The organism is Arhodomonas aquaeolei DSM 8974, from assembly GCF_000374645.1.
Lineage (GTDB): Bacteria > Pseudomonadota > Gammaproteobacteria > Nitrococcales > Nitrococcaceae > Arhodomonas > Arhodomonas aquaeolei.
In genome coordinates, this window is the sequence record NZ_KB894806.1 from 114,292 (window position 1) to 161,256 (window position 46,965).

Annotated in this window: 42 protein-coding genes; 30 read left to right on the forward strand and 12 right to left on the reverse strand. The window is 66.5% G+C overall.

Annotated elements, in window-relative coordinates; genetic code table 11:
- Positions 1 to 12: 12 nt before the first annotated feature.
- The 21 genes from C516_RS0109205 (at position 13) to prpF (ending at position 22,219) form a co-directional block, all read left to right on the forward strand.
- Positions 13 to 1,455 carry a TrkH family potassium uptake protein gene (locus tag C516_RS0109205; RefSeq protein WP_018718087.1) on the forward strand — a complete coding sequence of 481 codons (1,443 nt, stop codon included), beginning with the start codon at positions 13 to 15 and terminating at the stop codon, positions 1,453 to 1,455.
- A 105-nt stretch (positions 1,456 to 1,560) separates the two neighbouring features.
- Positions 1,561 to 1,875, forward strand: a complete 315-nt coding sequence (locus C516_RS0109210) for a tetratricopeptide repeat protein (protein WP_026321068.1) — start codon at positions 1,561 to 1,563, stop codon at positions 1,873 to 1,875.
- An 80-nt stretch (positions 1,876 to 1,955) separates the two neighbouring features.
- Complete coding sequence (locus C516_RS0109215) at positions 1,956 to 2,432, forward strand: hypothetical protein (protein ID WP_018718089.1); 477 nt, start codon at positions 1,956 to 1,958, stop codon at positions 2,430 to 2,432.
- A 556-nt stretch (positions 2,433 to 2,988) separates the two neighbouring features.
- The gene (gene dtd / locus C516_RS0109220; protein ID WP_018718090.1) at positions 2,989 to 3,438 is read left to right on the forward strand and encodes a D-aminoacyl-tRNA deacylase; all 450 of its coding nucleotides are present in this window, start codon (positions 2,989 to 2,991) and stop codon (positions 3,436 to 3,438) included.
- Between the two features lie 80 nt (positions 3,439 to 3,518).
- Positions 3,519 to 4,112, forward strand: a complete 594-nt coding sequence (hisB, locus tag C516_RS0109225) for an imidazoleglycerol-phosphate dehydratase HisB (RefSeq protein WP_018718091.1) — start codon at positions 3,519 to 3,521, stop codon at positions 4,110 to 4,112.
- Between the two features lie 10 nt (positions 4,113 to 4,122).
- Positions 4,123 to 4,761, forward strand: a complete 639-nt coding sequence (gene hisH, locus C516_RS0109230; protein ID WP_018718092.1) for an imidazole glycerol phosphate synthase subunit HisH — start codon at positions 4,123 to 4,125, stop codon at positions 4,759 to 4,761.
- Between the two features lie 66 nt (positions 4,762 to 4,827).
- Positions 4,828 to 5,571 (forward strand): 1-(5-phosphoribosyl)-5-[(5-phosphoribosylamino)methylideneamino]imidazole-4-carboxamide isomerase, encoded by a 744-nt coding sequence (hisA, locus tag C516_RS0109235; protein ID WP_026321069.1) that lies wholly within the window; start codon positions 4,828 to 4,830, stop codon positions 5,569 to 5,571.
- Complete coding sequence (hisF, locus tag C516_RS0109240) at positions 5,571 to 6,344, forward strand: imidazole glycerol phosphate synthase subunit HisF (protein WP_018718094.1); 774 nt, start codon at positions 5,571 to 5,573, stop codon at positions 6,342 to 6,344. The genes hisA and hisF overlap by 1 nt, the downstream gene beginning before the upstream one ends.
- Positions 6,341 to 6,736 carry a phosphoribosyl-AMP cyclohydrolase gene (gene hisI, locus C516_RS0109245; RefSeq protein WP_018718095.1) on the forward strand — a complete coding sequence of 132 codons (396 nt, stop codon included), beginning with the start codon at positions 6,341 to 6,343 and terminating at the stop codon, positions 6,734 to 6,736. Before hisF ends, hisI begins: the two co-directional genes overlap by 4 nt.
- Positions 6,729 to 7,052 (forward strand): phosphoribosyl-ATP diphosphatase, encoded by a 324-nt coding sequence (locus C516_RS0109250; protein ID WP_018718096.1) that lies wholly within the window; start codon positions 6,729 to 6,731, stop codon positions 7,050 to 7,052. The genes hisI and C516_RS0109250 overlap by 8 nt, the downstream gene beginning before the upstream one ends.
- Before the next feature lie 52 nt (positions 7,053 to 7,104).
- Positions 7,105 to 7,365 carry a Sec-independent protein translocase subunit TatA gene (gene tatA / locus C516_RS0109255; RefSeq protein WP_018718097.1) on the forward strand — a complete coding sequence of 87 codons (261 nt, stop codon included), beginning with the start codon at positions 7,105 to 7,107 and terminating at the stop codon, positions 7,363 to 7,365.
- Between the two features lie 18 nt (positions 7,366 to 7,383).
- On the forward strand, positions 7,384 to 7,779 hold the full coding sequence (gene tatB, locus C516_RS19150; RefSeq protein ID WP_018718098.1) for a Sec-independent protein translocase protein TatB: 396 nt from the start codon (positions 7,384 to 7,386) through the stop codon (positions 7,777 to 7,779).
- Complete coding sequence (gene tatC / locus C516_RS0109265) at positions 7,776 to 8,534, forward strand: twin-arginine translocase subunit TatC (protein ID WP_018718099.1); 759 nt, start codon at positions 7,776 to 7,778, stop codon at positions 8,532 to 8,534. The genes tatB and tatC overlap by 4 nt, the downstream gene beginning before the upstream one ends.
- Positions 8,535 to 9,057: 523 nt before the next feature.
- A complete protein-coding gene (locus C516_RS0109270) occupies positions 9,058 to 11,877 on the forward strand; it encodes a 2-oxoglutarate dehydrogenase E1 component (protein ID WP_018718100.1) in 2,820 nt (939 codons plus the stop codon).
- A gap of 77 nt (positions 11,878 to 11,954) precedes the next feature.
- Positions 11,955 to 13,295 (forward strand): 2-oxoglutarate dehydrogenase complex dihydrolipoyllysine-residue succinyltransferase, encoded by a 1,341-nt coding sequence (odhB, locus tag C516_RS0109275; protein WP_018718101.1) that lies wholly within the window; start codon positions 11,955 to 11,957, stop codon positions 13,293 to 13,295.
- Positions 13,296 to 13,320: 25 nt separating this feature from the next.
- Entirely contained in the window at positions 13,321 to 14,742 is a 1,422-nt protein-coding gene (lpdA, locus tag C516_RS0109280; RefSeq protein WP_018718102.1) for a dihydrolipoyl dehydrogenase, read from the forward strand.
- A 425-nt stretch (positions 14,743 to 15,167) separates the two neighbouring features.
- On the forward strand, positions 15,168 to 16,052 hold the full coding sequence (prpB, locus tag C516_RS0109285; RefSeq protein ID WP_018718103.1) for a methylisocitrate lyase: 885 nt from the start codon (positions 15,168 to 15,170) through the stop codon (positions 16,050 to 16,052).
- Positions 16,053 to 16,128: 76 nt separating this feature from the next.
- On the forward strand, positions 16,129 to 17,253 hold the full coding sequence (gene prpC / locus C516_RS0109290) for a bifunctional 2-methylcitrate synthase/citrate synthase (RefSeq protein ID WP_018718104.1): 1,125 nt from the start codon (positions 16,129 to 16,131) through the stop codon (positions 17,251 to 17,253).
- Positions 17,254 to 17,409: 156 nt separating this feature from the next.
- On the forward strand, positions 17,410 to 20,022 hold the full coding sequence (acnD, locus tag C516_RS0109295; RefSeq protein WP_018718105.1) for a Fe/S-dependent 2-methylisocitrate dehydratase AcnD: 2,613 nt from the start codon (positions 17,410 to 17,412) through the stop codon (positions 20,020 to 20,022).
- 508 nt (positions 20,023 to 20,530) lie between these two features.
- Complete coding sequence (locus C516_RS0109300; RefSeq protein ID WP_018718106.1) at positions 20,531 to 20,896, forward strand: endonuclease domain-containing protein; 366 nt, start codon at positions 20,531 to 20,533, stop codon at positions 20,894 to 20,896.
- A gap of 99 nt (positions 20,897 to 20,995) precedes the next feature.
- On the forward strand, positions 20,996 to 22,219 hold the full coding sequence (gene prpF, locus C516_RS19155; protein ID WP_018718107.1) for a 2-methylaconitate cis-trans isomerase PrpF: 1,224 nt from the start codon (positions 20,996 to 20,998) through the stop codon (positions 22,217 to 22,219).
- Between the two features lie 312 nt (positions 22,220 to 22,531).
- Here prpF and drt3b read toward each other — a convergent pair whose 3' ends face one another.
- The 10 genes from drt3b to C516_RS0109345 all read right to left on the reverse strand — a co-directional run bounded on the left by drt3b (position 22,532) and on the right by C516_RS0109345 (position 32,868).
- Positions 22,532 to 24,469, reverse strand: a complete 1,938-nt coding sequence (gene drt3b / locus C516_RS21005; RefSeq protein ID WP_156831181.1) for an antiviral reverse transcriptase Drt3b — start codon at positions 24,467 to 24,469, stop codon at positions 22,532 to 22,534.
- A 43-nt stretch (positions 24,470 to 24,512) separates the two neighbouring features.
- Complete coding sequence (gene drt3a / locus C516_RS20810) at positions 24,513 to 25,757, reverse strand: antiviral reverse transcriptase Drt3a (RefSeq protein WP_084594152.1); 1,245 nt, start codon at positions 25,755 to 25,757, stop codon at positions 24,513 to 24,515.
- Between the two features lie 535 nt (positions 25,758 to 26,292).
- Positions 26,293 to 27,807, reverse strand: coding sequence for a tripartite tricarboxylate transporter permease (locus C516_RS0109310; RefSeq protein ID WP_018718108.1), 1,515 nt, complete (start codon positions 27,805 to 27,807; stop codon positions 26,293 to 26,295).
- A 4-nt stretch (positions 27,808 to 27,811) separates the two neighbouring features.
- Positions 27,812 to 28,255 carry a tripartite tricarboxylate transporter TctB family protein gene (locus C516_RS0109315; RefSeq protein WP_018718109.1) on the reverse strand — a complete coding sequence of 148 codons (444 nt, stop codon included), beginning with the start codon at positions 28,253 to 28,255 and terminating at the stop codon, positions 27,812 to 27,814.
- Positions 28,256 to 28,313: 58 nt separating this feature from the next.
- On the reverse strand, positions 28,314 to 29,117 hold the full coding sequence (hpaI, locus tag C516_RS0109320; RefSeq protein WP_018718110.1) for a 4-hydroxy-2-oxoheptanedioate aldolase: 804 nt from the start codon (positions 29,115 to 29,117) through the stop codon (positions 28,314 to 28,316).
- Between the two features lie 11 nt (positions 29,118 to 29,128).
- Complete coding sequence (gene hpaH, locus C516_RS0109325; protein WP_018718111.1) at positions 29,129 to 29,932, reverse strand: 2-oxo-hept-4-ene-1,7-dioate hydratase; 804 nt, start codon at positions 29,930 to 29,932, stop codon at positions 29,129 to 29,131.
- The gene (locus C516_RS0109330) at positions 29,932 to 30,678 is read right to left on the reverse strand and encodes a fumarylacetoacetate hydrolase family protein (protein ID WP_018718112.1); all 747 of its coding nucleotides are present in this window, start codon (positions 30,676 to 30,678) and stop codon (positions 29,932 to 29,934) included. Before C516_RS0109330 ends, hpaH begins: the two co-directional genes overlap by 1 nt.
- Positions 30,675 to 31,370: a fumarylacetoacetate hydrolase family protein gene (locus C516_RS0109335; protein ID WP_018718113.1), complete on the reverse strand. Its 696-nt coding sequence runs from the start codon at positions 31,368 to 31,370 to the stop codon at positions 30,675 to 30,677. Before C516_RS0109335 ends, C516_RS0109330 begins: the two co-directional genes overlap by 4 nt.
- A 26-nt stretch (positions 31,371 to 31,396) precedes the next feature.
- Entirely contained in the window at positions 31,397 to 32,242 is an 846-nt protein-coding gene (locus C516_RS0109340; protein ID WP_018718114.1) for an IclR family transcriptional regulator, read from the reverse strand.
- Positions 32,239 to 32,868 (reverse strand): flavin reductase family protein, encoded by a 630-nt coding sequence (locus tag C516_RS0109345; RefSeq protein ID WP_018718115.1) that lies wholly within the window; start codon positions 32,866 to 32,868, stop codon positions 32,239 to 32,241. The genes C516_RS0109340 and C516_RS0109345 overlap by 4 nt, the downstream gene beginning before the upstream one ends.
- A gap of 702 nt (positions 32,869 to 33,570) precedes the next feature.
- Between C516_RS0109345 and C516_RS0109350 the strand changes: the two genes are divergently transcribed.
- From C516_RS0109350 to C516_RS0109365, 4 genes are all read left to right on the forward strand, one after another.
- On the forward strand, positions 33,571 to 34,533 hold the full coding sequence (locus C516_RS0109350; RefSeq protein ID WP_018718116.1) for a Bug family tripartite tricarboxylate transporter substrate binding protein: 963 nt from the start codon (positions 33,571 to 33,573) through the stop codon (positions 34,531 to 34,533).
- A gap of 17 nt (positions 34,534 to 34,550) precedes the next feature.
- Entirely contained in the window at positions 34,551 to 34,949 is a 399-nt protein-coding gene (locus C516_RS0109355) for a RidA family protein (protein WP_018718117.1), read from the forward strand.
- Between the two features lie 62 nt (positions 34,950 to 35,011).
- Positions 35,012 to 35,890: an amidohydrolase family protein gene (locus C516_RS0109360; RefSeq protein WP_018718118.1), complete on the forward strand. Its 879-nt coding sequence runs from the start codon at positions 35,012 to 35,014 to the stop codon at positions 35,888 to 35,890.
- A gap of 260 nt (positions 35,891 to 36,150) precedes the next feature.
- On the forward strand, positions 36,151 to 37,596 hold the full coding sequence (locus C516_RS0109365) for a bifunctional 2-methylcitrate dehydratase/aconitate hydratase (RefSeq protein ID WP_018718119.1): 1,446 nt from the start codon (positions 36,151 to 36,153) through the stop codon (positions 37,594 to 37,596).
- Between the two features lie 112 nt (positions 37,597 to 37,708).
- Here the strand turns inward: C516_RS0109365 and C516_RS19160 are convergent, their stop codons facing one another.
- Together C516_RS19160 and C516_RS0109375 are read right to left on the reverse strand one after the other, a co-directional pair.
- Positions 37,709 to 38,554, reverse strand: coding sequence for a nucleotidyl transferase AbiEii/AbiGii toxin family protein (locus C516_RS19160; RefSeq protein WP_084594153.1), 846 nt, complete (start codon positions 38,552 to 38,554; stop codon positions 37,709 to 37,711).
- Positions 38,517 to 39,329 (reverse strand): type IV toxin-antitoxin system AbiEi family antitoxin, encoded by an 813-nt coding sequence (locus tag C516_RS0109375; protein WP_163139908.1) that lies wholly within the window; start codon positions 39,327 to 39,329, stop codon positions 38,517 to 38,519. Before C516_RS0109375 ends, C516_RS19160 begins: the two co-directional genes overlap by 38 nt.
- Before the next feature lie 403 nt (positions 39,330 to 39,732).
- Between C516_RS0109375 and C516_RS0109380 the strand changes: the two genes are divergently transcribed.
- The 5 genes from C516_RS0109380 (at position 39,733) to djlA (ending at position 46,483) form a co-directional block, all read left to right on the forward strand.
- Positions 39,733 to 39,921, forward strand: coding sequence for a hypothetical protein (locus C516_RS0109380; protein ID WP_018718122.1), 189 nt, complete (start codon positions 39,733 to 39,735; stop codon positions 39,919 to 39,921).
- A 215-nt stretch (positions 39,922 to 40,136) separates the two neighbouring features.
- Positions 40,137 to 41,864 carry a circadian clock protein KaiC gene (kaiC, locus tag C516_RS0109385; RefSeq protein WP_018718123.1) on the forward strand — a complete coding sequence of 576 codons (1,728 nt, stop codon included), beginning with the start codon at positions 40,137 to 40,139 and terminating at the stop codon, positions 41,862 to 41,864.
- The gene (locus C516_RS0109390; RefSeq protein WP_018718124.1) at positions 41,854 to 42,144 is read left to right on the forward strand and encodes a circadian clock KaiB family protein; all 291 of its coding nucleotides are present in this window, start codon (positions 41,854 to 41,856) and stop codon (positions 42,142 to 42,144) included. The genes kaiC and C516_RS0109390 overlap by 11 nt, the downstream gene beginning before the upstream one ends.
- Positions 42,141 to 45,635, forward strand: a complete 3,495-nt coding sequence (locus C516_RS19165) for an EAL domain-containing protein (protein WP_084594156.1) — start codon at positions 42,141 to 42,143, stop codon at positions 45,633 to 45,635. The genes C516_RS0109390 and C516_RS19165 overlap by 4 nt, the downstream gene beginning before the upstream one ends.
- A 71-nt stretch (positions 45,636 to 45,706) precedes the next feature.
- A complete protein-coding gene (gene djlA / locus C516_RS0109400; protein ID WP_018718126.1) occupies positions 45,707 to 46,483 on the forward strand; it encodes a co-chaperone DjlA in 777 nt (258 codons plus the stop codon).
- Positions 46,484 to 46,965: the final 482 nt, after the last annotated feature.

A 46,965-nucleotide genomic window follows, 5' to 3' on the forward strand; every position in this document is an offset into this window, starting at 1 on the left:
CAAGGGGGGGTTATGGCGGTGATTCTCCGCGTCATGGGCGTCCTGATGATGCTCTTCAGCCTGACGCTGGTGCCCCCGGTCATCGTTTCGCTGATCGTCGGGGACGGGGAGGTCCTGACCTTCCTGTACGCCATGCTCGTCATCGCCGGAGGTGGCCTGCTGTTGTGGCTGCCCTTCCGTGACCAGAAGCGCGATCTGCGGGCGAGGGATGGATTCGTCGTGGTCACGATGTTCTGGCTGGTGCTTGCTGGCAGCGGTGCCGTGCCACTCGTATTCGGCCTGTCGCCGCACATGTCGGTGGCGGACGCGTTCTTCGAGTCCATGTCCGGATTGACCACCACCGGCGCGACCGTGCTGTCCGCCATAGACGCGCTGCCACCGTCGGTCCTTTACTACCGCCAGCAACTGAACTGGCTGGGCGGAATGGGGATCGTCGTGCTCGCCGTGGCGGTCCTGCCGATGCTGGGCATCGGCGGGATGCAGCTCTACCGTGCGGAGACCCCCGGGCCGGAGAAGGACGCCAAGCTGACACCGCGTATCGGTGAGACGGCCAAGGCACTGTGGGCCATCTATGCGGCACTCACCCTCGCTTGTGCGCTGGCCTTCTGGGCCGGCGGGATGAGCCTGTTCGATGCCATCGGGCACAGCTTTTCCGTGCTGGCCACCGGCGGCTTCTCGCCCCATTCGGCGAGTATGGGGTACTACGATCGCCCGCTGTTGGACTGGATTGGCACCGTGTTCATGTATCTGGCTGCCGTGAACTTCGCCCTGCATTTCGCCGTGTGGCGGGGCCGTGACCTGTCCGCGTTCCGCCGGGACCCGGAGTTCCGCTTCTACACGGGGCTCGTGCTGGTAGCGACGGCGGGTGTGTCGGCGTTGCTCTATTTCGGTGGACGCTACGGCCTAGCCGATGCATTCCGTCACGGCGCCTTCCAGGTCATGACGTTCTCCAGCAATACGGGTCTCGTCACCACCGATTACTATGACTGGTCCGGCATGCTGCCGGCGCTGCTGATGTTCATCAGCATTATCGGCGGCAGCGCGGGCTCGACGGCGGGCGGTATCAAGGCGATCCGGTTCCTGATGCTGCTCAAGCAGGGGTATCGGGAGCTGCTACGCCTGGTTCATCCGCGCGGGCATTTCGACGTGAAGCTCGGCGAGCGTGTGGTCGACGAACGGATCACCTCGGCGGTATGGGGGTTCTTCGCCACCTACATGGCGGTGTTCGGCATAGCCATGCTGCTGCTCATGCAGGACGGGGTCGACCAGGTTACGGCCTTCAGCGCGGTTGTCGCCTGTATCAACAACCTCGGCATCGCATTCGGGGACGTCGCCTCGGGGTTCGCCGACCTCAGTACCTGGGCAAAGTGGCTGCTGTCGCTAGTAATGCTCATGGGGCGCCTGGAGATCTTCACGGTGCTTGTCCTCCTGACGCCTGCGTTCTGGAAGGTCTGAGCCCGGGGGGGGGGGGGGGGGGGGCCGGGGGGGGGGGGGGGCGAGGGCCCGGGGCCACCAACACGGGCCTTGAATTCGCGACCGTTCGGATCCATTAGTTAAATCATGGACATAGAAGCCCTTGAGCGCATGATCCACAGCGGGCGGGACAGCGCGATGCTGCGCCTGACCTTGGGCAATGCCTACGCCCGCGAGGCCGACCGCGAGACTGCCGAGCGGCACCTGCGCGAGGCGGTAACCATCGACCCGCAGTACTCCGCCGCCTGGCGCGCGCTCGGCCGGCTGCAGGAGCGCGGTGGCGACCGCGACGCGGCGCTGGCGAGCTACCGCGAGGGCCTCGCCGCGGCGCGGGCCAACGGCGACATGCAGGTGGTCCGCGAGCTCGAGGTGCGCGTGCGCCGCCTCGGGGAAGCCGAATGAACCGTGGGCCCCGTCGTGTTGACTACACTGGTTGAGAACGGACGATCCGCGTAACACATCGACGCAAAGGGAGCGAGAGCATGGACTGGCAGAAGCAGATGGAAGAGGCGATGAGCGGCTGGACGGAGACCCAGCGCCGGCTCTGGGACCAGTGGTTCGAGGGGATGCGCAGCGCCGGGCTCGGCGGGCCCGCGGCGGATGCCCAGAAACAGCAGGTCGAGGCATGGCAGAAGGCCGTCGAGGAGGCCCTGGAGCGCCAGCAACAGTGGATCCGCAGCCTCTCCGGCGGCGCTGGCAGCGCCGACCCGAGCGACTGGGGCGCCCAGATGCAGCAGATGATGCGGGCCTGGACGGAGACCCAGAGCGAACTGTGGCGCAGCTGGCTGGCCCGCATGGAGGAGATGCAGCCGGCGGTGCGTGACATGCCGTGGTACCGCAACGCGCGGGACGTGCTCGATGCCTGGGAGCAGGCCGGTCAGCAGGCGAGCAAGGCGGCCGGGACATCGAAGTCCGGACGGTCATCCGGCAAGTCTGGCGGCAGCAGCAGCGGCAGCTAGCCAGAAAGGTCGGCGCTGGCCTTTTCGCCGGGTGTTGGCTGCCCGAAGGCAGCGGACACCCGGCGGGGTCTGTTGGCCGTCGGTCGGAACCAACCTACGGGAAACCGGCAAGCGGCGTGACGGCGCGTGAGTTTCAGCGTTCACTGGGCGAAGCCCACCGTCGAGGTCCATCCGGACGGTGAGGCGCTGTCTCGCGGGCAGGCAGGGCCGTGCTGATCCACCGAACGGAAGGGGCGGTCCGTTTCCGGGGCCTTCCACTATCGCCTTGCGATGGACAAAAAAACGCCGGCGCGATCCCTGCGCCGGCTTTCTAGGTTCACTGTGCTGGAGGTGAAACGCGCACGCGACCCCCTCCGTGGGGTCGACCGGCTCCTGCCGGCGTGCGCCACTTCCCTGTGGTTTTTGTTATGGCCGCGGCTTCCTGCTGCGGCCCGCCCGCCCTCAATGGCAGGCACGGGGACAGGATGCCACCATCGCCGGGGGGTGACTGTCAGCCGCCGGTGACAGACCATGTAGGAATTGGCCTACACGGCCGCTACCCCATCCGGAGGAAGACATGATCGCGCTGCTTCAGCGCGTCAGCCGCGCGGCGGTGGACGTCGACGGCAGGACCGTCGCCGCGATCGGCGGAGGGCTGCTCGTGCTCGTCGGCGTTCAGCGCGAGGACGGGCCGGCGGACGCCGCCCGGCTCGCCGGGCGGCTGCTCGCCTACCGCGTGTTCGAGGACGCCGATGGCCGGATGAACCGTTCCCTGACGGATACCGGCGGCGGGCTGCTGCTGGTGCCGCAGTTCACCCTCGCGGCCGACACCCGCAAGGGCAACCGCCCGGGGTTCTCCACCGCGGCGGCGCCGGATGCCGGCCGGCGGCTGTTCGATGCCCTCGTCGGCCACTGCCGGGAGCGGCATGCGGACGTGGCGACCGGCGTGTTCGGTGCGGACATGGCCGTGAGCCTGGTCAACGACGGTCCGGTGACCTTCCGTCTGGCGACCCGGGAGCCCCGCTGAGCCGGGTCTCAGCGGTCACCACAATGCACTGGGAGGCGTGGTATGCTCCGCGCGTCACCCAGCCCAGTTGATGCGAGACCATGGCCGAGCGAACCGCGAGCGTAGAGCGCAACACCCTGGAAACCCGGATCCGTACCACCGTCAATCTCGACGGCACGGGGGCATCCAACATCGACATCGGTGTGCCGTTCCTCGAGCACATGCTCGACCAGGTGGCGCGCCACGGGCTGATCGACATCGATATCCAGGCCGAGGGCGATCACCACATCGACGATCACCACACCGTCGAGGACGTCGGCATTACCCTGGGCCAGGCGCTCGCGAAGGCACTCGGCGACAAGAAGGGCATCCGCCGCTTCGGCCACGCCTACTGCCCGCTGGACGAGGCGCTCTCGCGGGTGGTGGTGGACTTCTCCGGCCGCCCGGGGCTGGAGTTCCACGTTGAGTTCCCGCGCGCGCGGATCGGCAGCTTCGACGTCGACCTGTTCAGCGAGTTCTTCCAGGGCCTGGTCAATCACGCCTGGATCACCCTGCACGTGGACAACCTGCGCGGGCGCAACGCGCACCACGTGGCGGAGACGGTGTTCAAGGCCACCGGCCGCGCCCTGCGCATGGCCGTGGAGCTCGACGAGCGCCAGGCGGGGGTGACGCCCTCCACCAAGGGCGCACTGTAAGGGGGCGTCCATGGCAAGCACCGTCGTTGTCGACTACGGCATGGGCAACCTGCGCTCCATGGCCAAGGCGCTGGAGCACGCCGGCGCCGGGGACGTGCGGGTGACCGATGACGCCGAGACCATCGCCGCCGCGGACCGGGTCGTCTTTCCCGGCCAGGGCGCGGCGCGGGACTGCATGAGTGCGCTGCACGCCCACGAGCTCGTCGACGTGCTCGGCGAGAGCATGGTCCGCAAGCCCTTTCTCGGCGCGTGCATGGGCATGCAGGTCCTGCTCGCCTGGAGCGAGGAGAACGGCGGCATCGATCTGCTCGGGCGCTTTCCCGGGCGGATCCGCCACTTCCGCCACCACTTCACGGCGAAGGACACCGGATTGAAGGTCCCGCACATGGGATGGAACCGCGTGCGCCAGACGACGTCCCACCCATTGTGGGCGGGCATCGACGACGGCGAGTGGTTCTACTTCGTGCATAGCTACTATGCCGAGCCGGACGAGGATGCCCTGGTGCTGGGGCGCACCGACTACGGCGGGCCATTCGCGAGCGTGCTCGGGCGCGGCAATATCTTCGCGACCCAGTTCCATCCGGAGAAGAGCCATGACGCCGGTGTGCGTCTGCTTGCGAACTTCGTCCGCTGGGACGGCGCCGCCTGAGGCGCCGACCGACGAGCGCGCGGCCCGCTGCGGTCGCGATCGAGAACAGGTGAAATGGATTCGGACATGCTGCTGATTCCCGCGATTGACCTCAAAGAGGGCAAGTGCGTGCGTCTGCGCCAGGGGCGCATGGACGACGAGACGATCTTCTCCGACGATCCGGTTGCCATTGCCGGGCGCTGGATCGAGGCCGGTGCGCGGCGCATCCATATCGTCGATCTCAACGGCGCGGTGGCCGGCTTCCCGGTCAACGCGGACATCATCGGGCGCATCGCCGAGGAGTATCCGGACGTGGAGATCCAGGTCGGCGGCGGTATCCGCAGCTTCGATGTCATCCAGACGTATCTGGACGTGGGCGTCGACTACGTGATCATCGGCACCCAGGCGGTGCGCCGCCCGGCATTCGTCGACGACGCCTGCGACGAGTTCCCCGGCCACATCATCGTCGGCCTGGACGCCAAGGACGGGATGGTCGCCACCGACGGCTGGGAGCAGGTCAGCCAGGCCAGCGCCGAGGACATGGCGCGGCGTTTCGAGGCCGCCGGCGTGGAGGCGCTGGTGTTCACCGACATCGGCCGCGACGGCATGATGCGCGGCGTCAACGTCGAGGCGACGGCGCGGCTGGCCCGGGCGGTGGAGATCCCGGTCATCGCCTCCGGTGGCGTCTCCTCCATGGACGACGTGCGCGCGCTGTGCGCCGCGGCGGACAGCGGCATCAGCGGGGCCATCGTCGGCCGCGCCCTCTACGAGGGCGGTCTCGACCTCGCCGAGGCCCAGCGCACCGCCAACGAGCTCACGGGGGCCGCGTAATGGCGCTCGCCAAGCGCATCATCCCCTGCCTGGACGTGGACGCCGGGCGTGTGGTCAAGGGCGTGCGCTTCGTCGACATCCGCGACGCCGGCGACCCCGTGGCCGTGGCCCGGGAATACGACCGCGCCGGCGCGGACGAGATCACCTTCCTCGACATCACCGCCAGCCACCAGGGCCGCGAGACCATCGTCGAGGTGGTCGAGGCGGTGGCGAGCGAGGTCTTCATTCCGCTGACGGTGGGCGGCGGGGTGCGCGAGATCGCCGACGTGCGCCGGCTGCTCAACGCCGGTGCGGACAAGGTCGCGATCAATACCGCCGCCGTGCACCACCCCGAGTTCGTGGCGGAGGCCGCCGAGCGCTTCGGCTCGCAGTGCATCGTCGTCGCCGTGGACGCCAAGCGTGTGGCCGACGTCGACGGCGAGCCGCGCTGGGCCGTATTCACTCACGGCGGACGCCGTGAGACGGGTCTGGATGCGGTGGACTGGGCGCGGCACATGGCCGGGCTCGGCGCCGGCGAGATCCTGCTCACCAGCATGGACCGTGACGGCACCCGCGAGGGCTTCGACTGCGCGCTCACCCGCGCCGTCTCCGAGGCCACCGGCGTGCCGGTCATCGCCTCCGGCGGCGTGGGCTCGCTCCAGCATCTCGTCGACGGGGTGCTCGAGGGCCGGGCGGACGCCGTGCTGGCGGCGAGCATTTTCCACTTCGGCGAGTACTCCATCGCCGAGGCCAAGGCCTACATGGCCGAGCACGGCATCGAGGTGCGCCGATGAGCTGGCTCGACGAGGTTTGCTGGAACGACGACGGCCTGGTGGCGGCGATCGCCCAGGACGCCGGCGACGGCGAGGTCCTGATGATGGCCTGGATGAACCGCGAGGCCCTGGAGCGGACCGCCGAGCTGGGCGAGGCGGTGTACTACTCGCGCTCCCGCGGGCGGCTGTGGCACAAGGGCGAGAGCTCGGGCCACACCCAGCGGGTGCACGAGCTGCGCATCGACTGCGACGGCGATGTCGTGCTGCTGCGGGTGACCCAGGCCGGCGGGATCGCCTGCCACACCGGGCGGCGCAGCTGCTTCTACCGGCGCCTGGCGGACGGGGACTGGGCCGAGACGGCCCCGGTCCTGCGCGACCCGGCGTCGATCTACGGGGGGAACGGCAATGGATGAGCGTATCCTCGAGCGCCTCGCCGAGGTGCTGGAGACGCGCAAGGGCGAGGACCCGGGGCGCTCCTACGTGGCGGGGCTGTATGCCCGGGGCGAGGACCAGATCCTCAAGAAGGTCGGCGAAGAGGCCACCGAGACCGTGATCGCCGCGAAGTCCGGCGACACGGACCATCTGGTTTATGAGACCGCGGATCTGTGGTTCCATACATTGGTCATGTTGGCGCATTATGGTCGGGGTCCCGCCGACGTGCTCGAAGAGCTCGGACGCCGCTTCGGCCTGTCCGGCCTGGACGAAAAGGCCGCGCGCGACGGCGACTAGATCACAAGGCCACCGCCTGCCGGCGGCGGCTGCAGCTGTCAGGAGAGGTTAAATGGGTTTCGGTGGTATCAGCGTCTGGTCGCTTCTGCTCATTCTGGTCATCGTGCTGCTGCTGTTCGGCACCAAGAAGCTGCGCAACATCGGTTCGGATCTTGGTGGTGCGGTGCGCGGCTTCAAGCACGCCATGGATGACGGCGAGAAGGAGAAATCCTCCGATGCCTCCGGCGAGCGGCTCGAGGCCTCCGAGGAGAAGCCCGGCGAGTCCACTTCGGAGACCGAAGAGACCGGCCGCGACCGGCACCACACCAGCTGATCCCGGCATCCGACACCGATGTTTGATGTCGGCTTCTGGGAACTGCTGATCATCGGGGTGATCGCGCTCATCGTGGTCGGCCCCGAGCGGCTGCCGGGGCTTGCCCGGACGGTCGGGCTGTGGGTCGGACGGGCCCGCGCCACCTTCTACTCCCTGCGCGACGAAATCGAACGCGAGTCCGACCTCCAGGGGCTGCGTGACACCGAGCGCGCCCTGCGCGAGCGCGGTCAGGAGTTCCGCGAGAGCGTGGAGCGCACCGCGAGCGAGGTGCGCGATACCGCCGAGCGCACGCGCTCGGAAGTGGAGGAGGCCGCCTCCGCGTCCGCCGAGAGCACCACCGGCGGCGGTGACAGTGACAGCGACGCCGGCGAGCAGAATGCCGGCACAGAGACACGGGACCGTAACGGACAATGAGCGTGGAGCCCCACGACCAGTCGGTGGACGACGACGACCGCCCGCTGCTCAGTCACCTGCTCGAGCTGCGCAGCCGGCTGATGCGCTCGCTGCTCGTCACCCTCGCCGTCTTCCTGGTGCTCTACCCGTTCCGGGAGCCGCTCTACCACTGGCTCGCCGGGCCGCTGCAGGCCGTGCTGCCGGAGGGCGCCCAGATGATCGCCACCCAGGTGGCGACGCCCTTCCTGATCCCGCTCAAGCTCGCGCTGGTCTGCGCGTTCTTCGTGTGCATCCCCTACATCCTCTACCAGGTGTGGGCGTTCGTCGCCCCCGGGCTGTACCGCCACGAGCGCCGGCTGATCTGGCCGCTGGTGGCCTCCAGCGTGGCGCTGTTCTACCTGGGCATGGCGTTCGCCTATTTCGTGGTCTTCCCGCTGGTGTTCCGGTTCTTCGCCGGCGTCACCCCCGAGGGGGTGTCGATGATGACCGACATCGGCGAGTATCTCTCCTTCGTGCTCACGCTGTTCTTCGCCTTCGGTGCCTCGTTCGAGGTGCCGATCGCCACCATTCTGCTGATCCGAAGCGGCGTGATCTCCCGTCGCGAGCTGGGCGCGAAGCGGCCCTACGTGATCGTGGTCGCGTTCACCGTGGGGATGCTGCTCACCCCGCCCGACGTCATCTCCCAGGTGCTGCTCGCGGTGCCGATCTGGCTGCTCTTCGAGCTCGGGCTGATCTTCTCGCGTTTTCTCCCCGGCTCGGCCGATGAGGACGAGTGAGACGCTTACCTTTTGGTAAGAAAACTCACTGGTTTGAGCTCTGCCGGTTTCGCAAGGGGCTGTTTCGGGGTGTAAACCCTTGCCACTGTTGCGCTTGTGACCGGCGGCGCGTATGGTATTAAGCCCGTTTCGCGAAGGCCTTTGGTGTCAGAGATTGAATGAGTGCCGCACGCGAAACCTTCATTTGCGGCAAGGACAGTCGGGCACAGCGTGAGATGAACGCTTCCGGAGCCAGTGCATCCGGCCCTGCAGCACAACGCCCCGGCGGACCCCGGGGCAGGTCCCCGGGGCCGTGCCGCGAGCACCGCGCGGGAGCCCGTCCCGACGGGCGCGCCGGCCGTGTTCCATGCCTGCCGTCCCGCCATCCCGAAGCCGCTCCCCGGCATCCGGTCTCAGCCCATCCCGTGCTCCATCCAACCCCCCTGTCTCCGGCCGCCGGTCGCTGGCGGAGGTGGTGTGGTGGGCTACCTTTTGCCGTAAGTCCGTCCCTGCACACGCGCGTCAATCACCGGGTGATCTTTCCATGAATGGTGCTTTTGAACGGTTACTGCGTAACTCCTATCTCAGCGGCAGCAATGCCAGCTACATGGAGGCCCTCTACGAGGCCTACCTGAACGATCCCGACTCCGTGAACACCGAGTGGAAGCGCTACTTCCAGGGCCTCGAGGCCGGTGACGGCGCCGCCGTGCGGGACGTCCCCCACGGTCCGATCCGCGAGGAGTTCGCCGAGATCGGCCGCCGCCGCGGCCACAACGGCGCGGCCACCGGCGAGATCGCCCCGGAGGTCGCCCAGAAGCAGGCGGCGGTGCTGCGGCTGATCAACGCCTACCGCTTCCGCGGCCACCAGCGCGCCGACATCGATCCGCTCAATCTCCGCGCCAAGCCCGAGGTGCCGGATCTCGATCCGGCGTACCACGGCCTGACCGGGGAGGACATGGACCGGCGGTTCAATACCGGTTCGCTGTTCACCTCGGAGCAGCTCACGCTGCGCGAGATCATCGCCCTGTGTGAGGACGTGTACGCGGGCAAGATCGGCTCGGAGTACATGCACATCACCGACACCGCGCAGAAGCGCTGGATCCAGGAGCGCCTGGAGCGCCCGCGCGCGCGGCCCGAGCTCGACACCGAGCGCCGGCGCCGGCTGCTGGAGAGCATCACTGCCGCGGAGGGCATCGAGAAGTACCTCAACAGCAAGTACGTCGGCCAGAAGCGCTTCTCCCTGGAGGGCGGCGAGGTCATCATCCCGCTGCTCGACGAGGTGGTGCAGCGCGGGGGCAGCCAGGGCGTGCGCGAGATGGTGCTCGGCATGGCCCACCGCGGCCGGCTGAACGTGCTGGTTAACCTGCTCGGCAAGTCGCCGGCGGAGCTGTTCGCCGAGTTCGAGGGCGACTACGAGCTGGACAACGCCACCGCCGGCGACGTGAAGTACCACATGGGCTATTCGTCGGACATCCAGACGTCCGGCGGGGCGCTCCATCTGGCGCTGGCGTTCAACCCCTCGCACCTGGAGATCGTCAACCCGGTGGTCGTCGGCTCGACCCGGGCGCGCATGCAGCGTCGACACGACGCCACCGGCGACGAGGTCCTGCCGGTGCTCATCCACGGTGACGCCGCCTTCGCCGGCCAGGGCGTGATCATGGAGACCTTCCAGCTCTCCCAGGCCCGCGGTTTCTATACCGGCGGCACCATGCACGTGATCATCAACAACCAGATCGGCTTCACCACCTCGAATCCGCTCGACTCGCGCTCGACGTTCTACTGCACCGAGGTCGCGAAGATGGTTCAGGCGCCGATCTTCCACGTCAACGGCGATGACCCGGAGGCGGTGCTGTTCGTCACCCAGCTGGCGATGGACTACCGCAAGCGTTTCCGCCGCGATGTGGTCATCGACGTCATCTGCTATCGCCGGCACGGGCACAACGAGGCGGACGAGCCCTCGGCGACCCAGCCGATGATGTACCAGAAGATCAAGAAGCACACGCCGCTGCGCAAGCTCTACGCCGAGCGCCTGGTCGGGGACGACGTCATCGCCGGCGACGACGCCAAGCGCATGGAGCGCAGCTACCGTGACCGCCTCGACGAGGGTGAGGTCGTCGCACCCAACATGGTCGAGGACGTCCAGAATGAGTTCCTGGTCGACTGGTCGCCCTTCTTCTCCGGCGGCGAGGACCAGGAGGTCGAGACGGCCGTCTCGCTGGAGCGCATCCGCGGCCTGCAGGAGCACCTCCAGCGCCTGCCCGAGGGCTTCGAACTCAACCCCCGGGTGGCGAGCATGATGGAGAGCCGGCGCAAGATGGCCGCCGGCGCGCTGGCCATGGACTGGGGCTTTGCCGAGACCATGGCCTACGCGAGCCTCCTCGAGGAGGGCTGGCAGGTGCGCCTCACCGGCCAGGATTCCGGCCGCGGCACCTTCTTCCATCGCAACGCCGTGCTCCACAACGCGAAGGACGGCACCACCCACGTGCCGCTCAAGGACGTCGGCGAGGATCCGGCGAGCTTCACGGTCATCGACTCGCTGCTCTCCGAGGAAGCGGTGCTCGGTTTCGAGTACGGCTACTCCACCTCGGATCCGCAGACGCTGACGATCTGGGAGGCGCAGTTCGGTGACTTCGTCAACGGCGCGCAGGTGGTCATCGACCAGTTCATCAGCTCCGGGCAGGCCAAGTGGGGCCGGCTCTGCGGGCTGACCATGTTCCTGCCCCACGGCTACGAAGGCCAGGGGCCGGAGCACTCCTCGGCGCGACTGGAGCGCTTCCTGCAGCTGTGCGCGGAGCAGAACATCCAGGTCTGCGTGCCTTCCACCCCGGCGCAGTTCTTCCACATGCTGCGCCGGCAGATGCTGCAGACCACGCGCAAGCCCCTGATCGTGATGACGCCGAAGTCGCTGCTCCGCCACAAGCTCTCGACCTCGGTGCTGGACGAGCTCTCCCGCGGGCGCTTCCACCGCGTCATCGACGAGATCGACGAGATGAAGGTCAAGTCGATCAACCGCGTGGTGGTGTGCAGCGGCAAGGTCTACTACGACCTGCTCCAGGAGCGGCGCAAGCGCGAGCAGGACGACGTCGCCATCGTGCGCGTCGAGCAGCTCTACCCCTTCCCGGAGAAGGAGCTCTCCGCGCTGCTCAAGCGCCGCTACAAGGGGGCCAAGGAGGTGGTCTGGTGCCAGGAGGAGCCCCAGAACCAGGGCGCGTGGTACCAGATCCAGCATCACGTGCGGAACTGCATGACCCGCGAGCAGTCGCTCAGCTATGCCGGCCGGGATCCGTCCGCCTCGCCGGCCGTGGGCTATGCCAAGCTCCACCACGAGCAGCAGCGCCGCCTCGTCGAGGCCGCGCTCGGCTGAACACGAACCGGTAAGCGCATCGCGCCGATAATCCAGGCCCGGGGATGGGGCCACCGAGGACAACAAGCGAGGAATCGATGAGTATCGAAGTCAAGGTACCCGCACTGCCCGAATCCGTGACCGAGGCCACCGTGGTCACCTGGCACAAGCAGCCCGGTGACGCGGTGGAACGCGACGAGAACCTGGTCGATATCGAGACCGACAAGGTCGTGCTCGAGGTGCCGGCCCCGGAGGACGGGGTGCTCGGCGAGATCCTCAAGAACGAGGGCGACACGGTCACCGCCGACGAGGTCATCGCCACCCTCGGCGAGGGCGGCGGTGCGGGTGCCGCGGCGAAGCAGGAGTCTGCCGGGGAGGCGCCGGCCGAGTCCGCGGGCAAGCAGGAGGCCGAGCCGGCCGCCGAGCCCGAGCCGGAGCCCGCCGAGTCCTCCGCCGGCAAGGCCCCGGCTGCCGAGGCGGACGATGACCTCTCCCCCGCGGTGCGGCGCATGGTCGCCGAGCACGACCTCGACCCGTCCCGTATCGAGGGCACCGGTCGCGACGGGCGGATCACCAAGGAGGACGTGCAGCGCTACCTCGACAGCGGCGACTCCGGCGGCGACAGCGGTGCCGCCGAGCGCAAGCCCCGCGAGCCGGAGCCGGCGGGTCGGCGCAGCGCCCCGGCCGAGTCCAAGTCGCCGGAGGCCCCGGCGGTCTCCGAGGCCGCCGCCGGCGGCGACCGCCCGGAGCGCCGCGTGCCCATGACCCGCCTGCGCCAGCGTATCGCCGAGCGCCTGGTGGAGGCGCAGCAGACCGCCGCCATGCTGACCACGTTCAACGAGGTCAACATGAAGCCGGTCATGGATCTGCGCGCCCGCTACAAGGACCAGTTCGAGAAGACCCACGGCATCAAGCTGGGCTTCATGTCGTTCTTCGTGAAGGCCGCGGTCGAAGCCCTCAAGCGCTTCCCCGCCGTGAACGCCTCCATCGACGGCTCGGACATCATCTACCACGGCTACTACGACATCGGCATCGCCGTGTCCACGGAGCGCGGCCTGATGGTGCCGGTGCTGCGTAACGCCGATCAGCTCTCGTTCGCGGAGATCGAGTCCGCGATCACCGACTTCGGCCAGCGCGCCAAGGCCGGCAAGATCAGTATCGACGAGCTCACCGGCGGCACCTTCACGCTCACCAACGGCGGCATCTTCGGCTCGCTGCTGTCCACGCCGATCCTCAACCCGCCCCAGAGCGGCATCCTCGGGATGCACAAGATCCAGGAGCGGGCCATGGTGGAGAACGGCGAGATCCGGGCCCTGCCGATGATGTACCTCGCCCACTCCTACGATCACCGCATCATCGACGGCCGCGAGGCAGTGCAGTTCCTCGTCGCGATCAAGGAGGTCATCGAGGACCCGGCGCGGCTGCTGCTCGAGGTTTAACCGGCTTTAGACAACGGGAGTCAAAATGGCCAATTCCTACGACGTTATCGTCATCGGTGCCGGCCCCGCGGGCTACGTGGCGGCCATCCGCGCCTCGCAGCTGGGTATGAGCGTGGCCTGCATCGACGAGTTCCGCCGCAAGGGCAGCGAGCCCGCGCTGGGCGGGACCTGCCTGAACGTGGGCTGTATCCCCTCGAAGGCGCTGCTCGATTCCTCCGAGCAGTACCACAAGGTGACCGACGAGCTCGCCGGTCACGGGATCAACGTCAGCGGCGTCGACCTCGACGTCTCCAAGATGATCGCCCGCAAGGACAAGGTCGTCGCCGACCTCACCGGCGGCATCCAGCAGCTGTTCAAGGCGAACAAGATCGAGTGGCTCCAGGGCCACGGCAAGCTGCTCAGCGACCGCCGCGTCGAGTTCTCGCCCCACAAGGGCAAGAAGCAGACCCTGGAGGCGGGCAGCGTGATCCTCGCCACCGGCTCCAAGCCGATCGAGATCGGCGCCGCCCCCACCGACGGCGAGCGCGTGCTCACCTCCGACGGGGCGCTGGAGATGACCGAGGTGCCCAAGCGCCTGGGCGTCATCGGTGCCGGCGTGATCGGCCTGGAGATGGGCAGCGTGTGGAACCGCCTGGGCTCCAAGGTCGTGCTGCTCGAGGCCCAGGAGGAGTTCCTGGCGCCGGTGGACCACCAGGTCTCCCGCGACGCCAAGCGCCAGTTCGAGAAGCAGGGCCTGGATATCCGTCTGAACTGCCGTGTCACCGAGACCCGCCAGGGCAAGACCGTGTCCGTGCACTACGAGGACAAGGACGGCAGCCAGAACATCCAGGTGGACAAGCTCATCGTCGCCGTGGGGCGCCGGCCCAACACCGAGGAGCTGGCCCACGAGGACGTCGACCTGCTCACCGACGAGCGCGGCTTCGTGCACGTGAACGACCATTGCGAGACCAACATCCCCGGCGTCTACGCCGTCGGCGACGTGGTCCGCGGCCCCATGCTCGCCCATAAGGGCAGCGAGGAGGGCGTGATGGTCGCCGAGCGCATCGCCGGCAAGCCCGGCCACGTGAACTACGAGGCGATCCCCTGGGTGATCTACACCGACCCGGAGATCGCCTGGGTCGGACGCACGGAGAAGCAGCTCAAGAACGCGGGCACCCCGTTCCGCTCGGGGACCTTCGGCTTCGCGGCCAACGGCCGCGCACGGGCGATGGACAAGACTGCCGGTATGGTCAAGATCCTCTCCCACGCCGAGACCGACCGCGTCCTGGGCGTGCACATCTGTGGCTCCCAGGCCTCGGAGCTGATCGCCGAGTGCGTGGTCGCCATGGAGTTCGCCGCCAGCGCCGAGGACCTGGCGCGGACCATCCATGCTCACCCGACCCTCTCGGAGTCCGTCCACGAGGCCGCCCTGGCCGTGGACAAGCGCGCCATTCACAAGGCCAACTGAGGCCGTCGGCGCCAGGCGGGGCGGGGGTGACGGCATCCCCGCCCCATTCCCGTCTTCCTCCCCCGGCCGTCCCGGCCACCCGGTCCGCTGTCGTCCCGGCAATCGTCCCCGCCGGGGAACCCGCGCGTCCCGCTACCGGTCTCCACGGACAGACGGCGCGTCCCCGTGGGCCCGGAAACGCCAGCGCGGACAATTCACACGATCGCTGAATATTGCGTTTCACAATAGAGTATCCGCCGGATACGGCATCTATCGTTGCGGACGATCAGAATCGTTCTGCAACATCATGATTCGACAGCGATTTGGGAAACGGTTTTACGCTAGCGTAAACTGACGCTCCGTGGCTCGGGCGGCGTCTGAAACTGTGAAAGCCCGCCGCCGTGTCCCCCAGGGCCGCCAGTGTCCCCGACGAGGGAGAGAAAACCATGCCGACATTGGAATCCGCAGGACGGCGCTTCCGCCGCGCCGTCGACGAAGAACGGCCGCTTCAGGTGGCCGGCACCATCAACGCCTATTCCGCGCTGCTCGCCGAGCGCGCCGGCTTCCGCGCCATCTACCTCTCCGGGGGCGGCGTGGCCAACGCCTCTTTCGGCCTCCCGGACCTGGGCATCACCCAGCTCGCCGACGTCGCCGAGGACGTCCGCCGCATCACCGGCGTGTGCGACGTGCCGCTGCTGGTGGACATTGACACCGGCTGGGGCGGGGCCTTCAACATCGCCCGCACCATCCAGGAGCTGACCCGTGCCGGCGCCGCCGCCGTGCACATCGAGGACCAGGTCCAGTCCAAGCGCTGCGGCCACCGGCCGGGCAAGGCGCTGGTCTCCAAGGCGGAGATGGTCGACCGGGTGAAGGCCGCCGTGGACGCGCGCTACGACGAGGACTTCGTGATCATGGCGCGCACCGACGCCTACGCCGGTGAGGGCCTGGAGTCCGCCGTCGAGCGTGCCGACGCCTACGTCGAGGCCGGCGCGGACATGATCTTCGCCGAGGCGTTGCACTCGCTGGAGGAGTTCAAGGCCTTCGCCGACCGCGTCTCCGTGCCCGTGCTCGCCAACATCACCGAGTTCGGCAAGACCCCGCTGTTCACCGTCGAGGAGCTGCGCGGCGCCGGGGCCGGGCTCGTGCTCTACCCGCTGTCCGCCTTCCGGGCGATGAGCCGCGCCGCCGAGCAGGTCTACGCCGCCATCCGCCAGGACGGCACCCAGTCCGCCGTGACCGAGCTCATGCAGACCCGCAACGAGCTCTACGACGTGCTCGGCTACCACGAGTACGAGCGCAAGCTCGACGAGCTGTTCTCCCGCGAGGAGTGAGCGGTCCGGACGACAGGGACAGGATCATTGACGGCCCGCCCCGCCGGGCGGGCCCGCACGCATCAGGAGAGGCACCATGACGGAGAAGAAAACGGGCGCCGGTCTGCGCGGCATGACCGCCGGCGAGACCGAGCTGTGTACCGTGGGCATCAAGGGCACCGGCCTGACCTATCGCGGCTACGACATCCACGACCTCGCCGAGCACGCGCAGTTCGAGGAGGTCGCCTACCTGCTGCTCTACGGCAAGCTCCCCAACCGCGCCGAGCTCGACGCCTACAAGCGTCGCCTCAAGGGCCTGCGCGCGCTGCCGCAGGCGCTCCGGGAGGTCCTCGAGCGCATCCCCGCGGACGCCCATCCCATGGACGTCATGCGCACCGGCTGCTCCATGCTCGGCAACCTGGAGACGGAGCAGGGCTTTGAGGAGCAGCAGGACGTCGCCGACCGCATCCTCGCCGCGCTGCCCGGGATCATCACCTACTGGTACCGCTACTCCCACGACGGCGTGCGCGTGGACACCGATACGGACGACGACTCCATCGGCGCGCAGTTCCTCCACCTGCTCCTCGGCGAGTCGCCCAACGCCACCCACGAGAAGGTGATGCACGCCTCGCTGATCCTCTACGCCGAGCACGAGTTCAACGCCTCGACGTTCACCGCGCGGGTGTGCGCCTCCACGCTCTCGGACCTGCACTCCTGCGTTACCGGCGCCATCGGCTCGCTGCGCGGCCCGCTCCACGGCGGTGCCAACGAGGCGGCGATGGCGATGATCGAGCAGTGGTCCGACCCGGACGAGGCCGAGCGCGAGATCCTCGGCATGCTCGAGCGCAAGGACAAAATCATGGGCTTCGGCCATGCCGTCTACCGCGACAAGGACCCGCGCAACGCCATCATCAAGGCGTGGTCCAGGCGCCTCGCGGACGAGATCGGCGACACTGTCCTCTACCCCGTCTCCGAGCGCGTCGCCGACGTGATGTGGCGCGAGAAGAAGCTCTTCCCCAACGCGGACTTCTTCCACGCCAGCGCCTATCACTTCATGGGTATCCCCACGAAGCTGTTCACCCCGATCTTCGTGATGTCCCGCGTCACCGGCTGGTGCGCCCACGTCTTCGAGCAGCGCGCCAACAACCGCATCATCCGCCCCAACGCGGAGTACACCGGGCCGGACCTGCAGACCTGGGTGCCGCTGGAGGAGCGGGACTGACCAACCCGCCCCGCATCCGGGCCGCCAGGGACGGCGCGCCCGGGACCGGGGAGCGCCGGCGCGAGGGACGCGCGCCGGGTCTCTGATCGTACATGCCGGGCCGACGGCCAAGCCGGCCCCCACGGCCACGGGCCAGGAAGCTGGAAGAACGACGCCATGAACACCCGATACCGCAAGTCCCTGCCGGGCACCGACCTCGACTACTTCGACACCCGCGCCGCCGTCGACGACATCCGCCCGGGCGCCTACGACCGCCTCCCCTACACCGCCCGTGTGCTGGCGGAGAACCTGGTGCGCCGCTGCGACCCGTCCCGGCTCAGCGCCGCGCTCACGCAGATCGTCGAGCGCCGGCGCGACCAGGACTTCCCCTGGTACCCCGCGCGGGTCGTCTGCCACGACATCCTGGGCCAGACCGCGCTCGTGGACCTCGCCGGCCTGCGCGACGCCATCGCCGAGAAGGGCGGCGACCCGGCCAAGGTGAACCCGGTGGTGCCGACCCAGCTCATCGTCGACCACTCCCTCGCCGTGGAGTGCGGCGGCTACGATCCGGACGCCTTCCGCAAGAACCGCGAGATCGAGGACCGTCGCAACGAGGACCGCTTCCACTTCATCGACTGGACCAAGAAGGCCTTCGACAACGTGGACGTCATCCCGCCGGGCAACGGCATCATGCACCAGATCAACCTGGAGAAGATGTCGCCGGTGGTGCAGGCGCGCGACGGCGTGGCCTTCCCCGACACCTGCGTGGGCACCGACAGCCACACCCCCCACGTGGACGCGCTGGGCGTGATCGCCGTGGGCGTCGGCGGCCTGGAGGCGGAGAGCGTCATGCTCGGCCAGCCCTCCTACATGCGCCTGCCCGACATCGTCGGCGTGGAGCTCACCGGCCGGCCGCAGCCGGGCATCACCGCCACCGACATCGTCCTCTCGCTGACCGAGTTCCTGCGCCGCGAGCGTGTCGTCTCCGCGTACCTCGAGTTCTTCGGCGAGGGCGCCGAGGCCCTGACCGTGGGCGACCGCGCCACCATCTCCAACATGACCCCGGAGTACGGCGCCACCGCGGCGATGTTCCACATCGACCGCCAGACCATCGACTACCTCAAGCTCACCGGCCGCGACGACGACCAGGTGCGGCTCGTCGAGACCTACGCGAAGGAGGCCGGCCTCTGGGGCGACGCCCTGAAGAGCGCCGAGTACGAGCGCACGCTCACCTTCGACCTCTCCGCGGTCGAGCGGACCATGGCCGGCCCGTCCAACCCGCACCGCCGCCTGCCCACCTCGCAGCTCGCCGAGCGCGGCATCGCCGGCGCCTGGGAGGAGACCGAGGGGCGGATGCCCGACGGCGCGGTGATTATCGCCGCCGTCACCAGCTGCACCAACACCTCCAACCCGCGCAACGTGGTCGCCGCCGGCCTGCTCGCGAAGAAGGCCAACGAGATGAGGCTCACCCGCAAGCCCTGGGTGAAGACCTCCCTGGCCCCGGGCTCCAAGGCCGTGCAGATGTACCTGGAGGCCTCGAACCTGCTCCCGGAGCTGGAGAGCCTCGGTTTCGGCATCGTCGGCTTCGCCTGCACCAGCTGCAACGGCATGTCCGGCGCCCTCGACCCCGAGATCCAGCAGGAGATCATCGACCGCGACCTCTACACCACGGCCGTGCTCTCCGGTAACCGCAACTTCGATGGCCGCATCCACCCCTACGCCAAGCAGGCCTTCCTCGCCTCGCCGCCGCTGGTGGTGGCCTACGCCATCGCCGGGACCGTGCGCTTCGACATCGAGAAGGACGCACTGGGGTTTGACGCCGACGGTAACCCGGTCACCCTCAAGGATCTCTGGCCCTCCGACGAGGAGATCGACCGCATCGTGCGCGAGAGCGTGAAGCCGGAGCAGTTCCGCAACGTCTACACGCCGATGTTCAACATCAGGGTGGAGAAGGGCGAGCAGGTCAGCTCGCTGTACGACTGGCGGCCCATGAGCACCTACATCCGCCGGCCCCCATACTGGGAGGGCGACCTCGCCGACCGGCCCGCGCTCAAGGGCATGCGACCGCTGGCGGTGCTGCCGGACAACATCACCACCGACCACCTCTCGCCGTCCAACGCCATCCTGCCGGACAGCGCCGCCGGCGAGTACCTCGCGAAGATGGGCCTGCCGGAGGAAGACTTCAACTCCTACGCCACCCACCGCGGCGACCACCTCACCGCCCAGCGCGCCACGCTGGCCAACCCGAAGCTGTTCAACGAGATGGTGCGGGATGAGAACGGCGAGGTCCGCCAGGGCTCGCTCACCCGGCTGGAGCCGGAGGGCGAGGTCATGCGCATGTGGGACGCCATCGAGACCTACCAGCAGCGCCGCCAGCCGCTGATCATCGTCGCCGGCGCCGACTACGGCCAGGGCTCGTCCCGCGACTGGGCCGCCAAGGGCGTGCGCCTTGCAGGCGTCGAGGCCATCGCCGCCGAGGGCTTCGAGCGCATCCACCGCACCAACCTGGTGGGCATGGGCGTGCTCCCGCTGCAGTTCCAGGAGGGCACCACCCGCAGAACCCTGGGCATCGACGGCAGCGAGACCTACGACGTCGAGGGCGAGCCGGCCCCGGGCGCCACCCTGACCCTGGTGATCCACCGCCAGGACGGCAGCCGCGAGGCGGTCCCGGTGATCTGCCGCCTGGACACCCAGGACGAGCTCAGCATCTATGCCGCCGGCGGTATCCTCCAGCGGTTTGCGAAGGAATTCATGGGGGAGGACGTGGAGACGGAGGCCGCCAGCAGCTGACGCTGCTTCCCCCCTCTCCCCCGGCCCCTCTCCCGCGAGGGGAGAGGGGGGCAAGAACGGTTCCGGTCAGCGGCATGTCCGTTGCGAGCCCCTCTCCCTCGCGGGAGAGGGGGGCAAGAACGACCCCGATCAGCGGTATGTCCGTTGCGAGCTTCTCTCCCTCGCGGGGGAGAGGGGGGAAGAACGGCTCCGGTCAGCGGCATGCCCGTTGCGAGCCTCTCTCTCTCGTGGGGGAGAGGGGGGAGAACGACCCCGATCAGCGGTATGTCCGTGGCGAGCTTCTCTCCCTCGCGGGGGAGAGGGGGGAAGAACGGCTCCGGTCAGCGGCATGCCCGTTGCGAGCCTCACTCCCTCGCGGGAGAGGGGGGAAGAACGACCCCGGTCAGCGGCATGTCCGTTGCGAGCCCCTCTCCCCCTCGCGGGAGAGGGGTTTGGGGAGAGGGGGAGAAACAATCACCGCTCCCGGGAAGGGAGCGGACGAAATCTCAACCGGTCAGGGAAGACTGCAATGGACCAGAAGCGTTTCGCGAAATCGCTGCGCCGGAACATGACAGATGCCGAACGCATCCTCTGGCGCCAGCTCAGGGCCCATCGAATGCTCGGCCAGAAATTCCGCCGCCAGCAACCGGTCGGCCCGTACATCGTGGACTTCGTCCACTTCGGCGCACGGCTGATCGTCGAATGCGACGGCGGCCAGCACAACGAAAGCGCGGCCGACCAACGGCGCGACACCTGGCTCCGGGCCCAGGGCTTTACCGTCCTGCGCTACTGGAACCACCAGATACTGAACGAAACGGACCATGTCTTAGAGGACATCCTGAACAGCTTGCCCCCTCTCCCCCAGCCCCTCTCCCACGAGGGGAGAGGGGAGTAGCCAAAGCCTCGATATCCGGGGGAGCCGGCATCTAGCCCCTCTCCCCTGGCGGGAGAGGGGTTTGGGGAGAGGGGGAAGCCAACCGAGAGAGACATACCCATGACCCACGCACCACAGATCCGCATCCCCGCCACCTACATGCGTGGCGGCACCAGCAAGGGCGTCTTCTTCCGCCTCGACGACCTCCCGGCGGCCGCGCAGCAGCCCGGCCCGGCCCGCGACGCCCTGCTGCTGCGCGTCATCGGCAGCCCCGACCCGTACGGCAAGCACACCGACGGCATGGGCGGCGCCACTTCGTCGACGTCCAAGACCGTGATCCTCTCCCGGAGCGACAGCCCGGATCACGACATCGACTACCTCTTCGGCCAGGTCTCCATCGACAAGCCCTTCATCGACTGGAGCGGCAACTGCGGCAACCTCACCGCCGCCGTGGGGGCCTTCGCCATCAACAGCGGCCTCATCGACGCCGTGCGCATCCCCGAGAACGGCCACTGCACCGTGCGCATCTGGCAGGCCAACATCGAGAAGACCATCGTCGCCCACATCCCGATCACCGACGGCGCGGTGCAGGAGACCGGCGACTTCGAGCTGGACGGCGTCACCTTCCCCGCCGCCGAGATCCAGATCGAGTTCATGAACCCGGCGGACGGCGGCGGCGCGATCTTCCCCACCGGCAACATCGTGGACGACCTGGAGGTCCCCGGCGTCGGCACCTTCCGGGCCACCATGATCAACGCCGGCATCCCGACCATCTTCGTCAACGCCGCGGATGTCGGCTACACCGGCACCGAGCTCCAGGGCGCGATCAACGAGGATCCAAAGGCCCTCGAGATGTTCGAGACCATCCGCGCCCACGGCGGCGTGCGCATGGGCCTGTTCGGCGACGTCGCCGAGGCCGCGAACCGCCAGCACACCCCCAAGATCGCCTTCGTCGCGCCGCCGAAGGGCTACACCGCCTCCAGCGGCAAGGAGGTGAAGGCCGAGGACATCGACGTGCTCGTCCGGGCGCTCTCCATGGGCAAGCTTCACCACGCCATGATGGGCACCGCCGCCGTCGCCATCGCCACCGCCGCCGCCATCCCCGGCACGCTCGTGAACCTCGCCGCCGGCGGCGACGATCGCAGCGCCGTCCACTTCGGCCACCCCAGCGGCACCCTCCGCGTCGGCGCGGAGGCCAGACAGGTGGACGGCGCCTGGACGGTGGAGAAGGCCATCATGAGCCGCAGCGCGCGAGTGCTCATGGAGGGCTGGGTGCGGGTGCCCGGCCCGGGGACGCGTTCTAACCGGCTCGGCGTCACAGCATCGACGAAAAGTACCCGGTGATCCCTCCGTTTTTGTAAGTCCGCAGGACAGGTCGTACGGCGGGACGGAGGTCTATTCGTTGAAGTGGCGGCTGCTTCCGATCCAAGGGTCGACAGCGTTGGAAAGTCAGACTCGGCCCTGTATTCGCTTTGCGAGGGAAAGGCCTAGCAGCCTCATCTCTTAGTGTGTGCGCACAAAGTGCACGCTTCCGACTACAACTCAAAACAGCGGTCGAGTCACGACATGAATCATTTTTTGAGTCGGATGTACTCCATCACCCAAGAGTGATGAGCAAGAGAGTATTGGCCACTAAGCCACCAATAACCTAGCAAATCAGTACGTCTTCTTCAACTCTTTTTTTTCGAGGGAGTTTAGTAGATCGGTGCTTCCCCAGTTAACAAACCATACTAAGCGTTCCGCGGTGTTAATAAAATCGTCAATATCAGGTTTTGTTGGTCTTTTTCCTAAAATGTGCGCCCCTATTCTCCGGGCCCATTTTGTTTTCTTCTTTCTCTCAATATAGGGACACGAGAAAACGTCCAGGGCGAGGTGCGCGACCTCTGAATCATTGAACACCGCACTTTTTTCTGCGTTTGTTATAATGTCATCTATCTTCGCCATGGTCAGATCTTTGATTTCGTTCATTCCCTCTCTGTTGCCAACATAAAAAAGAAGGGTAATGATTTCAAAATAAGATAGCTTTTTTCGTTCTTTAAAAGCGTTCAGCAAGACGCGTTCGTCAATAACAAACTCGTTTTCGAGTTCGCTGATAGAGAGTATTGCGTTGAGTCCCTCTATCAAAACGAAGTTATCCAGCCCCTGCTGGTCTTTAAAAGAGTCTGATTCTAAGAAGATTCGAGTTCTTTCGAAAATAAAGGATTTAACCTCCTTTTCTCGGTTTCTTAGGTATCGATCAGCAAACCTTGCCGCAAGTATTGACGACGCTGCTAGTTTGTACGAGCCATTAACGGTTGGTGCCACATTATAGAAAAAGAAGCTGGCGTCGAGGATAGCTATACAAGCATTCTTGTAGTTCTCGATAGTCTCTGCGCTCGCGCCGCGTAAGTCATTGTTAACAAGTGATTTCAGCCGCTGAAACATTGCGGAGTTTACATACGGCGCTACTTCTTCGTACATGGTTTCGTTATAGGAACAGGTTGCTTTGATTTGCTTTACGAAGCTGTCAGTCATGCTTTGTCGCCTATGTACCTTTAGGGGCAACAGCGCTCTAGGATTTGAATTTGAGCGTCTTAAGAATCCTTTCGTGTAATGGTCTATTGCTCGGTTTACGTCGTGAACAACCCTTGAGCGATTGGTTACAAAGGGTCTCCAGATCCCGAATGACTTTAAGGAATTATCCTTGAGGTTGTACATTTCGAGATGTTGGCAATAAATATTATATAAAATCCGTGATTGATGCTCGTTTTTTGCAAAAATATATACGTCGTCGACATAGCGCCTGATGGCGTAATCTTGACCGTGCTCTAAGTTGTGCCGGTCTCGCGCGAGCCGTAGCGTACGGAGGTCGATATCTTGGAAGATTATTTCGGCAAATATTCGGCTAATTTCTGGTCCGATTAAGATGCCGTTTGTTTCATTGTTGTTCGCTTTCTGGAGAAGTTGGTCAAATTCGTGCCCAAATGATTTTTTTCCAGATTTTAGGTTGCGCTTAATGAATGGCTTGTCTTTGAGTGCCCACGCAATGCTATGGGTGTAGATGCTGTCGAAGCATTTTGAAACGTCGAGACTTTTTAGAAAGGGGAAGCTTTCTTCTAGTCGCAAGTATTCATTGGAATCGAAAAATTTATGGAGCCTGGAGAAACCGCTGTATGCAAAATATGACGGGCTGTGCTTTGCGATATCGTCCTCGCTCTGTGGAGATATTTCATCTTCCACTTTGTACTTTTGTATATCGTCCCAAGAGTTTCCGTAATAATAGCGCTTAGCGGGTTTTAGGGGGGCCCTTATGCTAACAGGGCTCAGGCTTGTGTAGTAGCAGATAAGTCGATCATACTTAGAATAAAAATCTCGAACCCTCAGTTCTGTGTGTGGGTGAGGTAGTGCGAGAACTCGGAAGCTATCGGAGTTCTTGCGTATCTTGTAAAAAAACGGGGCTGTGGCCTTTGGTTCTGCCGGCTGAGTGTGAAGAATTTTTTCAAAGAGCTGTTTGAATATCGGGTTTGTTTTTAATGCGTTTTCATTTCTGACGTTGTCGTAAAACCCCTCATTAGAAAATATTATGGGGACTTCGTATGGTGTTGTCTCTGTCAAGAGGGGCCGGTCTTTATCATTGGCCCGAATGCGATATCTTTTTTTAGAGGACATAGCGCCAGCACTTTTGGATTTGTCTTAGTTGGGATGATGAAAAATGCGTGAATATCCTGTTCTTGGCGCCATCAGAAAAAGAGAGCGTGAGTAATTCCCTGCGTTGCGCTGCGGTCGTGGCATCCTGAAACCTGGAAGATACTTGGCCTTTTCTTGATAGGAGCGAAGCTTTGAGGAATCGGTCCAGGTGTTTTGTGGCAACGCTTTGGTCTATATCGATAAGAGGGTAACTATAATATATTCCTGCTAATCGGCGGGTGTGATGATTGATGTCATAAACGGAAAAATTTGAAGTTAGGTATTGCAGTCGATGGTGTAGCAATTTAAAGTTTCTGTTTTTTGTAAATTCTCGGAATGCGAGTACAATTTGTGTCTTCTTCTTTCTGACTTTAGACGGGGCGATATCAAGGTGGCATTCTCGCCTGCTGCTTCCTGTAGTGGTGACGTGAAAAACATAGCCTAAATATTCAAGATTGAAATTTCTTTTTGCAGTTGGCGATTTTAGGTTGGGCTGACCTTTTAGAGGGGTGGCGTAGCGAACATGAGTTTTTCTTTTGTTGATTGCGAGTCCCGGTGGCAAGGATTCCTTGATGAAAGGGATGAAGTTCTTTGGAGAGGTGTCGTCTTTTGTGAAAATCACAATGTCGTCGACATAGCGGGCGTAGAAATAGACGTGGTCATTGTTTATTAGGGTGTGGTCGAAGCCTTCCATTAACAGATCTGATAATGTATGGCCCAGTGGAAGCCCTCTTGGGATCCCTTTTCCACCCATCGAATTCCAGTGATCTATGAGATTGAGCGTGATAAGTCGCGTGCGAGGCGAAACGAGATCTCTTAAGGTGTTTTTTATGTGATTATACTCGAAGGACTCGTAGAACGACTTAATGTCCAGCCGATAAACAAGATAAGGTGTGCTTTCTTTTAAAAGCGCATAACAGTTGAGTGCGGCGTTATTTCTGTTGGTCGTCGGGCGGTTCAGTGCTCTTCGTAGATTTTGGGTGGTCTTTCTGATGATGAGGTCGTCAGAAATTTCTGTTGACCGAAGGATGTGTTTTCCTTTTACGTTTCCTTTTTTTAAGCCGATGAAGAAGTTTTGGTTATCGTTTGAGCGCCTCACGGAGTGCTGGATTGTACGCTCTCGGTCTACTGACATCTTGAGGGATGGATGAGCCAAGAAGTCGCTACGGTAGAGTTGACGTTCTAGCGTAAAGTAATTATAAGAGCTGTCGTACACGCGCTGTTTCCTGAATTCAACGAGTGTTCAAGATGATACTGTATCAGAGGTTATCGGGCTGTCCATAGGTTGCGTTACTTTTGCCTACATTCCTGCGCGACGGAGAGGCCGCCACCACTCGATACCCGGCAAGCGACAGATAACGCCGGCCCGATACAGGCCTGTTACTTGCGTGGCCTCCTGGGCGATGGCCGCGGTTTTCCAGTAGGGCCCCGGCCCCCGCGGACGGACCCCAAGGTCAGCTCTAACATTCCAGCACCTAGCGGTGATGTTGCTGGTCTGACCCTGCCTGGCTGAATTGGACACCTCTTCGTCGCTGCCATTGATGAGGTGATCCATGAAGTACCATAGCCATGACGACGCGTTTAGCGTTGAGGCCGCTGAGTTGGCGCTACAAGCCGGCGTCCAGAACCAGGAGGGTGCTGCGCGGGTTTGCGTGTCAAAGCGGTATCTGCCCCCCGAAACCCGCGCGTCGCCCCCGTTTCCCGGCGGCGACGCGGTTGTTGCCGGAGCGGTCATTTTCCCGCCAACAACGTCAGTCCCGTCCCTCTTTGCTGAGGCGGGCCGTGCGCCTGCGGAAGGTCGACCACAGCGGCAGTAGCAGGAACAGGGCGCTGAGGATCAGGAATACGGTGCTCGGCACGCTGTCGAAGAACGTGGTGTAGTCGCCGCGGCCGAGCAGCAGGGCGCGGCGGAAGTGCACCTCCATCATCGGCCCGAGGATGAACCCCAGCAGCAGGGGGGCCGGCGGGTAGCGCAGGCGGATGAGGAAGTAGCCGATCACGCCGAAAATGAGCGTGCTGTAGATGTCGAATACGCTGTTGCGCACGGAGTAGACGCCCACGCAGATGAAGAACAGCATCGCCGGGTAGAGCACGTGGTAGGGGATCGAGAGCATCCGCACCCAGACGCGGATCAGTGGCAGGTTGAGGATCAGCAGCATGAAGTTGCCGATGCCGAAGCTGACCACCAGCCCCCAGAACATCTCCGGCTCGCTGGTCACGAGCATGGGCCCCGGGGTGATGCCGTGGAGGATCATGGCGCCGAGCAGCACGGCCATCACCGCGTCGCCGGGGATGCCCAGGCTCAGGGTGGGGATGAAGGCGGCCTGCACCGCGGCGTTGTTGGCGGATTCCGGTGAGGCGACGCCGCGCAGCTCGCCCTTGCCGAACGCCTCCGGGTTCCTGCTGATCTTCTTCTCCGCGGCGTAGGACATGAATGCCGCGATCGCGGGGCCGGAGCCCGGGAGTGCGCCCACGAAGGCGCCGATGCCGGAGCCGCGCAGGATGGTCCGCCACAGGCCGGGCCATTCCTCGCGCCTGGGCAGCATGGACCGGAAGGTCAGCCCGTCGGTCTTGAGGGGCTCGCGATGCGTCTGCCCCAGGTTGGCGAGGATCTCGCCGACCCCGAACAGGCCCATGGCCAGGGCCACGAGGTTGACGCCGTCGGAGAGTGCCAGCAGGCCGAAGGTGAAGCGTTCGGCGCCGGAGGTGTCGTCGATGCCCACCATGCCCAGGGCGATACCGAGCACCACCATGGTCATGCCCTTCAGCGGCGAGCCCACCGAGAGCGTGGACGCGGCGACCAGGCCCAGCAGCATGATCGAGAAGTAGTCCTGGGCTCCGAAGTCCGTGGCGAAGGACGCAATCATCGGGGTGAAGCCGAGCACCATCACGAGGGCGAAGATGCCGCCGGTGAACGAGGCGATGGCGGCGGTGAACAGGGCCACGCCCGGGCGGCCCTGCTTCGTGAGCTGGTTGCCGTCCAGGCAGGTCACCGCCGCGGAGGCCGTGCCCGGCAGATTCAGCAGTATGGCGGCGATGGAACCGCCGTACTGGGCGCCGTAGAAGATGCCCGCCAACATGATCAGCGCGATCGGCGGCGAGAGGTAATAGGTCAGCGGCAGCGCCAGGGAGATCGCCGCTAGGGGGCCGATGCCCGGCAGCACGCCCACGAACGTGCCCACCAGCACGCCCACGAAGCAGAACAGCAGCCCGTGCAGGGAGAAGGCGACGCCGGCGCCCAGCGCCAGGTTATGCAGGATATCCATCAGATCACCAGTGAATCGCCGCGACGGGGATGCCGAAGCTGTAGAGGAACACCACGACGCCGAGCACGCTCAGCGCCACCGCGTTGGCCGCCGCCGAGACCGGCCGCAGCGGCTTCTCGGCCAGCGAGACCAGGATCACCATGACCAGCGTGGCGGGCACCAGGCCGGCGCGCTCCAGCAGTGCGGCGAAGGCGACGAAGCCTGCGGAGACCATCAGGATCGGCCGGGGAATCCAGAAGTCCTTTTCCTTCTCCGAGTGCGCCACCTCCAGCACCAGCAGGATGGCGAACAGCAGCAGCACGGCCCCGACGATGACCGGGAAGAACCCCGGCCCCATGCGGCGCAGCGAGCCCATCGGGTAGTCGCTGCCGTGCCAGACGAAAAAGGCACCGACCAGGCCGAGCAGCGCTGCGGCACCGACCTGAAGCCAGTTGATTGGACGTGTCATTGATCGCTCTCCTCCTCCGAAAGTGCGGCGACCGTGCCGGGACCGGTTATCTATAGGGTCAGTAACCTCCGTGCGTGGGCGGCGCATCGCCCTCCGGTGTCGTGAAACGGCGCAGCAGGGCGTCGGTGGCGCGGGCCAGCAGGGCGGCGTCGGCGCCCACGGCGAGGAACCGGCAGCCGGCGGCAAGGTGCTCGCGGGCCCGGTCCTCGTTGAGCGTCAGCGCACCGGCGGGCTTGCCCGCCGCCTGAATGCGGCTGAACGCGTCGAGCACCGCCGCGTTGACCTCCGGGTGACCGGCCTCGCCGGGGTGGCCCATGTCGGCGGCGAGGTCGGCGGCGCCGATGAAGACACCGTCCACGCCGTCCACGGCCGCGATCCCGTCCAGGGCGGCCAGGCCGGCGCGGCTTTCCACCTGCACCAGCACGCACAGCTGCTCGTGGCAGCGGTGCACGTAGCCCGCCACCCGGCCCCAGCGCGACGCCCGTGCCAGGCCGGCGCCGACGCCGCGATGGCCGTGGGGCGGGTAGCGGGTGGCGGCGACGATGCGCCGCGCCTGCTCGACGCTCTCCACCATCGGCACCAGCAGGGTCTGGGCGCCGGCGTCGAGCAGCGGCTTGAGGGTGTCGGACTCGCCGTTGACGGGCCGCACCACCGGGTGCGCGGGATAGGGGGTCACCGCCTGCAGCTGGGTGAGGATCGAGCGTACGTCGTTGGGGCCGTGCTCGCCGTCGATCAGGACCCAGTCGAAGCCGGCGGCGGCGCCGATCTCGGTGGCGTAGGCGTCGGCCAGGGCGCACCACAGGCCGATCTGGGTGCGCCCCTCCCGCAGTGCCTGCCTGAAACGGTTCACGGGGAGTTCCATCGCCGCCTCCGTTAGACGAACTGCAGCCCGATCGCGCCGAGCGGGCCGTAGTCCACGTGGAAGGTGTCTCCGGCGGACGCCGCCACCGGCCGGGTGAAGGAGCCGGCGAGCACGATCTCGCCGGCCCGGAGAGTGACGCCGTGCGGTGCCAGCTTGTTGGCCAGCCAGGCGATGCCCTTGGCGGGGTGGCCGAGCACGCCGGCGGCCACGCCGGTTTCCTCGACCACGCCGTTACGGCTGCATACCGCCGCGCTCCAGCGCAGGTCGACGTCGAACGGGCGGAAGGTGCGCCCCCCGAGCACCACGCCGGCGTTGGCGGCGTTATCCGAGATGGTGTCGAACACCTTGCGCGGGGCACCGGAGGCCGGGTCCACCTGGCGGACGCGGGCGTCGATGATCTCCAGCGCCGGGATGACGTACTCGGTGGCGCGCATCACGTCCAGCACGGTGCAGTCCGGGCCGGTCAGATCGCCGCAGAGGACGAACGCCAGCTCCACCTCCAGGCGCGGCACGATGAACCGCTCCACCGGGATCCCGCCGTTGTCCTCGAAGAACATGTCGTCGAGCAGGACGCCGTAGTCCGGCTCGTCGATGTGCGCGGACCGCTGCATGGCCCGGGAGGTGAGGCCGATCTTGTGGCCCATCACGCGGCGGCCGCGGGCCGCCTTCATGTCCACCCAGCGGCGCTGGATGGCATAGGCGTCCTCGAAGCCCAGCTCCGGGTACTGCAGGGTGAGATGGTCGATCTGGCTGCGGTCGCTCTCGGCGTGGTCGAGCCGTTCGGCCGCGTCGCGGATGGCGTCTTCACTGAGCATCACGGTGTCCTCGCGACGATGGTGTTGTGCAGGGCGCCGATGCCCTCGATCTCGGTGACCACCTCGTCGCCGGGCATGACGTTCACGGTGCCCTTTGGGGTGCCGGTGAGGATCACGTCGCCGGGCCGCAGGGTCATGAAGCTGCTGAAGTATTCGATCAGGAAGGGGACGTCGAAGATCATGTCCCGGGTGGTGCCTTCCTGCGTGGTCTCGCCGTTGACGCGGGTGGTGAGCCGCAGGTCCATCGGGTCGGGGATCTCCGCCGTGTCCGCCAGCCACGGGCCCATGGGCGTGCCGTTGTCGCGGCTCTTGATGCGGAAGTTGGGGCGGTAGAAGCCCTCGAGGTAGTTGCGCACCGCGTAGTCGTTGGCGACGGTGTAGCCGGCGATGTAGTCGTAGGCGTCCGCCCGTGCCACACGGCGGGCGGGCCGGCCGATCACCACCGTGAGCTCGCACTCGTAGTGCATGTTGGTGGCGTCGGCGGGCCGCGGCGTGAAGGCGCGGTGGCCCACCAGGGTGTTGGCGCCCTTGAGGAAGACCATGGGTTCATTCGGGGCGCTGGAGGCGATCTCGGCGGCGTGGTCGGCGTAGTTCAGGCCCAGTGCCAGGATCGTACCCGGCGTCACCGGGGGCAGCCAGACCACCTCGCTCTCCGCCACGTGGCGGCCGTCCGCCAGGCGCACCCGGCCGTTGTCCTCCCGGGCCTGATGGACCCGGCCCTCGAAGGCGATACGTGCCCGCTTCATGACGTGTGCTCCCGGTGGCCCGATTCCCGGACCAGTGGATTCACCAGCCGGCCGAGGCCGTCGATCTCCACCGCCACGGTGTCGCCCGGGCCGGCAAGCGGCACGTCGGGGGAGACACCCGCGAGGATCAGGTCACCGGGGTAGAGGCTGGTGAAATCGGAGATGTCGGCGAGGAGCGTGGCCACCGGGCGTACCAGCCGATCCAGGCCGGCCTCGTGGCGGCATTCGCCGTTGACGAAGGCGCGCACGCTCAGCGTCGCCGGGTCCGGCAGGTCAGCGGCGTCCACCAGCCACGGGCCGATCGGGCAGAAGCCGTCGCGGCATTTCTGCTTGAGGGGATGCCGGAACAGGCTCTCGTGGGGCACGGTGACGTCGTTCACCAGGGTGTAGCCGGCGATCGCCGCCGCAGCCTGGCCGGTGTCGGCACGGGTCAGGGTGTCCCGGATCACGACGCCCAGGCTCGCGCCCACACGGACCCGGTCCACGTCGGCGGGAATGGGCACCGGCGCGCCGGCGGCGATGTGGGTGTTCGGGGTCTTCACGTACAGCACCGGGCCGGTGGGGGCGCCGTTGTACGGGGGCTCGTCGATGGCGTCGCCGAGCCGGTCCAGCTCGTCGCGGACGTTGAGCAGGCAGCCGTAGACGGCGCCGCTCAGCAGGGGCCCTCCCGGGCGCAGGGTCGTGGATGTCATGGTCGCTCCAGACTCTATAGGGGCGCCTAGCGGCGGCGTTTCTGGACTTCGCTGAGGCGTTTGGCGATCAACTCGGTCTGCTGGCGGATCAGGGGCACCAGGGTGGCCAGCCGTTCCGGGCTGAGCCGGTCGGCCATTGCGGATACCGCCACGGAGGCCACCAGCCCGCCCTCGGTGTCGAACACCGGCAGCGCCAGGGCGCGGGTGCCGGGCACCACGCCCACCTCGCTGTAGGCGTAGCCCAGGGTGCGCGTCTCGGTGATGCGGCGGCGGACCGCGTCCGGTTCCAGCCCGTGGCCGGCCAGGCGCTGTTCGTTGCCGAGCAGCACCTCGTCCACGTCCTCGTCGTCGCCGGCGAATGCCAGCAGCACCAGCCCGGACACGCTCATGCCCAGGGGCCGGCGTGCGCCCACCTCGATGGACAGCACCTTCACCGGGTAGCTGCCGGTCTTGCGGTCCACGCAGATGGAGTCGAAGCCGCTGCGGATGGTCAGGAAGACGCTGTCGCCGCACTGTTCGGCGATGTGCCGCAGGTAGGGCTCGGCCACGGTCTTCACCGGCACCCGCGCGGTGCGCGAGAGCCCCAGCAGGGATACTTCCGGGCCGACCATGTAGCGGCGCGTCTCGGGGTCCTGCTCCACCGCCTTCTCTTCGATCAGCACGCGCAGGATGCGGTGGACCGTGGGCCGGTTGAGGCCCGTCTGGTAGACGATGTCGGTGATCCGGACCCCGTGTTCCTGGCCGGTGGCGAGGATGCGGAGAATCGCCAGGGCGCGCCGGATGCTGCGTGCGCCCACGGTCCTGCCGCCGTCGCCGTGCTCGCCGCCCGGCGTGTCCCCGTCGGTGTCCGGCGGTCGGGTGTCGTCGTTCATGGCCGGCGCTCCACGACGGTCTTGGGGGTTTGCGCCACGGGCTTGAGCTCACGGATCTCGCCGAGGGTGGCGTAGTTGGCGCCGGCGATGCGGCACACCGGCTGCAGCGCGCGGGTGTCGATGCGGCCGTCCTGGTAGAGCGCGTCCGCGATGTGCACCAGCCTGACCTCGCCGACGAAGAACTCGGCGCCGGTATCGCCGAAGGCGGTGATGCTGTGCAGCCGGCACTCCATGCCGATCGGCGTCATCGTCAACCGCGGCGGGGTAATGGTTCCGGACGGCTCCACCGCCAGACCCAGGCTCTCCACCTCACTCTCGTGGGTGTCGTATTCCACGGCGCTGGCGTGCACCGTTTCCACCATGGACCAGTCGGCGATATTGACGACGAACTCGCCGAGCGTCCGGATGTTGCGCGCCGTATCCTTTTCGCGGCCGGCCTTGCGGCCGATATTGATGCCCACCATCAGGGGGCTGTTGGAGACGAACGTGAAGCAGCTGAAGGGGGCCAGGTTGACCACACCCTCCGGGGACCGGGAGCTGATCCAGGCGATCGGCCTGGGCACCACGATCCCGCTGATCAGGCGGTAGCACTGCTGGGGCGACAGCGCGCCGATGTCGACTTGCACATCTCTCTCCTCGCCGTGGATTCGTTGTTTATCGTTTAACCGGAATGCTAGGCAGCGGGGCGAGAAAGGTACAACGACGTGCTGACGTAAAAGTCCATATAGTGGACATCATGGTTGCGAGCGCCGTTGCCCGGGGTGAGGAAATCGGCCCTGTATCCGTTGCTGATCCGATTTTCCTGACGCCCTGCCGGGTCGCACGACCGGTGCTGCGGCGGTCCGTTCCGGCCTGCCGCTACCCTCCGGGAATCCTGGCGGGTGGCCTGGTCCCGCGCTGGCCATTACGCCCGGGTGGCCGTGCGCGCACGGTGGCTCGGGCAGGGGTCACGCGCAGAAGTCATCCCCTGAAACCGCGCCATGAGGCCGTCGAACCGTGATGGCGCCGTGTGGGGTGCGGCCGGCGGGCGTCACTGGTGTGCCCTCGGGGTATGGCCGGCCGCCGTGGTTCATGCCGGGAACGGCCGCCGTCGTCGCGCTGTGCACCGGTTCCCGGTCTCCCTCCTCCGGCGGGCTCTGTGCGTCCACGACGGGGGCCGGAAGGCTACCCCGGGCGCAAATGAGTCAAAAAATCCACATGGTGGACGTCTCCGGCTTCAGGCGCTTGAAGGTACGACGGCGGATGCAGAAGCTGATCCGAAACAACACCAAAGGCATTCGTCGTATGGGGCGCGACGCTATACGCCCCGCATCGGGAGGAGATAAAAAATGCGATTTTTCAAATGGCTGACTGTTCCGTTCCTGCTGCTGTGCCTGACCGGCGGTGCCCAGGCGGCATGGCCGGACAAGCCGGTGCAGCTGGTGGTCCCCTATCCGCCGGGGGGCAACGTCGACTTCAATGCGCGCATCATCGCCGACCGCCTGGAGAAGGAATTCGGCCAGCCGTTCGTGGTCGAGAACCGGCCCGGCGCCGGCGGCATGATTGCCGCTTCCCACGTGATCAACGCCAAGAGCGACGGTTACACCCTGTTCGTCGCCCCCAACGGCCCGGTGCTGTTCAGCCCGCTGCTGTTCCGTAAGGACAACTACTTCTGGAAGGACGATTTTGCGCCCATCGGCTCCATCTCCTTCGTGCCGCTGGTGCTGCAGGTGAATCCGGAGCTGGGTGTGGATTCCGCCGAGGCACTGTTCGAAAAGGCCAAGGCGAACCCCGGCGAGCTGACCATGGCCTCCCCGGGCGCCGGCACCCAGAATCACCTGATCAGTGAAATGATGCAGCGTCTGCTGGACACCGAATGGCTGACCGTCCAGTACGCGGGTAACGCCCCGGCCACCACCGATCTGCTCGGCGGCCGTGTGGACTTCAACTTCGATCAGTACACCGTGGCCAGGCAGTACATCAACAGCGGCAAACTGAAGGCGCTGGCCGTGACCTCGCCGGAACGCCTGCCGTCCCTGCCCAACGTCCCCACCCTCAAGGAGCTCGGCTATCCGGACGCGGTAACGGAGACCTTTACCGGCCTGTTCGGCCCCGCGGGGACACCCGACGAGGTCGTGGACAAGCTCAACGCGGCGCTGGAGAAGATCCTCAACGACCCCGCCGTGGAGGAGAAATTCGAGACTGCCGGCGCTGACGCCCGTGCCATGGACGTGGACGAGTTCAAGGCGTTCCTGAACGAGCAGTATGAGCGCTGGGCCACGCTGATCCGCGAGGCCGACATCCACCGCTGATCGGGAGGCATCCCCGCATGTCACGACGCAAGAGCGTTGACAGCGCCGGCTTTCAGCACAACAACCCGATCCCGGCCGCGAGCCGGATCGGGGACCTTGTGGCCTCCGGCGTGATCAACGGGACCGACCCGGAGACCGGGGAGCTGGGCGTGGACCTGCCCACGCAGTGCGCACACATGTTCACGCACGTGCGCAACGTCGTCGAAGCCGCCGGCGGCAGCACCGACGACATCCTGAAAATGACGGTCTGGATGCAGGACCGTTCCCAGCGGGATGTGCTCAACGCCGAATGGCTGAAGATGTTCCCCGACCCGGACTCCAGGCCGGCGCGGCACGCCATCCAGAACCCGGTCGAATCGAGGTTTCTGATTCAGTGCGACGTGATGGCGGTAATCGGCCGCCGGGCCGGGTCCTGACCCGCCGACCCCGGGCCGCATGCCCGGGGCGGCCCTTCGATCCGCTAACGGCAGGAGCCACCATGCCCGAGTATTTCCCGTTCAATCCGGATCCCCGCGCGCCCCGGGAAGCGCCGCCGGCGAACACGTGCGATGCGCAGTTCCACGTGTTCGGCGATCCGGATGTCTATCCGATGCGCGCGGACGCGCCCTTCAGGATGCCCTCGGCGACCATCGACGCGGCACTGCACATGCACCGAGCCCTGGGGGTCGAGCGCGGCGTGATCGTCCAGGCGACCACCTATGGCGCCGATCACAGCGTGATGCTGGACGCGCTCGAGCAGGCCGGCCCCGACTATCGCGGCTGCGCCAACGCCATCGCGCTGAAGGAGCGTGACGACGCGTACATCGAGACGCTGCACGAGGCCGGCGTGCGCGGTGCGCGCTTCACCTTCCGCAAGGAGCTGGGGGTGGGGCTGTCGCCGCGGGAGTTCCGCCGCGCCGCCGGCCGGCTGCGCGAACTGGGCTGGTACGCGAAGATCCAGCCGGAAAAGCACGGCATCCTTGACAGCGTGGAGCTCTACGAGGACCTGGACATCCCGGTGCTGATCGATCACCTGGGACGCGCCGATGCCCGTCTGGGCGTGGACGATCCCAACGTCCGCAAGACCATCGAGCTGCTCGGCAAAGGCAACTTCTGGGTCATGCTCTCCCTGGGCGAGAAGATCTCCGCCGAGGGCTACCCCTGGGACGACGTGCTGCCGATTGCCCGTGCCTATATCGACGCCGCCCCGAACCGCGTCGTGTGGGCCAGCGACTGGCCGCACCCGCTGTCCCGGACGCCGCCGCCCAACGACGCGGAGCTGCTGGAGTTGCTTTATCGGTACGCCCCGGACGAGGCGGAGCGCCAGCGTATCCTGGTGGATAACCCGGCCGAGCTGTTCGGTTTCGACCGGTCCTGAACCGGCCCGTGCCGCCGCACCGGGAGGCCTCTCCCGGGCGGACGGCGCGCAATCCCGCCGGCAGGATCGGGCGAGGCATGGCCCGGGCCGACGCCGGGTATCGTGAGCGCGGTCTGCACACACGCCGCATTAGGGGTTTAGAGTCTCCGGGGGAGACACCAGAACGGGAGTAGGCGCGCGGTTCCGGGAAAGGGCCGTGTCTCCGTCTCCCGGCACCGTTGCCGGAGCACGGTGGGCCAGCTAATGCGGAGGACCACATCATGAACACGAGCACCGGATCGGACGCCCGTCCCGATTACGATCAGCCCCTCAAGGACATCGCCGAGTACGTGGTCAACACGGAGATCACGTCCGCGGAGGCGTACGAGACCGCCCGCTACGACCTGATGGACACCCTCGCCTGCGGGATTCTGGCGCTGCAGTACCCGGCCTGCACCAAGCTGCTGGGGCCGGTGGTCGAGGGTGCGGACATGCCCGGTGGCGTGAAGGTGCCGGGCACGCACTTCCGGCTCGACCCGGTGACCGCGGCCTGGAACATCGGCGCGATGGTGCGCTGGCTGGACTTCAATGACACCTGGTTGGCGGCGGAGTGGAACCACCCCTCGGACAACCTCGGCGCGATCCTCGCGCTCTCCGATCACCTCTCCCGCCGCGCGGTGGCCGAGGGCCGGGCGCCGATGACGGTACGCGACCTGCTTACCGCGATGATCAAGGCGCACGAGATCCAGGGCATCCTGGGGCTGGAGAACAGCTTCAACCGCGTGGGCCTGGACCACGTGATGCTGGTGCGCATCGCCTCCGCCTGCGTGTCCATGGGGCTGCTCGGCGGCAACGTGGACGACGTCACCAACGTCGCCTCCCACGCCTTCATCGACGGCTCCGCCCTGCGCGCCTACCGCCACGCCCCGCAGGCCGGCCCGCGCAAGAGCTGGGCGGCGGGCGATGCCTCCTCCCGCGGGTTGCGGCTGGCGCTGATCGTCGACCGGGGCGAGATCGGCTACCCCAAGGCGCTGTCGGCGCCGACCTGGGGCTTCCGCGACGTGCTGTTCAAGGGCAACGAGCTGCAGTTCACCCGGGGCTACGGCAGCTACGTGATGGAGAACATCCTCTTCAAGCTCTCCTTCCCGGCGGAGTTCCACGCCCAGACCGCGGCGGAGGCGGCGATGACCCTGCACCCGCAGGTCCGCGACCGGATCGACGAGGTCGAGAAGGTGGTGATCGAGACCCAGGAGGCGGGGGTGCGGATCATCGACAAGACCGGCCCGCTGAACAACCCGGCGGACCGCGACCACTGCATCCAGTACATGACCGCGGTGCCGCTGATCTTCGGCCGCCTTACCGCCGACGACTACGAGGACCACGTCGCCGCCGATCCCCGCATCGACGCCCTGCGCGATCGGATGGAGGTGGTGGAGAACGAGCAGTTCTCGAAGGACTATCTCGACCCGGAGAAGCGCTCCATCGGCAATGCGGTGCAGGTGTTCTTCACCGACGGCAGCACCACCGACCGGGTCGCGGTGGCGTATCCCATCGGCCACCGGCGCCGCCGCGACGAGGGCATCCCGGTGCTGAAGGACAAGTTCGAGCGCGCGCTCGCCACCCGTTTCGCCCCGAAGCAGGCCGGGCGCATCCTCGATGCCTGCGGCGAGCGCGAGCGCCTGGAGGCGATGCCGGTGCACGAGTTCGTCGACCTCTGGGCGCTGTGAGACTTTGGGGCCGTGCCGGATGATCTCGGCGCGGTCCCGGTTACTCACGCGCTGAAACGGCCCTGTCCAGAGACCCCGTACGGCAAGCACGCCGAAGACGTGAGCGGTGCCACTATTGGTGGGACATGCCACGAACAAGTGCCTCGAATCGTTTCACCGCCTGGTCGATATCCGCTGGATCAGCAAGATGACCGGTGCTCGCGATAATAAGGGCAGATGCGTCAGGCGTTTCCAGGGCTTGTCTGAGGCTGTCGAGGACGCCGCCGATCGCTTGCGTGCTTGCCGTGCGCCGAATGTCCATGCCCAGGAGGTGGATGGCTGCAAGGGAAACCTCGTAGTCGTATTGTTCCGCCACAGGCGATTCGCCCTCATAGAGGCGCCCCAGATTGTCGGCGTCGGCGTACGTCTCCATAAGGAATGCCAGGTCAGAGGCGTCGCTGGCTGCCTTGCGATCGAGCCAGGCCGCTATCTTCAGTAGAGCCTGGCTGGGCAGAGACGCTACGGGGCAGAGGTACCCACTTGGCAGCTCGAATAGGAGCGCGTGCCTGAAGGCCTCCGAAAACCCCAGGGTGGACATCACTTCGTTACCGTCGGGCGGCCACGCAATGGTGCCATCAGGGCGCGCAATGCCGCCAAACGGCGCGATGTCTATCCACTGATGCTCAGTGTAATGGAGCCGGTGGTAGCGCCGTTCCTGCCGCCTTTTCCACCCCCGGCCCAGGAGGTTATCGACCAGCTTTTCGTAATCGTTCCACGATGCGACGTGAACGCCGACATCGACGTCCTGCGTGGCACGTATTGCCCGGATCCCGAAACCGCGGTGCAGTACCAGATCCCTCGCGGTGGCGCCGACGACCATGAATTCGAGAGCTTCATCCGCTGCCGCCTCCGACATTGCCTCCAGGGGCGGGAGCCGGCTGTCACTGCCCGGACTCAGACTCAGAAAGATATCGCTCATGAATCAGCTTTGCCGTTTCCAGATTTCTGCTTTCGCCACTCGCCACCAGGTCGGCATAGACCAGCAGTGGGGGGGCGATGGCACGATCCGTCGTGCCTGACACAAATCCCCAGAACCGACGTGATATCTGGATCTCACCGTCATCCGAGCGGGCCAGCCGATGTCGATTCAGGAATCCGCGCGGTAGGTTATCGGCGTAGAGCGTGGCGCGCTCCGGACGCAAATAACCAGTCATCTTCCAGGCCGCGATCTCCCCACTCCAGACGATGTCGAATTCGTCGGCCGTTAGCGAGCGCCACCACTCGTCGGTCGGCTTCAACATGGTGAACCGTCCCAGCCTCAGTTTCGGCCGGAGCTTGTCGATGAAGGACGCCACCCAGCGGTCCCTGAGGTCGGACTTGCGGATCAGTTGCCGACGATTCCGGCCCTTCTGGTATAGATAACCGCGCTCCCGAAGCTCCCGCATGGCCCAGTTCACCGAGCCCAGGGCGACGTTGGATGAGGCGGCGATTTCCCGATAGGGCGCCGACTCCAGGCCCGGTTTGCAGAGCAACGCGAAAATGACGTACAGGCTGGATGGCTTGAAACCGTCGCTCTTCTCCAGCGGCGACACCGCATCTGACCGGGCGAGCCCATATTCCCATGCAGGCTTCTGCCCCTTGACCCAAACGAACAGGCCCGGTTGGTTCAGGTAGGCGTTTCCGGCGGCATCCATGAATTCGATGCGCTCGTCGGCAAGGCGCTCCGCGATATTCGGATTAACGTAGTCAGCCACCAGAAGCGCTGGCTGCGGGAGCTCACGCAACTGGAGGACTATGGCGCCCAACGAGGCGGGTCGAAGGTTGCGCCTCAGCGCCACCGAATAGCAGTGCCGGGGTCCATCGGGCATCGAGATTACCAGTTGCCCATCGATCCAAGACCCCGTGCCCGGAACGGGCTCGAGCGATAGTGCCGTGGCCGTTGAGAGGCGACGGGCAACTGAGTCCAGGAGATCGTATTCGTGAGGTGACCGGGTCATGTGTTCATGTTTTTGCATTGTTCATGTTTCGTGAACATAGCTATTTAATGAACGAAAGGCAACCCGCAACCCGTCTCGTGTCGTGGCCACTCCCCCCCTGACCGCACACAATCCCGAAGGGACCCGGCTACCGGCAGTTCGGGTTTCCGACCGGGTCGCGGTGGAGTACCCCATCGGCCACCGGCGCCGCCGTGACGAGGGCATCCCGGTGCTGAAGGACAAGTTCGAGCGGTCGCTCGCCACCCGCTTCGCCCCGAAACAGGCCGGGCGCATCCTTGATGCCTGCGGCGAGCGCGAGCGCCTGGAGGCGATGCCGGTGCACGAGTTCGTCGACCTCTGGGCGCTGTGACCGCCGTGTTTCCCCGGAGGCTGTCGCCGGCCCGGCGGCGGCCCCATCGCTCCTCCGCCGGCCAAAAGTCGTCGCGTCCATGCTGTTTATTGACTGGCCCGTCACGCCTGTCGTTAGGGTGGGAACGTACGGATCTGCACGCTATTGGCGATGGATAAGCATCACGCACGCTGGTTAAATGTCGACACTACGGGTGTCAGGACCGCGGTGAAGAGATGACCGAACCCGTTGCGGGCGCGGCCAAGGCACCGACCGGTGTCGCCGGGCTGGACGAGATGACCGGAGGCGGTCTGCCATACGGGCGCGTGACCCTTGTCGAAGGTGGACCGGGTGCCGGCAAGACGGTGCTTGCGCTCCAGACGCTGGTCAACGGCGCACGGGAGCACGGCGAGCCGGCGATCTTCGTCGCCTTCGAGGAGACCGGCCGGCGCATTGCCGCCAATGCCGCGACCTTCGGCTGGGACCTCGACGGCCTCCAGGACGACGGCCTGTTCTTTCTCGACGCCCAGCCGGATCCCGGCATGGCACCAGCAGGGGACGTGGACCTGGGCGGCATGCTCGCCGCGCTGGACGCGAAGGTGGCGGAGATGGGCGCGCGGCGTGTCGTCTTCGACGCCCTCGATGTCGTGCTCGCGTTCATGGACGGGGCCGCCGCGCGCCGTGAGACCTGCCGGCTGCACAACTGGCTGCTCGAGCGCGGGCTCACCTGCATCATCACCGCCAAGGCACCGGGGTATGCCGGCGTTCCGGGCATGGACGGGCTGGGCTTCATGCAGTTCATGGTCGACTGCAGCATCGAGCTCAGCCATGACACCGTGCAGGGTATCTCCCAGCGCGGTCTGCGCGTGGTGAAGTTCCGTGGCTCGCGCTTCGAGGAGAATCAGGTCCCGCTGGTGATCGGTGATAGCGGCATGGAGGTGGCCTACGTGCCGCGGCCCGAGGGGGCGAACGGCCCGGTCTCCAACGAGCGGCTCTCCACCGGTATCCCGCGGCTGGACAGCATGCTCAGCGGCGGCTATCTCCGGCAGGCCGGCGTGCTCATCACCGGCGCCCCGGGCACGGCCAAGACGACCCTGTGCGGCGCGTTCGCCGAGGCCGCCTGCCGTAACGGCGAGCGCACCGTGTGGGCGAGCATCGACTCGCCGCCGGACGAGCTGATGCGCAACCTGTCATCCGTCGGTATCGACCTCGCCTCGCCTGTCTCGGACGGGTCGCTGTCCATCGTACCGGCCCGGGCGATCGCCGGCAGCGCGGAGATCCACTTCGTTGCGATCCGCAATCACGCGGAGGCGCACGGGGCGAGCTGCGTGATCATCGATCCGGTATCGGCACTGGCCAAATCCGGCAACACGGCATTCTCACACAGCGTGATCGAACGCCTGGTGGACTGGGCGAAGGGGGCGGGCGTCACACTGCTGTGCACCAGCCTGCTGGACCGGGAGATTCCGGAGACGGAGAGCACCCCGCTGCAGATCTCGACCCTCGCGGACACCTGGATCCATCTCAGCTACCGTGTCCAGGGCGGTGAGCGCAATCGCGGCCTGTCGGTGGTCAAGTCCCGCGGGACCGCCCATTCCGGCCAGGTCCGGGAGCTCCTGCTCGACGACGGCGGCGTCACGCTGGCGGATGTCTACACCGCCGGGGGCGAGGTCCTGATGGGCACCCTTCGCCGGGAGCAGGAGCAGGCCCGGCGCCTGGAGCGTCAGCGCGCGGCCGACGAACGCGAACGCCAGCGCCTGCGCCTGGAGGCGGAGACCGCGGAGCTCGACGCCCGTATCCGTCACCTGGAGCGCGAGCGCGAGTACAAACAGGCGGAGCAACGCACCGTGACCCGGCAGGACGCCGAGGTCGACCGGGAGCGCGACGCCATGCGCCGGGAACGCGGCCGCTGGCGTCACGCCGACCGGGATGACCACGCCGGGACTGTCGGCGATGACGGCTGACGCCCTCTCACTGCGGCTGTACGTGGCCGGCGATGGCCCCAATTCCCGGGAGGCGATCGCCAATCTGGAGGCCATACGCCGTGACTACCTCGCCGTCCCCTGCGAGGTCGAGATCATCGATGTCTTCGAGACGCCCCAGCGTGCGCTGGAGGAAGGCGTCCTGCTCACGCCCATGCTGGTGGTCGAGCGGGCCGGATCCCGTGAAATGATCGTCGGATCGCTTTCGGAGCCGGGCCGTGTGCTGGCGCGGATCGGTCTCGGCAGAGGTGCCGGGCCATGAGTACCGGAGATCCGGACAGCGGGCAATCGCCGACGGGCGGGTATCTCGAGCTCGTCCAGACCCTTCAGGATACTCACCGGCGGTTGCAGGAGCTTACCGGCGGCGAGGTGGACGCGGTCCTGGGGCCCGCCGGTACACCGCTGCTGCTCACCGATGCCCAGTCCCGGCTGCGGGCCAGCGAGGCCGCCCAGCGCCGGCTCGCGGAGCGCCTGACCGCGACCCTGGAGAGCATCACGGACGCCTTCTTCACCCTGGACCGCGACTTCCGGTTCACCTACGTCAACGGCGAGGCCGAGCGCGTCCTCGGCCGCTCCCGGGACGACCTGCTCGCACGGGTGATCCGGGACATAGAGGGCCTGAACGACGAAACCTTCACCGAGGCGTTCCAGCGGGCCTTCGATTTGCAGGCGGCGGTGTCGTTCGAGGCCCGCTTCCATCCCCCTGGCCTGTGGCTGGACGTTCGGGCCTACCCGGCGCCGGACGGGCTGACCGTCTACCTGCGGGATACCACCGAGCGTCATCGCGAGCGCCGGCGCCTGGAGTTCCTGGAGACCGCCGTGGCCCGGCTGAACGACGTCGTGGTCATCACCGAGGCCGATCCATCGACGGGCCGGGGCTCCCGGATCGTGTTCGTCAACGAGGCCTTCGAGCGGGTGACCGGTTATTCTCCGGAGTCGGTGCTTGGCCGGGTGACGTGGGACCTGCTGGGGCCGCGGATTTCGGACGAGTCGCGTGCGCGCATACGTGCGGCGCTGGAGCGGGGGGAGTCCGCCGGCGAGGAGCTGCTCAGCCATACCCGTAACGGCGAGCCGTACTGGGTGGAGCTGCGTGTTGTCCCGCTGCTGGGCCCCGGGGGCCGGCCGACGCATTTCGTTGCCGTCATGCGCGACGTCAGCGACCGCAAGCGTGCCCAGCTCGCCCGGGAGCGTTCCAACCGGGCACTGCGCCTGCTCAGCCGCTGCAACCGTGCGGTTATTCGTGCTGCTGACGAGCGGCGGCTGCTCGACACGGTGTGCCGCCTTGCCATCGAGATCGGCGGCTATCTGGTGGCGTGGGTGGGTACCGTCGATGATCCCGCCGCGGAAGGGGCTCAGCCCGTCGCCTGGCACGCCGCCGGCGACGGCGGGCTCGACGAGGACGCGATTCATGCCCTGCACGCCGGCGAGCATCCCGTGTCCGGCGCGCTGGGCACGGATCACGTCGTCGCCTGCCTGCCCCTGCGCAGCGGCGGGCGCAATCTGGCCGTGCTGGGGCTGGTGACGACCACGGCACGCCCGCTGGAGGCGGAAGAGCTGCAGCTGCTCGGCGAGCTCGCCGACAATCTCGCCTTCGGGATCGAGTCGCTGCGTACCCGCGAGCGCGAGGACCGCCTGCAGGACGCCGTTTTCCGTATTGCCGCGGCGGTCTCGGCGCGAACGGGCCACGAGTTCTTCGAGCGGCTGGTGCGCACCATGACCGAGGTGCTCGGTGCGGATGCCGGCTACATCGCCCGTTGCCTGCCCGAGGATCCCTCCCGGGTGTACAGCGTCGCCGGCCACTGTGACGGCCGGCCCGCGGAGCCGCTGAGTTACGCCCTCGGCGGCACGCCCTGTGCGGTCAACCTGGAGCAGTCCTACTGCGTCGTGACCGACCGTGTGGCCGAGCGTTTCCCCGAGGACACCCTGCTCGCGGACATGGGGGCGCGGGGCTACGTCGGCGAGCGCCTGGGCAACACCGCGGGCGAGAACCTGGGCGTGCTCTACGTGATCTACCGGCGCCCGGTCCAGGATCCCGAGTTCGTCAGCTCGACGCTGCGCATCTTCGCCGCCGGTGCCGCCGCGGAGCTGGAGCGGCTCGAGGCGGACAGCCGCATCCGCGAGCAGGCGATGCTGCTGGAGCATACCCGCGATGCCATCCTCCTGACGGACGCCCGGGACCGCATCCGCTACTGGAACCGGGGTGCCGAGCAGACCTACGGCTGGTCCGCCTCGGAGGTGATCGGCCGTTCCGCCGCCGAGGTCCTGCGCGTGCCGCCGGACGCCTACGGCGACGCCCGCGGGCGCGTCCGCGAGGAGGGCTACTGGAGCGGCGAGCTGGACCAGCATACCCGCGGTGGGCGGCACATCGTGGTCGAGTCGCACTGGTCGCTGGCCGGCGAGGACAGCGGCGGCAGCGTCCTGCAGATCGGCAGCGACATCACCCAGCGCAAGGCCAGTGAGCGGCGGATCCAGCAGCTCGCGTTCTACGACGAGATCACCGGGCTGCCCAACCGTGCGCTGTTCATGGACCGGCTGACGGTCAGCCTCGCCGGTCTCCGCCGCGGCGGCAGCTCCCTGGCCCTGCTGTTCCTCGACCTCAACCGTTTCAAGGAGATCAACGACCGCCAGGGGCACGCCGCGGGGGATCGCGTGCTCGTGGAGGTGGCGCAGCGTTTCCGCAACACCCTGCGCGCCAACGAGACCCTGGCCCGGCTCGGTGGCGACGAGTTCGTGGTCATCGCCGAGGACGCCGACGAGGCCGCTGCGACCCGTATCGCCGAGCGTCTGGTGGACGCCCTTGGGCAGCCACTGACGGTGGACGGGCGCAGCATCCCCGTGGAAGTGAGCATCGGCATCGCGCTCGCGCCCCGGGACGGGGACACGGCGGACGAGCTGCTCATGCACACCGATATCGCCATGTACCGGGCCAAGCGCGGCAGCATCGAGTACAGCGTCTACGAGCCGCACATGAGCCGCGAGCTCGACGATTTCCTGTCCCTGGCTGAACGCCTGGACCAGGCGCTTAAAAACGACGTCCTCCAGCTCTATTACCAGCCGCAGGTCGCCCTGGACACCGGTGAACTCATCGGTGCCGAGGTGCTGCTGCGCTGGTACGACGAGGACTGGGGCTGGGTGAATCCCGGGCGTGCGGTGAGTACCGCCGAGGAGCGGCGTATGATGGGCCGGCTCGGCGACTGGGTGATGCGCACCGCCTGCGGCCAGCTCGCGCAATGGCGCAGCCGAGGGGTGGCGCTGCCGCCGGAGCTGTCCATCAACGTCTCCGCGCAGCAGCTCGAGCACGCCGGTGTGGCCGAGCAGTTCGCCCGCCATGCCCGCGGGGCCGGGCTGGCGGCGTCGGCCATCCGCCTGGAGCTCACGGAGACCGCGATCGCCAGCGATCCGGACCATGCCGTGGAGATCACGGCGGCCCTGCGCGAGGCGGGATTCACGCTGTGCATCGACGATTTCGGCACCGGCTACTCGTCGCTGGCCTATCTCAAGCGCTTCCCGGTGGACATGCTCAAGATCGACCTGTCCTTCGTCCGCGACATGCTGGTCAGCGAGAGCGATCACGCCATCGTCGCGACCATAATCGCCATGGCGCGCAACCTCGGCCTGACCACCCTCGCCGAGGGCGTGGAGGAGGCGGAGCAGGCCCGCGCGCTCGCGTCACTGGGCTGTGAATTCGCCCAGGGCTACTACTACGGCCGGCCGATGCCGGCGGACGAATTCGCGCGGGCATGGCTGCGCTGAGGTGTCTCCCTTGACGCCCCGTTCCCGGCCCCGCATCTTTTGCCCTTTCGCGTTGCTCTGACGGCGTAGGCATGAACTGGATTGGCAAGATCATCGGAGCCGTTTTCGGCTACATGGCGGGCGGCATTCTCGGTGCGCTGGTGGGGCTGGCGCTCGGGCACTGGTTCGACCGCGGGCTCGCGCGGGCGCGCATGGCCTCGGGCGGCAACGACCCGCGGGCGGTGTTCTTCCGCACCACGTTCACCGTCATGGGCCACATCTGCAAGGCGGACGGTCGCGTCTCCCAGGCGGAGATCGCCGCCGCCGAGCAGGTAATGAACCGTATGCGGCTGTCGCAGACGCAGCGCCGCCAGGCCATCGAGTACTTCAACCAGGGCAAGTCGACGGAGTTCGATCTCGATTCCGCGCTCGCGGAGTTCCGCCAGGCGTGTCGCGGACGCATGAACCTGGTGCGCATCTTCCTGGAGATCCAGATCCAGGCGGCGATGGCGGACGGTGCCCTCGGCGACGCCGAGGCCCGGGTGCTCAAGCGCATCGCCCTGCACTTCGGTATCTCGGAGGCGGACTTCGAGCGGCTGGTGGCCTTCCTCGCCGGCGGCTACCAGCGCAGCCACGCCAGCCAGGCCGGCCGGGATCCGCTGCCCGAGGCCTATCGTGAGCTCGGTGTGAGCGAGGATGCCAGCGACGCCGAGGTCAAGCGCGCCTACCGCAAGCTCATGAGCGAGCACCACCCGGACAAGCTCGTCTCCAAGGGCCTGCCCGAGGAGATGATCGACGTCGCCAAGGAGCGCACCCAGGAGATCCAGGCCGCGTACGATACCATCCGCCGCGCCCGCGGACTGAAGTGACCGCCATCCGGCCCTGATTCCGCCGGTTCCCGGCGTTCCGGGGCCGGCCAGGGGTCTGTCGGTTGCCTTCGAGCGGCCGACCTACAGCGCACGGTGGTGCGTAAGCCAGGGCGTTGTGATCCCGGGTAAATACCGTCCCGCGTATCAAGCGATTTGCGGGTATTGGGTGTCTGGTCCTTGATGACGCTGAAACGGATGGAGACGGGCTTGCGTAAGTAGTGTGCGGAATTATGTGCACAAGCTAGAGCGAGGTGAGCGGCCATGGTATTCGGGTTGGTTGACCGACCACCTGAATCCCCTTGGGAGGGCGAAGCCATGGCCACTCACACTCGAAAGGCTACTGCGAGCGGCGAGGCGCTGGAAGCATTACTTGGCGAGGATCGGGATCTGCTGCGGGCGCTGGTGCACGAGACGGTGCAGCAGGCGCTGGAGGCGCAGATGCAGGAGTGTCTCAAGGCCGCGCCTGGCGAGCGTACCGAGGC

Bases quoted from the DNA above. Each gene is read 5' to 3' on its own strand.
- C516_RS0109300 (WP_018718106.1), top strand. From the start codon at position 20,531: ATGGACCAGAAGCGTTTCGCGAAATCGCTGCGCCGGAACATGACAGAT.
- C516_RS0109330 (WP_018718112.1), bottom strand. From the start codon at position 30,678: ATGAAGCGGGCACGTATCGCCTTCGAGGGCCGGGTCCATCAGGCCCGG.
- hpaI (WP_018718110.1), bottom strand. From the start codon at position 29,117: ATGGAACTCCCCGTGAACCGTTTCAGGCAGGCACTGCGGGAGGGGCGC.
- C516_RS0109270 (WP_018718100.1), top strand. From the start codon at position 9,058: ATGAATGGTGCTTTTGAACGGTTACTGCGTAACTCCTATCTCAGCGGC.
- C516_RS0109365 (WP_018718119.1), top strand. From the start codon at position 36,151: ATGAACACGAGCACCGGATCGGACGCCCGTCCCGATTACGATCAGCCC.
- C516_RS0109210 (WP_026321068.1), top strand. From the start codon at position 1,561: ATGGACATAGAAGCCCTTGAGCGCATGATCCACAGCGGGCGGGACAGC.
- tatC (WP_018718099.1), top strand. From the start codon at position 7,776: ATGAGCGTGGAGCCCCACGACCAGTCGGTGGACGACGACGACCGCCCG.
- prpC (WP_018718104.1), top strand. From the start codon at position 16,129: ATGACGGAGAAGAAAACGGGCGCCGGTCTGCGCGGCATGACCGCCGGC.
- C516_RS0109390 (WP_018718124.1), top strand. From the start codon at position 41,854: ATGACGGCTGACGCCCTCTCACTGCGGCTGTACGTGGCCGGCGATGGC.
- hpaH (WP_018718111.1), bottom strand. From the start codon at position 29,932: ATGCTCAGTGAAGACGCCATCCGCGACGCGGCCGAACGGCTCGACCAC.
- prpB (WP_018718103.1), top strand. From the start codon at position 15,168: ATGCCGACATTGGAATCCGCAGGACGGCGCTTCCGCCGCGCCGTCGAC.
- acnD (WP_018718105.1), top strand. From the start codon at position 17,410: ATGAACACCCGATACCGCAAGTCCCTGCCGGGCACCGACCTCGACTAC.
- hisA (WP_026321069.1), top strand. From the start codon at position 4,828: ATGCTGCTGATTCCCGCGATTGACCTCAAAGAGGGCAAGTGCGTGCGT.
- C516_RS0109340 (WP_018718114.1), bottom strand. From the start codon at position 32,242: ATGAACGACGACACCCGACCGCCGGACACCGACGGGGACACGCCGGGC.
- C516_RS0109355 (WP_018718117.1), top strand. From the start codon at position 34,551: ATGTCACGACGCAAGAGCGTTGACAGCGCCGGCTTTCAGCACAACAAC.
- C516_RS19160 (WP_084594153.1), bottom strand. From the start codon at position 38,554: ATGAGCGATATCTTTCTGAGTCTGAGTCCGGGCAGTGACAGCCGGCTC.
- C516_RS0109205 (WP_018718087.1), top strand. From the start codon at position 13: ATGGCGGTGATTCTCCGCGTCATGGGCGTCCTGATGATGCTCTTCAGC.
- C516_RS0109250 (WP_018718096.1), top strand. From the start codon at position 6,729: ATGGATGAGCGTATCCTCGAGCGCCTCGCCGAGGTGCTGGAGACGCGC.
- C516_RS0109335 (WP_018718113.1), bottom strand. From the start codon at position 31,370: ATGACATCCACGACCCTGCGCCCGGGAGGGCCCCTGCTGAGCGGCGCC.
- C516_RS0109360 (WP_018718118.1), top strand. From the start codon at position 35,012: ATGCCCGAGTATTTCCCGTTCAATCCGGATCCCCGCGCGCCCCGGGAA.
- kaiC (WP_018718123.1), top strand. From the start codon at position 40,137: ATGACCGAACCCGTTGCGGGCGCGGCCAAGGCACCGACCGGTGTCGCC.
- tatA (WP_018718097.1), top strand. From the start codon at position 7,105: ATGGGTTTCGGTGGTATCAGCGTCTGGTCGCTTCTGCTCATTCTGGTC.
- hisI (WP_018718095.1), top strand. From the start codon at position 6,341: ATGAGCTGGCTCGACGAGGTTTGCTGGAACGACGACGGCCTGGTGGCG.
- C516_RS19165 (WP_084594156.1), top strand. From the start codon at position 42,141: ATGAGTACCGGAGATCCGGACAGCGGGCAATCGCCGACGGGCGGGTAT.
- dtd (WP_018718090.1), top strand. From the start codon at position 2,989: ATGATCGCGCTGCTTCAGCGCGTCAGCCGCGCGGCGGTGGACGTCGAC.
- C516_RS0109315 (WP_018718109.1), bottom strand. From the start codon at position 28,255: ATGACACGTCCAATCAACTGGCTTCAGGTCGGTGCCGCAGCGCTGCTC.
- C516_RS0109350 (WP_018718116.1), top strand. From the start codon at position 33,571: ATGCGATTTTTCAAATGGCTGACTGTTCCGTTCCTGCTGCTGTGCCTG.
- prpF (WP_018718107.1), top strand. From the start codon at position 20,996: ATGACCCACGCACCACAGATCCGCATCCCCGCCACCTACATGCGTGGC.
- djlA (WP_018718126.1), top strand. From the start codon at position 45,707: ATGAACTGGATTGGCAAGATCATCGGAGCCGTTTTCGGCTACATGGCG.
- hisH (WP_018718092.1), top strand. From the start codon at position 4,123: ATGGCAAGCACCGTCGTTGTCGACTACGGCATGGGCAACCTGCGCTCC.
- C516_RS0109310 (WP_018718108.1), bottom strand. From the start codon at position 27,807: ATGGATATCCTGCATAACCTGGCGCTGGGCGCCGGCGTCGCCTTCTCC.
- tatB (WP_018718098.1), top strand. From the start codon at position 7,384: ATGTTTGATGTCGGCTTCTGGGAACTGCTGATCATCGGGGTGATCGCG.
- odhB (WP_018718101.1), top strand. From the start codon at position 11,955: ATGAGTATCGAAGTCAAGGTACCCGCACTGCCCGAATCCGTGACCGAG.
- C516_RS0109215 (WP_018718089.1), top strand. From the start codon at position 1,956: ATGGACTGGCAGAAGCAGATGGAAGAGGCGATGAGCGGCTGGACGGAG.
- lpdA (WP_018718102.1), top strand. From the start codon at position 13,321: ATGGCCAATTCCTACGACGTTATCGTCATCGGTGCCGGCCCCGCGGGC.
- hisB (WP_018718091.1), top strand. From the start codon at position 3,519: ATGGCCGAGCGAACCGCGAGCGTAGAGCGCAACACCCTGGAAACCCGG.
- hisF (WP_018718094.1), top strand. From the start codon at position 5,571: ATGGCGCTCGCCAAGCGCATCATCCCCTGCCTGGACGTGGACGCCGGG.